Here is a 57,671-nt window from a genome sequence, read left to right as displayed (position 1 = left end):
TGTAGAAATTAGAGATCATAGTCCAATTGAACAACCACATATTGTTGGTGTTTTCCATGAAGCCTTATATAGAACTGTTGATGTTGTCAGCGGCTTAAATCCTGATAGTATTGTTTTGGTAAATACAGCTAGAAATTTCGACGAAGTTAAACACGATTTACAATTAGAGTACGGTACCCTTGCCATTGTTGATGCACTACAGATAGCAGTAGAGGAAAAAACGAAAGTAAATACAGCGATGCTTGGTGCACTATATCGTATTTGTGATTTCTTAGATCCAGAGTCGATGAGAGATGTTATCCGGAAAACGTTTACCAAGAAATATCCACATCTTGTTGAACCAAATATCCGTACTTTTGACCGTGGTTATAATGAAGTTCAATTTAAGACTTATGAAGTTCCAGCAGGAGCTGAAGGGAAAGCATTTACTCGTCCGCTACCACAGCTTGGCTATATGACTCAGGAAATCGGTGGAGTTATGGTTTCACAGGCAAACAGTATTTTTAAAGATTTAAGTGGTTCGCGCCAAGGGTTCCTTCCGGAATTCCAGCAAGATAAATGTATTCACTGTGCTGCATGTGACAATGTTTGTCCAGACTTCTGTTTTGTATGGGAAGAAGGAGAAGATAAGCGGGGCAGAAAGCAAATGTTCCTTAAGGGTATTGATTACCAATATTGTAAGGGCTGTCTAAAATGTGTCGAAGCATGTCCGACAGATGCACTTGGCGATCTTCGTGAAATGTTAGGGTATGCAGATACCAACCGCGTTAAGCAAAACTTTCCTTATATTGCAGGAGGGATCCAATAATGGCTATTTTAGAAGATAAATTATCAACAAAAAGCGTAGCAGAACAAATATCTACCTTTGAATCAGGAAATGAAATGGCTGCAATGGCTGCAGCACAAATCAATTATCATATTATGGGATACTTCCCAATCACACCTTCAACTGAGGTTGCACAATTTTTAGATCAAATGAAAACTCGAGGCGAGCATGATATTAAGTTGATTCCAGCAGATGGAGAGCATGGTTCTGCAGGTATTTGCTATGGTGCTGCTGCAACTGGTGCACGTGTAATCAACGCAACCAGTGCCAATGGATTCTTATATATGCTTGAACAGATGCCAGTTCAGTCCGGAACTCGTTTTCCAATGGTCATGAACCTAGTTACTCGAGCTGTTAGTGGTCCACTAGATATTCGCGGGGACCATTCAGATCTTTATTATGCATTAAATACAGGTTGGGTCATCTTAACTGCAAAAACACCACAAGCTGTTTATGACATGAATATTATGGCACTTAAAATTGCAGAACACTCAAAAGTCCGCTTACCAGTTATTGTTGCATATGATGGATTCTTTACATCCCATCAAAAACGCCGCGTAGAATTCTTTAAGGACCGCAGCGTTGTTCAACAATTTGTCGGGGAATGTCCAACCGATTATAATTTTGTTCGGGATTTGAGAAAGCCTGTAACAGTTGGTGCTCATATGAGTGGTGATGACTTCTTAAACAATCACTTCCAACAATCAGAAGCAATGTACAATGCTGGTGAGGTATTTAAAGAGGTAGCCGCAGAATATGCTAAGCTTTCTGGTAGGGAATATCCCGTACTAGATTTATATAAAATGGAAGATGCGGATGTCGCACTATTTCTATTAAACTCTGCTGCAGAATCTGCAAAAGATGTAGTCGATCAACTTCGTGCCAAGGGTATTAAGGCGGGGGTAATCAGTCCGAATATTATTCGTCCATTCCCTGCAAAGGAAATTCGCGAGGCCCTTAAAAATGTTAAATCATTATTAATTGGAGAACGTGCTGATTCCTACGGTGCAAATGGTCCTAACCTTACACATGAAGTGAAATCTGCCCTTCAGGATGACAAAGAAAACAAGACAATCGTGTTAAGCCGCGTATTTGGTTTGGGCGGTAAAGACTTCTATGCAAGTGATGCACAGGCTTTCTTTGATATGGCCATTGATACAATGGAGAAGGGTTATGCCGAAAAGCCGTTTGATTACTATGGTCATATTGAAGGTAACCCTGAAAAAATTCTTAAGCCAGTTATTTTGCCACAGCATGGGGATGTATATAAAACAGGCCTAATTGATGTAAAAATGGATGAAGAAACCAATAAATTGAAGGTGAAAATCCCGCCACTTCGTGCTTTAACTGGTAAACCAAAGCGAATAGCATCAGGTCACGGTGCTTGTCCAGGCTGCGGAATTTTTGCTGGACTAGAGTTGTTCTTTAAAGGTATTGAGGGCGACATTGTTACTTTATTCCAAACAGGCTGTGCCTATGTAACAACTACATCCTATCCAAGCACTTCACATAAGCAAACAATGATGCACAATTTATTCCAAAACGGTGCAGCTACGCTTTCAGGTACGGTTGAAGCGTTTATGGAATTAAAGCGCCGCGGTGAAATTAACGTATCGGATGACGCCACATTTGTAATGATTACTGGTGATGGCGGGATGGACATTGGTATGGGCTCTGCGATTGGAACAGCTCTTCGCGGACATAAATTAATTATGCTTGAATACGATAATGAAGGCTACATGAATACAGGTTCACAAATGTCCTATTCTACTCCACTTGGTCATATGACAAGTACATCAGGTGTGGGAAAAACACAGCGTGGAAAAGCCTTCCATCATAAGGATACAGCACAAATAATGGCGTCAACGAATATTCCTTATGTGTTTACTGGTTCAGAAGCATTCCCGCAAGACTTAGTTAAAAAAGGTGCAAAAGCACAGTGGTATGCACAAAATGTGGGAACCGTTTATGGCAAACTTCTGATTACATGCCCGCTAAACTGGAAATCCGATGATCGTTTCGGTACAACCATTGTTGAAGCAGCTGTAAATTCATGCTTCTTCCCACTCTATGAAGTGGAACAAGGTGTGACAACAATAACTTACAATCCAGAAGAGAAGAACAAAAGAATTCCGCTTTCGGATTGGTTAAAATACATGGGTAAAACAAAACACCTACTCAAAGAAGAAAACAAACCAATGTTAGAAGAGTTTGAAGCTGAAGTTGAGAAAAGATGGCAGCGTCTAAAAGCAAAAGATGAAAATCCAATGCTGTAAATAGTGAAATAAAGTGGGGCTCCAAAAAGTCAGTTATATGACTTTTTGGAGCCCTTTCTTTGATTAGATTAATTCTCTTACTTTTGTTATGAAGGCAGCAAGGCTTTTAATTTCTTTTCGCTGCTTAATGAGGAGTGTACCAATTTCAAGTGTTTTCTGTTTTGCAGCAATTCTTGTTTGCTCACCCTCAATCCCATCTAAATCCGCAACATGTGATAATCCAATTGTTCTTCTGATTAATTCACATCCAGCAAAGCCAATGGAATCCTCAAAAAATTTGGATAACTGATAGTTTAGGAATGTAGAAGTTTTTGCAGCAGTCTCTTTATTTTCTGTATTCCAAAGGAAGGTATATTGGTCTTTAAATACATTCCAGACCGTTTCAACGTGGTTGATGAAAAGATCTCGTTTTTCTTCATTCGCAATTACTTGAAAAAGTAGATTCGCAAATACTTGCCCAATATCAAAGCCAGCCGGTCCATAGAAAGCAAATTCTGGGTCAATTACCTTTGTTTCTATTTGACCCGCAAATACACTACCTGTATGAAGGTCACCATGGAGAAGAGCTTCAGTTTCTGATAAAAAGCTTTTCTTTAAAACATTTACATGAAACTGGAGTTCTTCATCCCTCCATAGTGCTTCCACCGCTGGACGGAGACCACCTTCAAATTCGTTGGTGTCTGCATCGACAAAAGGATCAGTAAAGATTAAATCCTCAGTGATTTTGCATAGTTCAGGGTTGATAAACTGTTGGAGATATTCTTTTTTGATAGATGGTCCTAATCCATAATCCGAAGTGTAAAATAATGTCTTAGCGAGATATTCACCCAGATGTTTAGCAAACAATGGGTAAGTTTCACCCTTGATAAAGCCGGTTCTTGCAATTAGAAGATGGGATAGGTCTTCCATTATTGTGACAGCAAGTACATCATCAGTGTAAAAGACCTCCGGTACATAATCAGGAGCAATTTGTTTGAAAATTTTCAATGCTTCCGCTTCAATTTTTGCTCGTTTCAGCGTTAATGGCCAGCTTTCGCCAACAACTTTAGCATAGGGGAGAGCTTGCTTAATAATGATACTTTTTCCTTCCAATTCATCGACAATATGAAAGACAAGATTGAGATTGCCGTCGCCAATTTCCTTGCAGGATAGTGTCGCATGCCCTGCAAAAATATTTAAATCAAGTGCCAGTTCAACCGCACTTTCGTTTGTTAACGGCTGATATGTTTTTTGCTTTAATAGACTCATTATGGTTCCTCCTTAATTTTGGGAGGCTAATCTGTACCCATAGGTACTAAAAAGCCCCTTTCTCATCTGAAAGAGGCTAGAAGACAATATTTGTCTATCGCACCTCTTATCTCTCAGAAAGATGATGATCCTTCTGTTGGAATTAGCACCGTGCCTTAGAGGGTTCTTTAGCGCATTAGACGCCATTTTGTAATGGTTGTAAGGTCGGTTGCTGGGCTTCAAAGGGCCAAATCCCTCAGCCAGCTCGTGATAAGAGAAAATCTATTCAACTGGTAAAAATCATATCAGTATCAAAAGGATAGTGTCAATATATTTTGAATATTAATATTTATAATATTCTGGTTTTCTATCTGCGAAAATAGGGATTTGTCTCCGAACTTCTTTGACCAGATTTATATCAATTTCTGCTGACAATATTTGTTCGCTGGTACCGGCTTCTGAAACCACCTCTCCCCACGGGTCAATAATCAACGAGTGCCCAGCGAATTGATTATTTGGGTCTTGACCGGATCGGTTACAAGCGATTACGTAGCACTGATTTTCAATGGCTCTGGCAATTAAAAGAGCTCTCCAATGGGACAAGCGCTGAAGCGGCCATTCTGCCACCACAAATAATGCTTCAGCACCTGCAGCAGAATGAACACGTATCCACTCTGGAAAACGGATATCATAACAGATGGCACCAGCAAATTTATTATCTTCCAATTGAAAAATTCCTTTTTCGTTTCCTGCTTCTAAATAAACATGCTCATCCATCAGCTTAAATAGGTGAAGTTTACTGTATTGGTGAACAAGTTTGCCGTCCTTATTGATGATGAGAAGGGTATTTTTAATACCACTTTCTTCACGATTGGCTACCGATCCTCCGACGAAATTCACTTGGTAGGTTTTTGCCGCTTCTTGAAGAAAATTAATTGTCTGTAAGGCATGGTCGTCAGCGATTTCATCGAGACGAGTCAAATCATATCCTGTGGTCCATAATTCTGGAAGAACAATGATGTCGGGTTTATCAGATTGTGCTTTTTCAATAAGCCTTTCTGCAGATTGATAGTTATTATTTGGATCACCGAAAGCGATATCCATTTGTAAACATGAGATTTTTAGTTTCATAATTTTTCACCTCGTTAAAACTTTCGGAATTTTTTCTTTACAAGCTATTATAAAAGTTATATCATTTGTGACTAGAATTTCATAATGAAAATACTTAAAGCAGGTGAGAACTATGAAACAATTTCCACCATCGGAGCTATTAAACAGTCTTCCGAAGCAATTTTTTGCTTCTCTTGTTAAAAAAGTTGGGGAATATATTTCACAGGGATATGATGTTATTAATCTAGGGCAAGGCAACCCTGATCAGCCAACCCCCGCTCATATTGTTGCCAAACTTCAAGAAGCGGCGGTGAATCCAATAAATCACAAATATTCTCCATTTCAGGGGCACAGTTATTTAAAAAAGGCTGTTGCTGATTTTTATTTACGTGAATATGGAGTAACCATTGATCCTACCAAAGAAGTAGCTATATTATTTGGTGGGAAGGCAGGGCTGGTTGAGATTCCTCAGTGTCTATTAAATCCCGGCGATACAATTCTTGTACCCGATCCCGGCTACCCGGATTATTTATCAGGAGTCGCACTGGCTAAAGCAGAAATGGTTATGATGCCGCTCAAAGAGGATAAAAACTTTTTGCCTGATTATACCGAACTAAATGAGAAAGACCTAGAAAAGGCTAAAGTAATGTTCCTCAATTATCCCAATAACCCTACTGGTGCGGTAGCTACTTGTGAATTTTTTGAAGAAACAATTAAACTAGCAAGTGATCATGATATTTGTATAGTCCATGATTTTGCCTATGGGGCAATCGGGTTTGATGGTCAAAAACCCTTGAGTTTTTTACAGCTTGAAGGGGCAAAAGAAGTTGGAATTGAAATCTATACTTTATCTAAAACCTATAATATGGCAGGTTGGCGTGTTGGATTTGCGGTTGGAAATGAAAGCGTAATAAGCGCTATTGAACTGATGCAGGACCATTTGTATGTCAGTTTATTTGGGGCTGTTCAAGAAGCAGCCGCTGAAGCTTTAACAGGTCCACAAGATTGTGTTAAGGAGTTAAATGAGCTGTATGAGCGCAGAAGGAACGTACTGATAGATGGGCTTCGTTCCTTAGGCTGGAATGTCAACGCACCAAACGGTTCTTTTTTTGCATGGCTTAAGGTTCCTAAAGGTTATTCTTCCTCAGAATTTGCAAATATTCTCCTAGATCAGGCACATATTATGGTTGCACCTGGAATTGGCTTTGGTGAATTTGGAGAGGGCTATGTTCGAGTAGGGCTACTATCATCAGAAGAGCGATTAGCCAAAGCTGTCGAAAGAATTAGCCGTTTGGAAATATTCTAAAAAATTTATTGACAATCTATTTTTTTCTTGCGATAATCCAAATTAAAGTTAAACAGCATCTAAAACTTAATAAAATTACGAATCGTTTTCTTATCAAGAGCAGGCGGAGGGAAAAGCCCAATGAAGCCCGGCAACCGACTTAAATATTTAGTTTAAGCACGGTGCTAATTCTTGCAGCAACAAGGCTGAAAGATGAGAAGATGTTAGTTTTCAGCTAACCTCTTCTTTGTTGAAGAGGTTTTTTATGTTTATTAAAAAAGGAAGTGTTTCTATATGACAGAAATTATTGCAACCTATCTACTTCATGATGAAAAGAAACCTGATAAGAAGGCTGAAGAAATAGCGCTTGGATTAACGGTCGGTTCATGGACGAACCTGCCTGAATTAGAGCAAAGCCAATTACGCAAACATAAAGGAAGAGTCGTATCAATTGAAGGGATTCCTTCAGAAAATGAAGGTCGCTCTCTGATCCAAGTGGCCTATCCAACAATAAATTTTTCGAATGACCTGCCAGCCATTTTAACCACTGTTTTTGGTAAGCTTTCATTGGATGGAAAAATAAAATTACTTGATTTGCAATTTGGTGAGGGAATTAAAAGTCTGTTCCCTGGTCCAAGATTTGGGATTGAAGGACTGCGGGGGAAGGTAAACGTCTATAACAGACCACTATTAATGAGTATTTTTAAAGGAGTTCTTGGGAAAGACCTCAAGTTTTTAGCCGAGCAGTTAAAACAACAAGCCCTTGGTGGTGTTGATTTTGTTAAGGATGACGAAATCCTATTTGAAAATGGATTGACACCGTTTGTAAAAAGAATTGTAGAAGGAAAAAAAGTACTTCAAGAGGTGTACGAACAAACAGGACACCGTACTTTGTACGCAGTAAACCTAACAGGCAGAACATCGCAGCTAAGGGAAAAAGCAAGGAAAGCCGCTGAACTAGGTGCAGACCTCTTACTGTTCAATGTTTTTGCCTACGGGTTAGATGTCCTTCAGGAATTAAGAGAGGACAATGACATTGCATTACCGCTGATGGCCCACCCCGCCGTTAGTGGAGCACTCACTTCATCCCCGGCCTTTGGCTTATCGCATTCATTATTACTCGGTAAACTTCTTCGTTATGCAGGTGCTGATTTATCATTGTTTCCATCGCCGTATGGTACTGTGGCATTAGAAAAATCGAAGGCCCTATCGATCGCAAGTGAATTAACAGTTAAAGACACATTTAAAAGAGCGTTCCCTGTTCCGTCAGCAGGAATTCATCCTGGCTTGGTTCCATTATTAATCCGTGATTTTGGGATCGATTCTATTATTAATGCTGGCGGTGGAGTCCATGGTCACCCCGATGGGGCACGTGGTGGCGGTCTGGCATTCCGGCAAGCGATTGAAACCAATCTCCAAGGCAAGCTATTGGCCGAAGGGGCTGAAATCTATCCTGAACTTAAACTAGCGTTAAAGCTTTGGGGGAATGCAGAGGTAACTAAATGACCAACCCTGTAATCTTTTGTGATTTTGACGGAACAGTAACGAAAAGTGATAACATTATAAGAATGATGAAAGAATTTGCGCCTCCAGAATGGGAAAATATTAAGGATCTAATTCTAAACCGACAAATTTCAATCAATGAAGGAGTAGGAAAATTATTCTCCTTATTAAATAGTAATTTGAAAGAAGAGTTGACTGCGTTTGCAATTGAAAATGCAGAAATTCGCCCAGGATTTAAGGAATTTGTCGAATATACGAGAACAGAAAATATACCATTATATATTGTTAGCGGTGGGATTGACTTTTTTGTTTATCCGATTTTAGAAAAATTTGGACCATTTAATGGTATTTATTGCAATGAATCTGATTTTTCAGGTGAGCGTATAAAAATTCTCTGGCCGAATAACTGTGACTCGTTATGTGACAATGATTGCGGCTGCTGTAAACCGGGTATTATGCGAAGGGTAACCCAGGGGAAAGAATGCTTCAAGATTGTCATTGGTGACTCGGTTACGGATCTAGAGGCAGCAAAACATGCCGACTTTGTGTTAGCTAGAGATTTACTACAAGAGAAATGTGTAGAATGGGGAATTAATCATCGTGGATTTAGCTCATTCTTCGAATGCATAAACGAAATTAATAATAGAATGGAGGTGGGGGACGTAAATGTTAAAGGTTAGATGGAATGAATTAGCGGAAGTGAAGGACGAACTTGCGGTGCGGGACTGGTTTATGGGAACGAGCGGTAATCTGGCGATTAAAGTGAATGAGCAGCCACTTCAATTTCTTGTAACAGCTAGTGGTAAAGATAAACGGAAGCGTACAGATGAAGATTTTTTACTAGTGGACGAATTTGGCCAGCCTGTGGATGAAACGCATTTAAAACCCTCAGCAGAGACACTCCTTCATGTTGAAATATATCGTAAGACCAATGCTGGCTGTAGTCTTCATGTTCATACTATCGAGAATAATGTGATTTCAGAGATTTATGGTGAGCATGGTGAAGTTTCGTTTAAGGGTCAAGAACTTATTAAGGCATTTGACAAATGGGAAGAGGACGCCGTCTTAACCATCCCTATCATCCGAAATGATGCCCATATCCCAACGCTTGCCAATAAGTTTTCTAAATATGTTTCAGGCGATATTGGTGCGGTCTTGATTCGTAATCACGGAATCACAGTATGGGGAAAAACTGCTTTTGAAGCGAAAAAAGTCCTTGAGGCATCTGAGTTTTTATTCCGATATCAGTTACGGATGCTTGAACATCGACGATACCAAGTGCTCTAACCAACAAAAAAGAGGAAGGGAAGAATTAAAGATGGCATACATTACATTTCAAAATAAAGAAGAAAAAATTCTTGTCCAAGAAGAGGTTGCAAGTTTCCTAGAAACTCAAGAAGTTATCTATGAAAATTGGAATATAAAAAAACTACCAAGTGAACTGGTTGAAAAGTATCTACTAAGCGAGGCAGAAAAGGAAGAAATCCTAGCAGCTTTTCAGGAAGAAATTACTGATATCTCTGCTAGACGGGGTTACAAAGCACAGGATGTTATTTCCTTATCAGAAAATACTCCGAACTTGGATGCGTTGCTAACAAACTTTAAAAATGAACATCATCATACGGATGATGAAGTTCGTTTCATTGTTAGTGGTCATGGTGTTTTTGTCATTCAAGGTAAAGATGGTGAATTTTTTGAAGTTCATCTAAATCCTGGTGACTTAATCTCTGTTCCAGAAAATACGAGACATTATTTTACATTGGAAGAAGATCGAAAAGTAGTAGCCGTAAGGATTTTTGTTACAACCGAGGGCTGGGTGCCGATTTACGAACAGGAAGAAGTAAATCAATAATTAATAAGAAAAACTGGCTGCGGTTAACTGTATGCCAGTTTTTTTACGGATTAGACTAAAGAAAGAAAGGTTGAGATATTGTCGTATAAACAAGAAATCACTCGAAAAAATTGTCGAAAAACGAAAGAAATAGAATGTTTTGTCTACTTTTGCGATTGTATTTACATTTATAAAAATTCTTGTCATAATTCATCAAGTAGTCTATTTTTTAGTAGTTTACAGTAATGGAGTATGAGGTGGGATAAAAGTGTACGAGCAGATGAATAGACAAACTGATATGATTGAAGAGATAAAGGCTAAAAGGGAATTAATGATCAATAGTGCAAACTCACTTGGCTTTACAAGTGATGTAACCATAAAATATAGCCAAGAGTTGGATAAATTAATTAATGAATATCAAAAGGCCATGGAAGGAACCTCCAGGCCAAATGATGAAATTAAATTTGCTTTTAAACAAATGATTATGATATGGCCAAAGTTATTGGTTTAAATAGAAACAAAGTTTACCAAAAGGTTCTTGGCTACGAAAAAACATCAATTATGTATACCATTACAAGCAACCCCAAAATAAAGGAATAGGTGGATACCCGCTCATTTCCGTCTCCATGGCTTTCGGGTATTAACTCCTTATAAATGATAAACAACATGGCACCGGCTGCAAAAGATAGCCCGTATGGTACAAGCCCTTGAACATATGATGTCAAAAAATACCCTAATAAGGATGTTACGATCTCAATGGCACCTGTTAAGGTAGCAATAATAAAGGCCTTCCACTTACTAATCCGCTGATTAATTAAAAATAACGCGACAAGAAGGCCTTCTGGAGCATTTTGAAACCCAATTGCCAAAGCAATTAGATTTCCTGTATCGCCTTGCTGGGAAGCGTAGCTAACACCAACGGATAATCCCTCAGGAATGTTATGAAGGGTGATCGCAGAAATGATTAACAGAGCTTTTTCGTCAAATTGAATTCCTGTTTTGTTATGCTCCAAATCAATATGAGGAATATTTTTTTCTAATAGAGTCAACGTCCAAACTCCTAAGCAAACTCCAATAAGAAGTGGGAAAAAACCTCCATATTTCAATGCCTCAGGGATTAATCCAATCGTAGAAGCAGCCATCATGATACCTGCACTAAAAGCTAATAAAACATCCTTCCAGCGGTGTGTAATGGATTGATGAATAAATAGAATAATTAATGCTCCGGCCCCTGTAGATAACGCCGAAAGTACACTGCCAAAAATAACTTCTCCCATCACACATCTCCTTCCTTATCCAATTTTTCTTTTCAAACATCTACAAAATCAGACAGTAACTGTGATTTTTATCATTGTTTATATCTTAATATTTCATATAGTTATATTAGTACTATTTTATCAAATATTCACATCACGATTAACTACATATCTTACCACAATCTATATTTACTTCAAATTGTTTGTACTTTTAATCCACACCATAGAATTTACACATAGATTAATAAGAATCTTTTATTCACTAGTTTAATCAAAATCAAGTAAGAAATTAAGAAAACCATCATTGTTTGGTACTATGCTTCTGTTGCGATTCATATATCGTTAATAAAAGCATTTTTAAACCATAAGAAAGCAAACGCTTTCAATAATCTTAGAACATATGGAGGAGGGAAAGTCCTACATGCATATTGTCGTATGTGTCAAACAAGTACCCGATACAAAAATTATTAAAATTAATCCTAAAACAAACACACTCGACCGACGCAGTGCACCAGCCATCTTGAACCCTTACGATGCTCATGCAGTTCAGGAGGCCGTAAAAATTAGGGAAAAAACAGGGGGGACCATTTCTGTCTTATCAATGGGACCGCCACAAGCGACTGCTATTATCAAGAAGAGTGTAGAAATAGGTGCCGATAAAGGATATTTAATTTCTGACCGCGCCTTTGCAGGAGCTGATACGCTGGCCACTAGTTATGCACTTTCGAAAGCATTAGAAAAAATCAATAAAGAGCACCCAATCGATATGATTATTTGTGGCAAGCACGCGATTGATGGTGATACAGGACAAGTTGGACCTGGGATTGCAAGAAGAATGGATATCCCGCCAATCACAAATGTAATTGAAGTATCTGAAGTCAATCAGAAAGAAAAGACGGTTCTAATTAAACGAAAATTAACCAATGGATATGAATTGATTCAATCCGAATTTCCTTGCTTATTAACGGTTGAAAAGGAAATTAATGAAATTGAATATTCGCCTATGCTTAACATGATTAAAGCGGCAAGGTATGAACCCGTTATTTGGGCAGTTAGTGACTTCGAAAATGTGGAACGCTCGCAGCTTGGATTAAAAGGTTCTCCGACCATTGTTGGGAAAATGTTTTCACCACCACGCCCAGAGGGTGGTAAGAGAATTGAGGGAACTTCTGAAGAGCAGGTTAAGCAGCTGATGGAGATTTTAATGGAGAAAAAGGACCTATTGTCTACACAGCCTTCTAAATAATAATAATCAATCTATTGGCATAGGGGGAATTTTTTATGAATCTAGATGATTATCGGGGAGTCTGGGTATTCATCGAACAAAACGATGGTAAGATTGAAGGCGTTTCACTTGAATTACTTGGTGCCGGAAGAAAGTTAGCTGATAAATTGCAGGTTCCTTTAGCTGGTTTTTTACTCGGTAATGAGATAAAACCATTAGCAAATAAACTTATTTCATATGGTGCGGATATCGTTTATTTGGTTGACCATCCAGTATTAAAGAATTATCGTACTGAATCGTATATGAAGGGCGTTATGCTCCTTGCAGAAAAATACAAACCAGAAATTATCCTTTATGGTGCAACACCAAATGGTAAAGATTTAGCTAGTGCAGTTGCAACGGACTTAAATACTGGCTTAACAGCAGATACAACGATGCTTGATGTCGATATTGATAATCGATTATTAGAAGCAAGCAGACCAGCGTTTGGCGGTAATATTATGGCAACTATCCTTTGTAAGAAACATCGTCCGCAAATGGCAACTGTTCGTCCAAAGGTAATGAAAGCCTTAGAACCTATATCTGGTAGAACTGGAAAAATTATTGAAGAAAAAATATCACTTAACGAAGAAGATATGCGTACAAAAGTGCTCCAAATTGTGAATGACGTAACAAAAAGGGCTAATTTAGCTGATGCTCACGTCATCGTCTGCGGAGGAAAAGGGATGGGGGATGTTCAAAACTTCCAGCTTCTCTATGAATTTGCCGAAACGATTGGAGCAACCGTTGGTGGTACTCGTGATGTCGTTGAAGCTGGCTGGCTTCCACACCACCTTCAAATTGGCCAAACTGGAGAAACAGTCACTCCAAAAATTTACTTTGCAGTTGCGTTGTCTGGGGCAATTCAGCATGTAGTCGGCATGAAAAATTCCGATTTAATTATCGCCATTAATAAGGATCCAAATGCACCAATTTTTGATGTTGCCACATATGGAATCGTAGGAGATGCACTTGAGATTATTCCCAAATTAATCGAGCAATTTAAGCAGCTTAGAACTGAAAAGGGCGGTGAAATGAGCTATGTCTGAAAAATTTGATGTGATTGTTGTTGGGGCAGGTCCGGCAGGTAGTGCATGTGCCCTTACATGCGCAAAAAATGGACTAAACGTCTTGCTCATTGAAAGAGGGGAATACCCCGGAGCAAAAAACGTTATGGGTGGGGTCTTGTACCGTAAGCAAATGGAAGAATTAGTTCCTGAATTTTGGAAGGAAGCACCGCTAGAGCGTCCGGTCATTGAACAGCGTTTTTGGATGATGGATAAAGAATCCGTGGTTCAATTTGGTTATAAAGGTCTTGAATGGGGAATGGAACCATATAATAACTTTACAGTCCTACGTGCACAGTTTGACCAATGGTTTGCCAAGAAAGCAGTCGATGCTGGCGCTCTTCTTATCAATGAAACTGTTGTAACAGAATGTATTGTTGAAAATGGGAAGGTTGTTGGTGTTCGGACCGATCGTCCAAATGGAGAGGTTTATGCGAATGTCGTTGTCCTTGCTGACGGGGTTAACTCGCTCCTTTCAAAACAGTTAGGCTTCCATAAGGAGTTTCGTCCGGATGAAGTTGCCTTAACTGTGATGGAAGTAATTAATCTACCAAAAGAAAAAATTAATGACCGATTTAATTTAGAGGATAATCAGGGCTGTACTATTGAAATATTTGGGGATTCAACAAAAGGAAATCTAGGAACAGCTTTTGTTTACACCAATAAAGAAAGCTTAAATATTGGGGTAGGTACAACACTATCAAGCATGATCAAAGCGAAAATAAAGCCATACGAGCTTTTAGACTACTTAAAAAATCACCCTATGGTTAAACCAATGATTGCAGGTGGAGAATCAGCAGAATATCTAGCCCATCTTATTCCTGAAGGCGGATATCGTTCCGTTCCAAAAGTGGCTGGAAATGGAGTTATTGTCGTTGGAGATGCAGCTCAGCTTGTTAATGCGATTCATCGTGAAGGTTCGAACATGGCGATGTCGTCAGGAAAGATGGCTGCTGAGGCGGTAGTTCAGGCCCATACCCGCGGGGACTTCAGTGAATCCAGCTTAAATAGCTACCGTGATGCACTGAATAGTAGTTTCGTAATGAAAGATTTAGAGAAATACAAAGACGCTGCACATACATTTGAGAAATATCCACAATATTTTAATGAATATGTTCCAATGATGAATAAAGCAATGAGCAAGTTCTTTACTGTTGATGGGACACCAAAACGGGAAAAACAAAAACAAATCATGAAAAGTGTCACCTCAGAACGTGGAACAATCCGAGTGTTGCAAGATATTTATCGAGCTTGGAAGGCGGTGAAATAATGTCAACGAAAAATATCGAGGAAAAACAGTATCTTCTCCGTTTTAAATGTGATACAAAATCTCATTTGACAGTGTTGGATCATGATGTATGCATGACTAAATGTCCCGATAAACTTTGTACAGTATTTTGCCCAGCTGAGGTTTATAAGTGGGAAGGAACACGTATGCAGGTAGGCTATGAGGGCTGCCATGAATGCGGAAGCTGCCGGATTGGCTGCCCATATCAAAATATTAAGTGGGAATACCCTAAAGGCGGACATGGGATAGTATTTAGGTTGGCCTAAGTCTCAAATGAAAAAGTGCTGTCAGCAATCATGCAAACAGCACTTTTTTTATGTAGTTTTTTTGTTTTTACTATATGTGGGTTATTTCACAAATGAGGGTAAAAAGAAGGTGAAGCAGAAGGTAAGATTTTTGAGGTTAGCTAATTTTCTCTAGAATGGTTGCTGAGGATAGATTATCGTTTTTACCAGCTGTGACTAGTGTTGAAGCAAATGTGTTAGCATGTTCAATTAACTCCATACTTGGAGAACAATAAAAGGGCTTTTTCCAATTAAAGTCACCATCACTATCGGCGGGATATATACTTACTTTCCAGTGATAGTAAATCTTTGTCTGTGGGAGTTGTACCCCTTCTACGGCAATCAGCCAATGGGACGAAGGTGAATTTTGATAATATGCGGTTGATTTCTCTAGGGCAAGCAAGTCATTTACACCAATTGGTATTAATGCCTTTTGATAAAAGTCGTGATAATTTGGGGTTTTCAAATCCTTTCCCTCCCTTATAAGTTATACCCCTATTATATGAAACAATTAAACTTTTTTTGTGTGATAAATGTTAAAATTTTTTAATAAATCTAGAAGTTTTCATGAAACCGACAAATATTCATTAAGAAATGTACTATATCACCTAAATGTGAGTAAAGTCACTACATTAACTATTGGTTACTTTTATACTTGAAGCAAATAATATAATAGAGGTGATTGGTAATGAGCGGTTGTATGAGTGCAATGGGAGGCATGCCCCAAGTTGAACTAAGTAAAGGACTTCAGCAATTAAAAAGTGAACATCCTCCGTTATTGAAGCAATTAGAGGAAATGTATGATTTAACACAAAAAATTGATCAAGATATAGATATCGACAATAACTTTACAGCATTAATTACAAAAGTAAGTGAATTTAAGGCGGCGTTAGATCCTCATTCTGAGCGAGAAGAAGGTGTTCTTTTTCCAATGATGGGAGTTTATATTGGAACAACATCAGGACCCATTGCTGTAATGGAATATGAGCATGATCAAGCAAAAGCAAATATTGGAGAATTTCTTAAGACGGTAGAAAGTGGTCTTGGAGCCAGTGAAGAAAAGAAAGAATCAGCCCAATTAATTCAAAACGCTTACTTTATCTTAACAGAGCATTTCGCCAAAGAAGAAAATGTCTTATTCCCAATGGCCGAAAGGATGCTTACCGACGAGGAAAAAGAAGAACTATTTCAAAAAATTCAGGCACAATAAAAGGATGGGCGACAGCCCATCCTTTTATTGTTTATTCCATTCCCAGACCTTTTTATCGGACGGAAGTAGAAAAGCAATTAAACCTAGTAGCGGCAATCCCCCGAGCCATCTTATCATTGATTGTAATCCAATCCAGTCAGCTATATAGCCCAGACCGACCGAACCGATTGCCCCCATTCCAAATGCAAGACCTACGGTTAACCCCGACATCGTCCCGATTTTCCCCGGGACTAATTCCTGTGCATATACTACCGTCACGGAAAAACTAGTCATTAAAATAAATCCAGTGATGATAAGAAATATAAATGCCATCGTTGGTGGCACATGCGGAATGATAATCGAAAAAGGGACAGTCGCTAACATTGAAAAAGAAATGATTGTTTTCTTCCCAAAGCGATCTGAAAGCGGGCCGCCAAAAAAGGTCCCAACTGCACCCGAAACTAAAAAAGCAAAAAGGAATAGTTGTGACTGTTTAATCGTAAGGGCATATTCCTTTATGGCATAAAAAGTATAAAAATTGGTAATTCCAGAAGTATACCAGGTTCTGGCAAAAATCAACAATAGAATTAATGCCAATGTATTTTTTACTTGTTTCGTCAACCCTTGTTTCATCCCAGGATTAGATAGCTTTTTCTTTATCCTAATTTGCGAAACTACTAACATCTGTTTATACCAATTAGCGATATAAACTAATAAAATAACAGCTATAGCTGCAACAATCGTAAACCAGGAGGCGCCGATTTGGCCCAGTGGAACCAATATTAAGGCAGTAATTACTGGGGCTAATGCCTGACCCGTGTTCCCACCCACCTGATAAATGGACTGTGCGAGCCCTCGTCGGTTACCCGCGGCCATATATGCAACCCGAGAACCTTCGGGATGAAATACGGCTGATCCTAGACCAATGAAAAGAACAGACAGTACAATTAATCCAAAGCTTGGAGCAAATCCTAAACCAAGAATACCAACTAAAGTGAAAGTCAGTCCAATTGGCAGAGCAAAAGGCATTGGTTTTTTGTCAGTATAAAATCCAATTACCGGCTGCATGACAGATGAAACCATATTTAAGGAGAAGGCAATAATTCCTAGCTGTGTGTAAGTTAGATTCATAGATTTTTCCAGTATAGGAAACATAGCTGGAATCACAGCTTGAATGGCATCGTTTAATAAATGGCACAATCCGATAATAAATAAAATTTTATACATGGTTGATTCAGAGGCATTTGAAGCCCGACCGGGTAATGTTGCTTGTTGACTCATTATTATCCCTACTTTATAAGAATGGCTTTATTTTCTATCCCTATCTTACTACCCAACCATGGAAAAAAGAAATATTAATTAATTATTCAAATTATGGTTTGGAGATTTTTTGAAATATTCCAATCTTAAACGCTAAATTGACAGATGGTGAATTATTTTTTATAATTAATCTTGAAATCAAGATATTTAAGGTAGATTTTAAGCAAGGATAAATTTATTAAACTAAAAGGATGAGTTTTTATGGAAAATAATTCAACAGCTACTTCACTAAAGCTTTTTATCGTCCTTTCAAGAGCGTTTAAAGCGATTAATGAACATGTAAATAAAGTAATCCAGGCGAATGGATTAAATCCAACTGAATTTGCTGTACTAGAACTTCTCTATCATAAAGGTGATCAGCCAATGCAGCAAATTGGCGGAAAAATCCTGCTAGCAAGCGGGAGTATAACCTACGTGGTTGACAAGCTGGAACAAAAAGGGATGTTAAAAAGGATTGCTTGTCCGAATGACCGCCGGGTAACCTATGCACAAATTACTGAAGAAGGTACAAGGTTTATCCAAGATATCTTTCCTGAACATGCACAACAAATTGACAAACTAATGTCAACCCTAAGTGAAACGGAAAAACTTGAAGCAATTGACTTGTTAAAAAAACTAGGATTGCCTGCAGGGAAATTTTAAAACGGTCAAATGGCCGTTTTTTTTTGTTTTCAGGAATGTTCGGGATTAGTATATAATAAAATAGGTTGGAATATTTTAAAAATTTAAAGGGGTTGTTTCAATGGGGTTTGAGAACTATACATACATACGACCGAATTTAGTAGAAGTCACTGAAAAATTTAATGCTGCCATTGAGAGTTTTCAAAATGCATCTACTATAACAGAGCAAAATGCCGCAATGAATGAGATTAATAAGCTCAGAAATGACTTAGGTACGATGTTCAACCTTTGTTATATCCGTCATTCGATTGATACAAATGATGAGTTTTATAAGGAAGAACAGGATTATATGGATGAACTTCAGCCAGAGATTGAAGGGTTAGTAACAAAGTATTACCAAGTGCTTGTTCAGTCAAAGTTCCGGCCTGAATTAGAAGAAAAATGGGGACAACAGCTTTTTGCTCTTGCAGAAGGACAACTTAAGACATTTAAACCAGAGATTGTCCCTTTACTTCAGAGAGAAAATCGATTATCAACGGAATATACGAAGCTAATGGCTTCTGCAAAGATTGACTTTGAAGGGGAAGAAAGAACACTCGCCCAATTAGAGCCGTTCGCTCAATCAACGGATAGGGAAATGAGAAAAAGGGCAAATGAAGCAAAATTTGGCTTTATGGTTGAACATGAGGAAGAGTTTGACCGCATTTATGATGATCTTGTTAAGGTAAGGACTGAAATTGCGCAGACACTTGGTTTTAAGAACTTTGTTGAGCTTGGTTATTACCGTATGATGAGAACTGACTACAATGCTGAGATGGTTGCCAATTTCCGTAATCAAGTTAGGGACTTCATTGTACCTATTGCAACAAAATTAAAGGTACGTCAGCAGGAAAGACTAGGCCTTGAACAGCTAAAATATTACGATGAATCCTTTAATTTTCAAACAGGTAATGCCACTCCAAAGGGTACACCAGAATGGATTATTGAAAATGGGCAACAAATGTATGAGGATCTTTCAGAAGAAACCGGTGTATTTTTCCGATTTATGCAGGAAAATAAATTGATGGACCTCGTTGCGAAGAAGGGAAAAGCAGGCGGTGGCTATTGCACTTTTATTGAGAATTACAAAGCACCTTTCATTTTTTCAAATTTTAATGGCACCTCTGGAGATATTGATGTTTTGACACATGAGGCGGGTCATGCGTTCCAGGTTTATTCAAGTCGTCAGTTTGAAATTCCAGAATATGCTTGGCCAACCTATGAAGCATGTGAAATTCATTCGATGAGTATGGAATTTTTCACATGGCCATGGATGGATTTATTCTTTAAGGAAGATACCGATAAATACAAGTTTGCTCATTTAAGTGATGCCCTCTTATTCCTGCCGTATGGGGTTTCAGTTGATGAATTCCAGCATTGGGTCTATGAAAACCCGGAAGTAACCCCAACAGAGCGTAAGCTCCAATGGCGTGAAATTGAGAAAAAGTATTTACCGCACAAAGATTATGACGGTAATGTATATTTAGAAAACGGCGGCTTCTGGCAGCGACAAGGGCATATCTATAATTCACCTTTTTATTATATTGATTACACACTTGCGCAAATTTGTGCATTTCAATTCTGGAAGCGCTCCAGAGAGAATCAAGAAGAAGCATGGGCTGATTATGTGAAGCTCTGCAAGCTAGGCGGCAGTATGTCCTTCACAAAGCTTGTCGAGGCTGCTAATTTGATTTCACCATTTGAGACTGGTTGTGTAGAGTCAGTGGTTGGTGTCATTGAAGATTGGTTAAACTCGGTTGATGATAAAAATCTATAGTAAATAAAGAAAGCGAAGCCGGTCTAGAAATACTAGAAAATGGCTTCGCTTTTTCTATTGGACGACAATTACATCCGAGACAACTTTGAGCTGATCTTCTTCAATTATTGCTGTTACTGTTTTAACATCGGGCTGTTCTAAGATAAAATCCGCAATTTTATCTTCAAGCTGCTCCTGGATGACCCGGCGGAGCGGACGTGCCCCGAATGCTGGATGGTACCCAAGTATGGCTAGTTTTTCTTTTGCCTCTGATGTGATTGTTAGTTTAATATTTTGTTCGCGAAGAGTTTCCTCTAATTCATTAACCATTAAATCCACGATATATAGGAGGTGCTCTTTGCCAAGTGAATTGAATTCAATAATACTATCAAAACGATTCAAGAATTCAGGTTTAAAGAAGCTGCCAAGTGAGTCAAGAATAGATGCTTCTTCAATAACCTCTGTTGTACCAAAGCCAACATGAACTGTTTTATGGCTAATTCCAGCATTGCTTGTCATGATGATCACAGTATCCTTAAAGCTTACAATTCTCCCCTGGCTGTCTGTGAGACGTCCATCCTCAAGAATTTGCAGGAACATATGTTGAACATCTGGATGAGCCTTTTCAATTTCATCTAATAAGATAATACTGTAGGGGTTTCTACGTACTTTTTCTGTTAACTGTCCTGCCTCTTCATGACCGACATAGCCAGGAGGTGAGCCTATTAATTTAGAAACACTATGTTTTTCCATATATTCACTCATATCAAGACGGATCATTGAATCCTTAGACCCAAAAAGTTCCTCTGCCAGTGTCTTCGTTAACTCCGTTTTCCCAACTCCAGTTGGTCCGACAAATAAAAATGAACCGATTGGACGATGTTTTGATTTTAACCCAGCCCGACTGCGCCTTATCGCTTTCGCCACTTTTTTAACAGCCTTTTCCTGGCCGATAACCTTAAGATTTAGATTTTCTTCTATAGACTTCATTCGCTGTTGTTCATCTTGCTGTAGCTTACCAACAGGAATACCGGTCTTTTCTTCAATTATTTCTTGGATATGTGATACATCGACAATCGGTCTATCCCCTGTAACCATATTTAACGCCTTTTCTAAACTGGCTTCCTCATCCCGTAGTGCTGCGGCCATCTCGTAATTTTCGGATTTAAGAGCATCCTCTTTCTCGGCACTAATCTCTTTTAAACGAAGTTCAATTTGTTCATTGCTTTTGTAATCGGAAGAAAGATTTAATTTCGACCCAGCCTCATCTAGTAAATCAATCGCCTTGTCTGGTAAGAAGCGTTCTTGAATATAACGTTGTGACAATTGAACACAGGCATGAATAGCTTCATCAGAATAGCTCACGTCATGAAAGTCCTCGTACTTCTTTTGTATTCCCTTTAATATTTCAATAGCGGCTTCTATTGACGGTTCTTGAACATGGACTGGCTGGAAGCGCCTTTCTAAAGCAGAATCCTTTTCAATTTGTCGATACTCTTTAAGTGTTGTTGCACCAACCACCTGTAGTTCGCCGCGGGCAAGAGCAGGTTTTAAAATATTCCCTGCATCCATCGATCCTTCTGCAGAGCCAGCACCGACAAGAAGGTGAATTTCATCAATGAATAGGATAATATTCTTTCGTTCTTGTAATTCAGAAATGAGTTGTTTCATTCTCTCTTCAAATTGGCCGCGGATTCCTGTATTGGCAACAAGTGAGGCCACATCAAGTAAATACACTTCTTTATTGCGTAACTTGCTGGGAACATCGCCTGCAGAAATTTTCTGGGCAAGACCCTCAGCAATGGCTGTTTTCCCTACACCGGGTTCACCAATTAATACCGGATTATTTTTATTTCGTCGGTTTAATATTTCAATAACACGATTAACCTCACTATCGCGTCCAATAACAGGATCAATCAATCCGGCTTTTGCCATTTGGGTTAGATTCCTTCCGAATTGATCGATGAAACCAGTTTGTCTGTTTTTTCTATTAGGTTGATAGGTGATTTCATTTTCAGGGACAGTGTTGGAAATGAATAATTTATCAAATGGAAAGTTAGGGAAGAAATTAATATTTTGACCTAAGCTAGCCCCTAAAGTTTGCTTTTCTTTACTAAAACATTCATGACAGAGTTTGATTTCCTTACGCTGTCCATTCTTCATTACATTTAATTGTATGTTTGCATTGTTTTCATTACAGTGTTGACATAGCATAAGTAAATACCCTCCTTGTGAAAATTAGTAATATGTTTGACTTTGACTATATTTGACCTTATGACGATAGTATACTCTGACCTTTTTTGACTTTCAAGAGATTTGTTCTGGTAATGCTTTCTAATTAAGGAAAAAAGCTCGTCTTTGTTTGTCCTTATTATCATATATTGATGATAAGGGGGAGATGATGTGAAGAGGGAATGGACACAAGCATTTCAAATTGCTGCAGTTTATGTAGGAACTGTAGTAGGCGCTGGATTCGCCACAGGAAAAGAAATCGTTGAATTTTTTTCGCGGTTTGGTTTCTTTGGCTTAATAAGTATATTAATGAGTGGATATCTCTTTATTTCATTGGGTTCTAAATTAATGAGAATAGCAGCACATATCAATGCAAAATCATATCAGGAATTTAATGAGCACTTGTTTGGAAAATGGCCAAGTCGTGTCATTAATGTCTTTATGCTGTTTATGTTACTCGGTGTAAGTGCTGTAATGCTTTCAGGAGCTGGAGCAGTTTTTGAGGAACAATTGGGTTTACCGAAAATTTCAGGTGTCTTCTTGACCATTTTTTTATCCTTCTTAGTCATGCTAGTTGGGACAAAAGGACTATTTGCTGTTAATACCTTTGTTGTTCCGGTTATGATCACGTTTAGCATAATCTTAATGCTCTTTTCTGTTCAAATGCCTAACTTTATAAATCAATTATTATTTATTCCTCATGCCGAAGATGGCTGGAAAAGTGTAATTGCTCCCTTTTCATATGTTGCTTTGAATCTTGGGTTGGCCCAAGCAGTTTTAGTACCGATTGCGACAGAAGTTAAGGATGACTGGACGATTAAATGGGGAGGAATACTTGGCGGTTCTGCATTAACGATCATTTTAATTGCTGGTCATTTTACCTTAATCATGCTCCCAAATTTGGAATCGTATAATATTCCGATGGCCATTGTTATGAAAAATTTAGCTCCTTTTTTATATTGGATTTTTGTTTTGGTTATCTATGGAGAGATTTTTACCTCTGTGATTGGAAATGTCTTTGGACTAGACCGGCAGTTGAAGCAATATTTGGCGATACCAACGATGGTTTCTGTAACGTTAATCTTTATTGTTGCTTACCTGATTAGTCTTGTAAATTATGGGACACTGCTCTCTTATTTGTACCCGTTGTTTGGATATATTTGCATGATTTTTTTTATTTTACTCTGGATGAAACCATTTCCAGCGTCTGTTAGAAAATAATAAGCAGTTGTTCTAAGAACAACTGCTTTCTCAATGTAAAGGTAAGATTATAAACATCATCAGGTCAAAAATAATATGGGAAACAATCACCAAAGGCATACTTTTTTTCCATAAGTAAAGGGTTCCCCACGCTAAACCAGATAGTAAAGCAGCAAGAATTAATAAAAAGGAGCCAGAATAAATATGAACAGAAGCGTACAGAATCGACGCGGTAAGAACACTTAATGAGGGCTTGAACTTTTTACCAAGTCTCTTTTGAATAAATCCACGCCAGAAAAGTTCTTCTCCAGGTGCAGCTACCAATATAAGTGCAAGGTATTGCCAGAATAAGGATGGCGCAAACCATTTATACAGGTTATTAAGACTGGTTTCAATTGGCAGGTGAAGAAGCCTAAATCCTTGGATTCCGAGCCAAAAAATAAAATATAATAATAAACCGCCTAATGTTCCAGAAACAATATACTGAAAAAAGGAAACCTCATCATCAACCTCTTCTTGAAGCATGGCATAGGCAATTAATATTAGGACTGAGCCAGAAAATATATACCAAAAGATGGTTCTATCATGAAATGAAAAAAATAAAAGGACGTGAGCTAGTGCCAAACCAATAAGTATTCGTGGGTCTTGGATGAGTTTTTTCATTACGCGATCTCCTTTTGTAGAAACATAAAATTTATTTTATCAAATAAGTTTTTTGAATGGAAATCATTACATCATCCATTTTACTGTTTTATGTGGTTAGAACAAAAAGAAAAGAAAAAAATAATAAGGTAGGAAGGAAGTGAATGTGAATGAGCAAATCAAAAAGTGAACAAGAACGTGAATGGACCGTCAGGAAACAGGATCAAAATCCGCATGGAAAAGTGAAATCATTAAAGCAGTTATCGAATGAAGCTGGAAAAGGTCAATAATACCGGCTTCAACCAAAAAGAAAAGGCAGCCATGTTTGGACTGCCTTTCTAGTATTCTAAAATTAATAAGCGCTTTCTTTTACAACTTTATAGTTTTTGTGATTGACAACTGTTCGTTGATCCAATTCTAAATCACGATAATTATCCATAATTGTTAGGTCGACTATGACAGAATTTTCATTTACCTTTTCAACAATCCCTTGCAACCCACCACGGAATTCTATGATATTTCCTACTTCTGCTTTTCTCACTTTAGTCTCACTCCTTTACCTCAAAAACTATAAATAAAATCCAGTTAAATAACAGTTTGCACTACTTTATTCATTTCGTAAAGCCTTTTAATTGACAATTTTGTTAATTCTTCATAAACAATATAAATATATGATAAAAACGGGCAAAAATGATAGAAAACGCTTTCAAATATTTCCATTAGTTTTGAAAGTTAGCTGAGTAAACGCGGATAAGTTAAAATAAACTAGGTAAAGGTGGTGCTTAAGAATGAAGGAAGAAAGTATTACAGAAATTTTGAACCAGCTTAAGGATGGAAAACTTTCTGAGTATTATGTAACAAATGAAGAATTTATGGATTTTCGTCAAGTACTAGTAAAAAGAGAGGACTTTAAGCATTTTCGAGGAATTGGACAACGGGGTGGAGATGTTTTGTATCACTATCTAAATGAGCCAAGGAGTTAAACAGTTTGCTGAATAGGGGAGATTTACTTGGAAAAATATATTTTATCTATTGATCAAGGAACCACTAGTTCACGGGCAATCTTGTTTAATAAAAACGGAGGCATTGTACATGTTGCCCAAAAGGAATTTACACAGTTGTTCCCAAATCCTGGCTGGGTAGAGCAAAATGCAAATGAAATTTGGGGCTCTGTTTTATCAGTAATTGCCGAGGTTCTAACTGAATCAGGTATAAAAGCGGAACAAGTGGCTGGAATAGGAATTACAAATCAACGTGAAACGACAGTAATATGGGATAAAGAATCAGGTGAACCTATTTATCATGCGATTGTTTGGCAATCCAGACAAACTAGTGAAATTTGTGAATCTCTCAAAGAAAAAGGATATGATGATCTATTCCGAAAAAAAACGGGCCTTTTAATTGATGCTTACTTTTCTGGAACGAAAGTGAAATGGATTCTAGATCATGTGGAGGGAGCTCGTCAAAAGGCAGAGCAGGGAAAATTATTATTTGGGACAATCGACACTTGGTTAATTTGGAAGCTTTCCGGCGGTAAAGCTCATGTTACCGATTATTCAAATGCTTCCCGGACACTGATGTTTAATATTTATGAGTTAAAATGGGATGACGAATTATTGGAGATACTCGGTATTCCAAAGACGATGCTTCCGGAAGTTCGTCCATCCTCAGAGGTATATGCTAAAACCGTTGATTATCATCTTTTAGGTAAAGAGGTCCCAATTGCAGGAGCAGCTGGGGACCAACAAGCCGCATTGTTTGGTCAAGCTTGTTTCGAGTCAGGCATGGTGAAAAACACCTATGGAACCGGTTGCTTTATGCTTATGAATACAGGGGAAAAAGCAGTCCAATCAGCGCATGGATTACTTACGACAATCGCCTGGGGAATAAATGGGAAGGTAGAATATGCACTTGAAGGAAGTGTCTTTGTTGCCGGGTCTGCTATTCAGTGGCTCAGGGATGGTTTACGAATTTTGAAAAATGCAAACGAGAGCGAGAAATATGCAGAGATGGTTGAGTCCACAGAAGGCGTTTATGTGGTCCCCGCTTTTGTAGGCTTGGGTACCCCTTATTGGGATAGTGAAGTACGTGGAGCAGTGTTTGGGCTGACTCGCGGTACATCAAAGGAGCATTTTGTTCGGGCTACTCTTGAAGCACTCGCCTATCAAACAAGAGATGTGATCTCAGCAATGGAAAGTGATTCGGGGATTGGACTAAAAACACTGCGAGTGGATGGCGGTGCGGTCAGCAATAATTTCTTAATGGATTTTCAAAGTAATATTTTAAATGTCCCTGTGGAAAGGCCCGTTGTAAATGAAACAACTGCTTTAGGGGTAGCATATTTAGCTGGTTTAGCTGTTGGATATTGGGAAAGTCAAGAGGAAATAGCAAAGCAGTGGGCTATTGGACGAGAATTTCATCCAAATATGGCTGAGGAGAAACGAACTAACTTATACAATGGCTGGAAAAAGGCAGTAAAAGCTGCAATGTCATTTAGATAACTAAATATTACATTGGAATAAGAGGCTATTGTATTATTTGACAGCTTTTTACTTTTTTTATTAATATAGTGAAAGTTTGTGATTGTTTTTGACAGATTTGTGACAAATAAGATAAAATAGATTTTTCAGTTGTATGGTTTGAACCAAAGTGCTATTCTAGCAATTGTATAAAGGAAAACAACATTTTCATGAGAGTAAATATTCATTACATGTTTGTCTTCTTTTTGGAAAAAATAACAGAAATGAAATCTTTATTTGATTCTTTAGTTAATTATTGATTTAGTTGACTAAATGATAAGAAATGTTTATTTTTAATGAAGCAAGATTTATATTTTCTATATTTATTAAAGGAGTATGATTAGCATGTCAGAAAAGCAATTTAAAATAGTCGCAGAAACAGGAATTCATGCAAGACCAGCAACTTTATTAGTTCAAACTGCAAGTCGATTTGATTCTGAAATTCATTTAGAATATAAAGGTAAAAAAGTTAACTTAAAATCAATTATGGGTGTTATGTCTTTAGGCGTTGGCCAAGGTGCAGATATTACTATTTCTGCTGAAGGAAACGATGCAAATGAAGCATTAAATAGCCTTGAAGAAACGTTGAAAAAAGAAGGATTGGCAGAATAATGACTTTTTTAAATGGGATTGCTGCATCTAACGGGATTGCCATTGCAAAAGCATACCGTCTCGTTGAACCAGATTTATCTTTTGAATCAAAAACAATTGATGATGCTGCGTCTGAGGTTGACCGTTTCCGTAAGGCAATCGAGAAATCTAAAGCTGAACTCGAAGCAATTCGTGACCGTGCCAAAGTAGACCTTGGTGCAGATAAAGCCGCGATTTTTGAAGCACATCTTCTTGTCTTAAGTGACCCAGAATTACATTCACCAATTGAAGAAAAAATTCAGTCTGAAAACGTAAATGCTGAGTCTGCATTAAAGGAAACAGCAGATATGTTCATAATGATGTTTGAACAAATGGATAATGAATATATGAAAGAACGGGCAGCCGATATTCGTGATGTTACGAAGCGTGTGTTAGCTCATTTACTAGGTGTACAGCTTGTCAATCCAAGTATGATTGCTGAAGAAGTGATTATTGTGGCTGAAGACTTAACACCTTCCGACACTGCACAATTAAACAGACAGTTTGTGTTAGGATTTACAACTAACATCGGTGGACGGACTTCACATTCTGCCATTATGGCAAGATCAATGGAAATTCCAGCAGTTGTAGGAACAAAAACTGCTACCGAGGAAATCAATAACGGGGATCTTGTTATTGTTGATGGACTTAAAGGTGAAGTACATATTAATCCAACACCTGAGCTTGTCGAGCAGTACCGTAAAATTCATGAAGAGTACGAACTCCAAAAAGCTGAATGGGCCAAGCTTGTCAATGAACCAACAGTAACCAATGATGACCACCATGTTGAATTAGTCGCAAATATCGGTACTCCAAAAGATTTAAAAGGAGTCATTGAAAATGGCGGTGAGGGTGTAGGTCTATATAGGACCGAATTCCTCTACATGGGCAGAGATCAACTTCCAACGGAGGAAGAACAGTTCGAATCTTATAAGGCTGTATTAGAGGGGTTAAAAGGAAAGCCTGTGGTTGTTCGTACCCTTGATATTGGTGGAGATAAAGAGCTGCCTTATTTAGATCTTCCAAAGGAAATGAATCCATTTTTAGGCTTCAGGGCGATTCGATTATGCTTGGAAGAGCAAGACATATTCCGTACACAGCTTAGAGCACTGTTAAGGGCTAGCAATTATGGAAACTTAAAAATTATGTTCCCAATGATTGCAACGCTAGATGAGTTCCGTAGTGCCAAGGCAATTCTTGAGGAAGAAAAGCAAAAGCTTCTTGCTGATGGTCAAAAAGTTTCAGAAGCGATTGAACTTGGCATTATGGTAGAAATTCCGTCTACAGCAATCTTAGCAGATCAATTTGCTAAAGAAGTTGACTTCTTTAGTATTGGAACCAATGATTTGATTCAATATACAATGGCTGCAGACCGCATGAATCAGCGTGTCTCGTACTTATACCAGCCATATAGCCCATCTATTTTACGATTGGTAAAAATGGTTATTGATGCTTCACATGCAGAAGGAAAATGGACAGGCATGTGCGGAGAAATGGCAGGGGATGAAACTGCAATTCCAGTTCTAATAGGGCTTGGACTTGATGAATTTTCAATGAGTGCCACTTCGATCTTAAAAGCTCGCTCACAAATCAAGAATTTGAAAAAATCTGATATGGAAAAGCTTGCTCAAGAAGTTTTAAATATGCAAACAACCGATCAGGTTATTGAAGCGGTTAATGCTGCTACAAAGTAAATATAACTTTTCAGGTAAGACCGGCTGAGAATTAGCCGGTCTTTTTGTCATTCGGATATTTTTTGATTTTTCTCAGTATTTTCTTTTTTATTGACCAGTTTTGAGTATAGATGAAATGAGAAGTAATATTGGTCGCAACCCTTACACTTTTGATCCAAATGAATAACCGATGACTGAAAGGATTTGTCTTTGGGCAAATCCTTTTTATATGATTAATTTCTGTGATTTTGAAGGATAATAAAATGCATCTATTTCAGCAGAAAGGTGGAGCTAGTATGGTACGTGTTTTATATATAACGGCACATCCTCACAATGAAACACAGTCCTATAGTATGGCGGTAGGTAAAGCGTTTATTGATAGTTATAAACAAATTAATTCCAGTGATGAGGTCATTCATCTTGATTTGTATAAAGAAAAGATCCCTCATATTGATGCAGATGTGTTTAGTGGCTGGGGTAAGCTGCGTTCTGGTCAAGGATTTGATGGATTAACGGGAGAAGAAAAGGAAAAAGTAGGACGTCTTAACGAGTTAAGTGAGCAATTTGTCGCAGCTGATAAATATATATTTGTTACGCCTTTATGGAATTTCTCATTTCCTCCGATTATGAAGGCCTATCTTGACTCAGTAGCCGTTGCAGGCAAGACCTTTAAATATACGGAAAAGGGGCCAATTGGCCTTTTAACAGATAAAAAAGCTTTACACATTCAAGCAAGAGGCGGGTTTTACTCTGAGGGCCCAGCGGCACAGATGGAAATGGGACACCGTTATCTCAGTATTATGATGAGTTTCTTTGGGGTTCCATCCTTAGAGGGGCTGTTTGTGGAAGGTCATAATGCAATGCCTGAAAAGGCGGAAGAAATAAAAGAAAATGCGATTGCCCGTGCGAAGGATCTTGCGCAAACTTTTTAATAAAATACACTATTGAAGATAAAGAGGCAGAGTAATCTGTCTCCTTTTTTATATATTTTTGCCAAGTATTCCCTCCAATTATCCTGTATACTAAGAGTATATTGTTGAGGGGGGAATCAAAAGCAAATGGAGTTGAAATTAACAGGAAAAACAGCTTTGGTAGTTGCTTCTAGCCAGGGCTTAGGGTTTGCTATAGCTGAGCGACTAGTTAAAGAGGGAGCAAATGTTATGATATCTGGCCGGGATGAGGTAAAGCTGCAACAAAAAGCAAGTCAGCTGGAATCTCTAGGTATGGGAAAAGTGGCCTACCATAAAACAGACATTACTAACACTGGTGAACTTAAACAACTTGTTAGTACGACTGTAGAAAGATTTAATACAATTGATATTCTAGTAAATAATGCTGGAGGTCCTCCTGCAGGTGCGTTTGAAGATTTATCAGATGATGACTGGCAGAATGCCTTTGAATTGAATCTATTATCTTACGTACGAATGATCCGGGCTGCGTTACCCTATTTAAAAGAGCAGGGTGGGAAGATATTAAATATTGCTTCTTCTTCTATTAAAGAACCCATTCCAGGCTTAATTCTATCTAATACATTTCGGACAGGAATTGTTGGACTAGCAAAAACTCTTGCTTCGGAATTGGCTCAATATAATATTTTAATAAATACCATTGCCCCAGGTCGAATTGCAACAGACCGTGTCAATCATTTAGATCAAGTGAATGCAGATAGGCTGGGTGTAGACAGGGAGACAATTGCCACACAGGTTAAGGCGGGCATTCCTTTAAAGAGATATGGTACCCCAGAGGAATTTGCAAATGTGGCTGTTTTCCTCTTATCTGATGCTAATACCTATATGACGGGCAGTTCATTTTTAGTGGACGGAGGGATGGTAAAAGCAATCTAATATAACAAAATTTTTTTCCTATATTAACCTTTCTTTACGTTTATTACCGATGTAATTTGGCCATGGTAAAAATATTAAGGGAGTGTTATTAAATGCTGAAAAATATTCGCATTATTACTGTTTTGCTCTTGGTACTTTGTGGGTCCTTGCTATTAAGTGGCTGTAGTTTACTTTTTTCCAATGAATTAATTGTCAATCGTTATGCAGATGCATTGCTAACAAAAAATAATGAACTGCAATTCCGTTTCAGAATAAACAATGAAATATTAGCTGGGGAACAATTATATAAGGTGAAAGTAACGATTCATGATGATAGGCTTGCAGCCGCCATTGGAAAACGAGAAATTGTTTACGGTGAAGATCAAGTGCTAAATGGTGAATATTTAGAAGTAAAGGGAAAAACTGAAAAATATATCTTTATGGACCCATTACCTCTGAAAGAAGATTTACATATCCAAGAATTGAAAAGAATGATTGAAAAGGATAATGCTGTGTCGATTGAAGTATTTAATAATCAGGAAGTATTCGGACGTGTTTACTTAACAAACTTTTCATCTGAATTGTAAAATGTGATTATGAACAAAAAAAAAGGACAAAATAAATTTGTGCATAATATTGGAGATGGAGCACAAAGACTGGAACGACTGGACGTTCCGGTTTTTTTATGTATTTTTTTAAAATTAATTTGTTTAATGCTAAAATAATATAGAAAATATGAATGAGAGGGAAGATTATTGTGCTAAATCCTGAGAATACAGTTATTGGTTTTATTGGTATTGGTGTAATGGGGAAAAGTATGGCAGGACATTTATTAAAAGCGGGCTACTCCGTAATTGTATATTCTAGAACAAAGGAAAAAGCAACAGACCTATTAAGTCAAGGGGCAAGTTGGGAAGCTACACCAAAGGCAATTGCTGAAAAGGCTTCGGTAATTTTTACCATGGTTGGCTACCCAACTGATGTAGAGGAAATATATTTCGGTGAACAAGGATTAATTGCTAATGGGACACCTGGGAGCTATTTCATTGATATGACAACTTCTGCACCATCACTTGCAATTAGGATTTACGAAGAGGCTAAAATGAAAGGGATTCAAGCAATTGATGCTCCTGTTTCAGGTGGAGACGTAGGAGCAAAGGAAGCAAAGCTCTCCATAATGGTGGGAAGCGAAAGGGAAGCGTTCGAAGAGGTGCGCTCTGTTTTAGAACTTCTTGGTACAAATATTGTCTATCAAGGTAAACCAGGGGCTGGCCAGCATACAAAGATGTGTAATCAAATCGCGATAGCATCCAACATGATTGGTGTTTGTGAGGCGATCATTTATGCTGAAAAAGCTGGACTTGATCCTGAAAACGTTCTGAAAAGCATTACAACTGGAGCGGCTGGCAGCTGGTCCCTAAGTAATCTTGCACCAAGAATGTTAGCAGGAAACTTTGAACCTGGTTTTTACATAAAGCATTTTATTAAGGATATGCGAATTGCTATTGATGAAGCGGATAAAATGGGTATGGAAGTGCCGGGATTAAGTCTTGCTAAAGCTCTCTATGATCATTTAGCGGAAAAGGGCGAAGAAAATAGCGGTACACAAGCCCTTTATAAATATTGGAAAAATTAAACATAAGATTGGAAGTCAAAAAGTACCCTCACTTTAATATCGTGTGAGGGTACTTTTTATTACTCTTTTAAACCTACTAGGAATTGTTCGATTCGATTAAGGCCAGTTTCTAATAATTCCATTGAACAGGCAAACGATAATCTAAAGAAGCCTTCTCCAAACTCTGAAAAAGCACTACCTGGAACAACAGCTACTTTGGTTTCATGTACTAGCTTAAGTGCAAAATCAAAGCTATTCAATGGAATAGTATCAGGGATTTTTATAAAGAAATAGAACGCACCGTCTGGTTTAACCATCACAAATCCCATTGAAGTTAAACGATCGAAAACATAATTTCTTCTTAATATATATTCTTTTTTCATCATAAGTGCATCATCAATCCCAGCGCTTACTGCTTCTAATGCTGCTTTTTGAGCAATTGAATTGGCGCACGAGATATTATATTGGTGAACCTTTAATATATGTTTACTTATGCTTTCTGGTGCAAATAAAAAGCCAATTCTCCATCCTGTCATCGAGTGAGATTTTGATAACCCATTGATCACGATAGACTGCTCCTTAAGAAATGTCGCTATCGAGGTATGTGGCGAGTCGTACGTTAACTCACTGTAGATTTCATCTGCCAAGATAAAGATTTCTTTTCCCCTAACAAAATCGGCTATTTCTTTCAGCTCCGAGGCTGAGAGACTAACACCAGTGGGATTGGATGGGTAAGGAAGAACTATACAGCGGGTTTTCTCTGTAATAAATGGTTTTATCATGTTTAAAGTAAAGCGGAATTTATTTTTTCGAATATCAACATGCACAGGAGTAGCGCCCATCATTCGAATGATCGGTTCATAGCCTGGATAGATTGGCCCAGGTAAAATGACTTCGGAGCCTTCCTCTAGAATCGTTCGAAAAGCAATATCTATTGCTTCGCTTGCCCCTGAAGTAACTATCACTTCTGATTCAGGTTTGTAGTGAAGTTTATATTTTTTTTCTACAAATTGACATACTGCCTCTCTTAATTCAAAGGTCCCTGCATTATGAGTATAGGTAGTAAAATTTTCTTCGATTGCAGCAATCCCCGCATATTTAACATGCTCAGGGGTCGGGAAATCTGGTTGTCCAATTGTAAATGAAATTAAATCCTCCACATGAGCCACCATATTAAAAAATTTTCTTATTCCAGAGATTTCGATATCCTTTACGCGTTGATTTATTAAATGCTCCAACAGGGTCCATCCTTTCGGGTAAGGATTAATCTTGATTATGTATACAATGATTATAGACTATTTTTAAGTGAGGATTCTACTATGAAGAAATAAAAAACGATCTGAGATGCCTCAGACCGTTTTTGGGGGAAGGGGAGTCTATCTATCAAATAAAGGTTTCTTAATAACCATAATCCCAATCAACTTCGTCTTCGTGCCAGAAAACAGGTGACACAAAACCAAAATTAACTATTTTGTCGTCTTCAAGATGACAATTGCAATGCTTACAACCGCATTGTTCTTTTATTTCCTCATAAATTGAATGATCCACATCTTCAATAAATGTGACAGTTTGTTCTTGAAAAAGAATCGCTGTTCCTTTCATTGGTCAAGCACCTCTTTTAAAAAATATATTCAAGATAAATTAGTATCACTTATAAGTATATTTTAAATCTCCGTTCTAATTGAGTCTATAAATTCGTGATGATGTTCACAAAATCATCACGAAGCCTTTGCTGATTTAGATAAATTTCCATAATAAAAAGCCAGGAGGAGTTCCTAGCTTAATAATGAACGGGCGCTTCCGCTTTTCTTTTAAGAATATCTTTCACCTAATTTTTTGAAAACAGGCTTTTGATAGGTTTTGCTCTTTTTATGTTGGGAGGGTGTTTGTTCAAACTCTGAGATTCCTGTATACACTTGAAGTAATGCCTTTGCTGTGTTTAGGGATAGTGTCGCCTTTGGATTTCTGACTCGTTCATCTAATTTCCCGAAATGTGGAAGGTTGGAAAAATCTGTTTTAGTTGGCGGAATATGAAAGGTGTATCTTCCGCATTCAACGAGCACATCGGATTGCTGCTGACTATTTCTTGGATTTTCAGAAAAATGGAGCCCCACTTTTTTCGCTTTACCTTCTTGAATCAATTTTTTAAGTGTTTCTTGTTTTAATTTGTAAAGTAATTTGGGATTAGTCGCCGTTTTTGCATGACGATTCACTATAAAGATAGCTTGTGCGAGGTTTTCGATGGTTAGATTTAGATTTGTCAGGGGGCCTTTCTGTTCATAATTCAAAATATGCTCTCCTTTCCATTATATAAAACATCTATATTATACCTTTTTTATGAACAAATAGGAATAACACAGGAACATCTTTTTTGGGTGATATATTAAAATAGAAAATAGGCTAGCTCGAAAAAAACTCCTTTTCATAGATGAGAAGGAGTTTTTCTAAGATTTCTTGTCTGCTTTAAGAGTAAATATTGTTAATTCGGGCTTTGATAAAAAGCGAAAGGGAAGACGTGTGGTTCCTATGCCTCGATTGACGTAAAGGGATAGGCGGGATTGGTTACCGACCGAATAGAGTCCCTCTGGATAGATTTGGCCATAAGGGGGAGTCACAAGAGCACCGAAAAATGGAATCTTTATCTGTCCCCCATGGCTATGACCGCTCAGCTGCCATTGGATGGGATACTGTGATGCTGTATCTGCTAGATCAGGGGCATGGGATAATAAAATTTTAAAAGTGTTTTTAGGCACATTTTTTAAAGCCAATGGCAAATTGGGATTCCCTAACATTGCATCATCTATTCCAAGCAGATAAATGGTGCTGTCATCCTTATTTATAACAGGAACGGATTCATTCAAAAGGACTATAAAGTCAGTAGTCTCCATAATATTTCGGTAGATATCAGAACCATATCCGCCATGATCATGATTTCCGAAAATACAATATTTACCGAGTGGGGCGTTTAAACTCTTTAAAATCGGCACCAACTGATTAATATCCGAATATTGATTGGGCTCGTCCATTAAATCTCCAGTAAACAATACTATGTCTGGCTGAAGACTATTAATTTTTTTAACTAATTTTTTAAATTGATTTAGATTATACTGAAAACCAAGGTGAGTATCACTAAATTGCACTATTTTTATTCCATCAAAGCTGTCTGGGATTAGTGGGTGTTTCATTTGAAATTCTTGAATATCGAGTAGTGAAGGCTCAATTCGGTTAGCATATAGCATCCCCCCCGAACTTAATCCCGCCACTGTAAGAAATGAGCCAACCGATCGTTTCAGAAACGTTCTCCTCGTTTGTTTTTTAGCCATTTTTTTCTACCAGCCTATTTTTTATTTTCCTTCCAAAAAAGTAGAGTCCCCTGTATTTTCATTAAAAACGAAAGTTATTGCAAGTGAAAAGGTACTTTGTATGTGTTTATTCAAAAAAAAATAAAACATGCATAAAAGCAACCAAGAAAATTTGGCTGCTTTTAAGATGCATACTTTTGAATTTAGTTTACTGACTAGCTCCAGAGCTTTATTTATTTATTTATTTATAACTAACTGCACGGTTTTTTAATGCTTTCCAAGAAGCGATAAATTGTTGTTTATCCACTCTTACTTGTTTTCTTCCTGATAAGGGGTCATTTAGATAAACATATTTACGGTCATATCCAACTAAGACGACTGCATGTAAATCAAGGGGAGTCCTAATATACTGCTTTCCATGATACCATCCTTCCCAACGGTCGGGCAGGCGGTAATCCCCCGTCGTCCATACCACTACAGGATAGCCGGCAGAAACATGATTTAAAACATGGTCAAAGGGCTTGTTTGTTAAATTAAAAGCTCTTCCAGGCAGCTTTTGGTTGATTAAGGCAATCATTGGCTGATCAAATACTGCATAACCTGCTCTTCTGCCGGTCATATCCCCTACAAAACCGTCAGCTGGGTTTCCCCAACGTAATATATCCCCCGTTTGTGATTTAATCAGTGGGTCGGCATCCTTACGAACAGAGCGAAAAAGGTCCATTTTGTTGGTTTTAGCGCCTGCATAATTTAACACCATGGCAAGACTTGTTACTTCACATCCGTATCTTAACTCAGGATTTTGCTTGATTAGCACAACATTTAGCATGGCAGAATCTTTTTTCTTTTGAGGCGCAACAACTGACTTGCTTTTAATTACTTTATTCTTAACCTTTGGTACTTGGTAATCAAGTTCGTTTAATCTATGATGTGTATTATTTATCTCTACTTCTGAAGTGTTATTTGTTTTATTCTCAATAATCACCGAAGAAGCGGGCTGTTTTTTTTCTATGTTTGCATTAGTATCAAAAACAAAATTACTACATCCAAACATCGGAAGGATGGAGGCTAATAAACAAAGTTTTTTCAATGCATATCCTCCTTATAAAACAACTTGGATATAGGATATGATTGTTTCTATGCGGCTATAATGGTATCCTTTTGGAAAAGAACGAGAAACATTATATGAGCGTATGCTATAATAAGAAAAATTCTTGGAGGTACTTGGATGGATGCATTGGAAATACTATCGGATCTTGAAAATGTATTTCCCTATTTTCAACCGATTTTTAGTGCCGATGAACAAAGTGTAATTGCATATGAGGTATTGGGGAGATATGAATCCGAAGGAAATATAATTAGTTTAGGGAACTTTTTTCAAGATGACCAAATTCCTGATGAATATAAATATGACGTGGATTTGTTATTAGTGAAAATGGCACTTAATCAAGCATTAACACTTGATGAGGATATAAGTATTTTTTTGAATCGAAATGCTGATTTATTAATGTATAGACATGGTGAACCCTTTTTACAAGAACTTCTAGCATTCGAAAAGAAAGGATTACGATTAGATCGAATTGTTTTAGAAATATCTGATCGGAATTATGCTGGTGATTTAGATCAATTTGATCATTTATTACAATATTATCGAACCTACGGGATTAAGATTGCCATCGCAAGAATAGATAGTGAAAGTAATTATTTTGAGCGGATTGGCCAACTTAAACCGGATATTTTAAAAATAAATTTACAGGCCCTAAAATCAACTTCTACAGGTATAAATTTTCACGATGTATTGTTTACTTTTTCGCTTCTGGCTAGGAAAATTGGCTCAACACTTTTGTTTGAAAATATCGAGATGAGTTACCAGTTGCAGTTTGCCTGGAAAAATGGCGGCCGCTATTATCAAGGATTTTATTTACATCCGCCCGTACGAGAATTCATTGAACGAAATCTTCTAAAGGAACGCTTAAAAGAAAAATTCCATGATTTTATTTCCTATGAGAAAAAGAAATTGGAGGCCGTGTATACAACTGCAGAAACTTTTCAAGCTAAGGTTCAAGAAATTGTTCTTAAAAATAGGAATGGAACTTTTCAAGACCTGTTTCAAGCATTAATTAAAGAACTAGATCAGATTGCCTTCCGAATGTATGTCTGTGATGAAGACGGCTTTCAAAAGTCAGCCAATATTTTTAAAGAAACAACAGGATGGATTAATCAAGCGCAATACATTCAAAAGAATTGGAGCTGGCGGCCTTATTTTTTAGAAAATATTATTAAAATGAGAAATGAACGCAAAGGCATTTTGTCTGATTTATATTCAGATATTGAAACTGGAGAGACGATTCGTACTTTTTCATTTCCGATAAGTGGAAATGAATATTTATTTATTGATATTGCCTATCAGTACTTATTTCAGCATGACCAATTACTTTAAATGGGCCAATTTTATACTTATGTTAATGATATTTCATCCGTAGTTATAAAAAATTACTTATTTTTTAATATTTATTTGGACAAATGGACCTTGTTATTTTATTCTTTTAATATTGGCATATAAAATACGGATGGAAAATTATGGTAGTATTCCATTCGGATAGAAAAATGTTAATTGAGAAACATAATTGTAGATGTTTGTTGGGTTTGAAAGGAGACGGAGCCGATGTCACAGCTTCAAGGTATATTAACAAGACTAAAAAATCTTCAGGAACAAGCAAATAGTGGTGAACCTGCACAACGCTATTTCGAAGTAAACGGTGATCGAAAGTGTCAAGTAACATTTCATCCGAAAACGGAGACATTTGAATTAGAAGTATATAATGAAAAGGAAAAACCTAAACGTTATCAATTTGATAATATTGATATGATTACAATTGAAATTTTTGATTTGATTCAGTAAAGGGACCTTTAGGGTTCCTTTATTTTTCATGTTTAAAATATAGCGAGGATGCATTTTTCTTTTCAAAAGTTACGTTACCAAAATTAGCACAGACTCCTGAATACTATGGTAGAATGTAACTGTAGAAAAACAAAATTGAGGAGTTACGGCTTATGATCAGTCTTCCTAACGATGAATACTTAAAATTAACAATAAAAGATTTAATGATTCCGTCAGAACGGGTCGCACATGTACAAGTTGGAAATAATCTTGAGCATGCTTTATTAGTTTTAACAAAAAGCGGATATACGGCAATACCTGTATTGGACCCGCATTATAAACTGCATGGCCTAATAAGCACGCCAATTATTATGGATTCTATTCTGGGGTTGGAAAGAATTGAGTTTGAACAACTTGAGAAAAAACGTGTAGAAGAGGTTATGAAAAGTAATGTGCCGCGCGTGAAAATTTCTGCACCGATTAAAAGATGCCTTGAGTTACTTGTTAATCAACCCTTTTTATGTGTTGAGACTGAGGATGGTTATTTTGAAGGGATTTTGCCTAGGAGTACAGTATTAAATCAATTAAATAAAATACTTAATCGATTACAGAACAGTAATAATTAATGCTTTTAGGCTCCCAAGTAGGGAGCTTGATTTTTTTAAATTTGAGGTGTGTATATGAGTACTGCAAATGGCAAGGTCTCCAGAGAAGGTTTTTCGAGGAAGCAAACAAATAAACCATTAGTTTTAGCGACAGTGATGTTAGCCATGTTTATGGGGGCGATTGAGGCCACGATTGTTTCTACCGCAATGCCGGCAATTGTTGCAGATCTTGGCGGGTTTACCCTTTATAGCTGGGTGTTTTCTGCATACTTGTTAATGAATTCGATAACCGTGCTTATCTATGGAAAGCTATCTGACTTATTTGGACGAAAACCAATCCTTACCATCGGTATTATTTTCTTTTTAATCGGGTCCGTTCTTTGTGGATTTGCAACCTCCATGAAAATGTTAATTATTTTTCGATTAATTCAAGGGTTCGGTGCGGGGGCAGTTACTCCAATTGCAACGACCATCATTGGTGATATCTATACTTCTGAGGAAAGGGCTAAAATTCAGGGATATTTATCAAGTGTTTGGGGAATATCAGCCATTACTGGACCAGCAGTTGGCGGTTTGCTTGTCCAATATGTTAGTTGGCATTATGTTTTCTGGATTAACATTCCACTCGGGATACTTTCACTCCTTGGACTATGGTTTTTCCTGCATGAAAATATTAGCAGGAAGAAACATGAGATAGATTATATTGGCGCACTCCTATTAACGATTACCATTTCATCATTAATGTTTATTCTTGTAGAGGGTGGAAGTCGTTTTGCATGGGGGTCATGGCAATCCTTAAGTTTATTTGCAATTAGTGCTGTTACCTTACTCGGATTTGTCTTTCAGGAAGGCCGCGCCAAAGAGCCGGTTATGCCTTTTACTATTTGGAAAGAGCGTTCGATCCTTATCGCCAATACTACTTCACTTACAACGGGTATCATGTTAATTGGAATATCGAGCTTTTTACCAACATTTGTACAAGGTGTCATGGAACAAACACCAATCATTGCTGGATTTACATTGACAACGATGTCAATAGGTTGGCCCATCGCTTCGACACTTGCTGGCCGGTGGCTGATTACTATTGGGTACCGGAAAACGTCTATAATTGGTGGGGTATCCTTAATCATCGGCAGTATCGCCTTTGTAACGATGTCAGCACCATCGGGACCTTTGTGGGCTGCATTGGGCTCATTTTTCGTAGGGTTTGGAATGGGCTTAACATCAACTGCCTTTATTGTCTCTATTCAAAGTACTGTTGGTTGGGAGCAGCGTGGGATTGCTACCGCAGCCAATATGTTTATGCGTAATCTTGGAAATACTATTGGAGCAGCACTACTGGGGGGAATCCTCAATAATCGGTTGAGTTTTTACTTCAGTCAGCAAAATCATTCTTTTTCGGTAGATGACGTAAATATTCTTTTAAAATCAGATGAAAGAGGTCATCTCTCGGAATCGGCTCGAAGTTTTCTACAGAATGGTTTAACACATTCTTTGCACTTTGTTTATTATGTTGTTCTTGCTTTTGCTATTATTAGTTTACTATTAATATTTTTTATTCCGAAAAAGACCGATCGCTCTGTATAACTTACAGGGCCTTTTTTAAGGAGGGGTTATGTTTGTCCTCGTTATCTGAATTTCAGCTATTATCAGTTCTAGCTCAGGAAATGAATATGCGAAAAGCATCAGAACGGCTATTCGTTTCACAACCAGCCCTTTCACAGAGATTGCAAACCATTGAAAAAGATTGGGGAACGAAATTATTTATACGTTCGCAAAAAGGTTTAGCCTTAACCCCAGCAGGGGAACATGTCATCGAATTTGTTAATGAAGTGTTAACCAGGCAGGAAAAGGTTCGTGAAACAGTTCATTCACTCCAATCAGGGGTGTCAGGTACCCTAAAGATTGCAGTTGCATCGATTGTTGGCCAAAACTGGCTGCCCCAGGTTCTAAAGAGATATATTGATAGATATCCACAAGCCAAAATTTCACTAGTGACTGGTTGGAGCAGCGAAATATTAAAGAGTCTATATGACGACCAAGTACATATTGGGATTATTCGAGGGACGCCAGATTGGAAAGGGGTTAAGGTCCACCTATTTAATGATCCTCTTTATTTAGTTGATAGGGAAATTACCAGTCCCGAACAGATTATTAATACGGACCGCCCTTTCATTCAATTTAAAAGTGACTCCAATTATTATCAGGAAATCCAAGACTGGTGGATGCGGAATTTTAAGACCTCGCCAAAGAGAACGGTAGTGGTTGACCAAATTGAGACATGTAAACAGATGGCCTTTAATGGTATAGGTTACGCAATCTTGCCATCGATCACGTTAACCAAAACGGAGAAAGATATTTTTAAAATTCCGCTTTTGGACGAGAATAATCATCCATTAAAACGTGATACATGGCTATTAGGATATGAATCTTCCTTTCAGCTGAAGCAAGTTAAAGCTTTTGTCGAATTAATTAAGGAATATATCGCAGAATCTTCAGAAGAATAAGGTTGTTTTTCTTGTTTTCATTTCTTTTGTTTGTTAAAGTAATTTTTAGTAACGACAACAATAGGGGGCCTACTTATGAAAATGATGGATGCAAATGAAATTATTTCTTTTATCCAAAATAGTAAAAAATCTACTCCAGTAAAGGTATATGTAAAAGGTGAATTAGATGGAATAGATTTTGGGAGTAATACCAAAACCTTTATTAATGGAAATACAGGTGTTCTCTTTGGTGAATGGTCTGAAATAAATGAAGTCTTAGAAGCACATAAAGAAAAAATCGAAGATAAAGTGGTTGAAAATGACCGCCGTAACTCTGCCATCCCATTATTAGATACGAAGCATATTAATGCACGAATTGAGCCAGGCGTAGTAATTCGTGACCAAGTCGAAATTGGAGACAATGCCGTAATTATGATGGGTGCTGTTATCAATATTGGTGCGGTAATTGGAGAAAAATCAATGATTGATATGGGAGTTGTCCTTGGGGGGAGAGCAACCGTTGGGAAAAACTGTCATATTGGTGCAGGCACGGTATTAGCTGGCGTAATCGAACCACCATCTGCTAAGCCTGTCGTCATTGAAGATGATGTTTTAATTGGAGCGAATGCTGTGGTTCTTGAAGGGGTAACAGTTGGAACTGGCTCTGTAGTTGCTGCAGGCGCAGTAGTCACTCAAGATGTGGCTCCATTTACAGTTGTTGCAGGCATGCCAGCAAGGAAAATTAAAGATATTGATGAAAAAACGAAATCAAAAACAGAAATTATGCAGGAGCTTCGTCAACTATAATTTCAGCTTTCCTGCGCAAAGTAAATGAGCTGAAGCTCTAAATAATTCATTAAGTGAAAGCCAAAAAAGCGTGGAGCCTTTCCACGCTTCTTTAATATGGAAGGAAGATTATTAATGAATCAATTAATCAAAATCCGCCGTGACCTTCATCAAATCCCAGAACTAGGATTTCAAGAGTATAAAACGCAAGCCTACATATTATCTTACCTTGAATCTTTGCCTCGAGACCGTATCTCAATAAAGAGATGGAAGACCGGTCTGCTTGTAAAAATTCACGGTTTAAATCCACAAAAAACAATTGGATATAGAACAGACATTGATGGGTTATCGATAAGCGAAGAAACAGGTTTACCTTATTCATCTGAACATCCTGATAGAATGCATGCCTGTGGTCACGATTTTCACATGACCATTGCACTTGGAGTGCTGACTTATTTTATTGAAAAACCAATTAATGATGATCTTTTATTTGTTTTTCAACCTGCGGAGGAAGGTCCTGGCGGAGCGGAACCAATGTTAAATTCAGAAGAAATGCAAGCTTGGATGCCGGATCTTATTTTCGCCTTACATATTGCACCAGAGTACCCCGTTGGATCCATAGCAGTTAAGGAAGGTTTACTATTTGCAAATACGTCAGAACTGTTTATTGACTTAAAGGGCAAAGGAGGACACGCTGCAAGACCACATGAAACAAATGACATGGTAGTTGCTGCCTGTGGGCTGGTCAGTCAACTCCAAACGATTGTTTCTAGAAACGTTGACCCATTAGAAAGCGCAGTAATCACAATCGGGAAAATAACTGGAGGCACTGTTCAGAATATTATTGCTGAAAAAGCAAGACTGGAAGGAACGATTAGAACTCTTTCGGCTGAGACGATGGAAAAGGTAAAACATCGGATTGAGGCACTTGTTAAAGGGATTGAGGCAGGGTTTGAATGTGAAGCTGTTATCGATTATGGGGCGATGTACCATCAAGTCTATAACACAGAGACAATCACAAGAGACTTTATGACCTATATTCAAGAAAAAACAGATGTAAAGGTCATCGAATGCAAGGAAGCTATGACAGGGGAAGACTTTGGCTATATGCTTAAAGAAATTCCTGGGCTTATGTTTTGGCTCGGTGTCGAATCTCCTTATGGGTTACATCATGCAAAATTGAATCCACAAGAAGAAGCAATTGGTGTAGCAATCAAAGTAATGACAGGTTATTTGACTTCGTTAGGGAATGGAAATAGTAAAAATTAAGCAGGCGTATTATTTTGTTTCAGCTCGTCATCATGATAAAATTAAAGAGTATGAAAAGGGAAATTGTTACATATTGTCGTTTTTTCTAAAATGTTTAGGGGGAAACTTATGAAGGGGAAATAGGGTTATAATTGATAATAATTACTTAATTAAATTAATTATAATTTAATATTGACTCAAAATAAGATTTGTCCTATAATTAGAAATGTGAACGAGATAGCAAATGAGAATTGCTATAAATACTCATTTAATTTAATATTTGGAGGGATTTGAATGCCAGAACGTATGGTAGGTAAACAAGCACCACGCTTTGAAATGGATGCGGTATTACCAAACAAAGAATTCGGTAAAGTTAGTCTAGAAGAAAATATGAAAAATGATAAATGGACAGTATTATTCTTCTATCCAATGGACTTCACATTTGTATGTCCAACTGAAATTACAGCAATGTCGGATCGTTATGAAGAGTTTGATGATTTAGATGCTGTTGTAGTTGGTGCTTCTACAGATACCATTCACACGCACCTTGCTTGGATTAAAACAGACCGTAAAGAAAATGGTCTTGGCGATTTAAACTATCCATTAGCTGCAGATACTAACCATGTAGTTGCACGTGATTATGGGGTATTAATTGAAGAAGAAGGTATCGCACTTCGTGGTTTATTCATTATCGATCCAGAAGGTGAATTAAAGTATTCTGTTGTAAACCACAACAATATTGGCCGTGATGTTGATGAAACATTACGTGTTCTTCAAGCATTACAAACTGGCGGACTTTGCCCTGCAAACTGGAAGCCAGGACAAGCTACATTGAACGTATAATTTGTACAATAAAAGATAGACCTAACCTTTTATAGTGTTAGGTCTTTTTAATAGGAGGAATATCCATGAAATTACGTGAACCAATGCCAGAGTTAACTGGGGCCACAGAATGGTTAAATGGTGAAGTGACAAAATCAGACCTAGTTGGTGAAAAGCCAACATTAATTCATTTTTGGTCAATAAGCTGTCATCTTTGTAAGGAAGCGATGCCTCAGGTCAATCAATTCCGTGATGACTTTAAGGACAAGTTAAATGTGGTTGCGGTGCATATGCCACGATCTGAAAACGATCTAAACATAGAAGAAATTAAACAAGTTGCAGCTGAGCATGGTATTAATCAGCCAATTTTTGTGGACAGTGAACACAAGCTAACGGAAGCTTTTGAAAATCAATATGTCCCTGCTTATTATGTTTTTGACCGTGAAGGAAAGTTGCGTCATTTCCAAGCAGGCGGGAGTGGCATGAAAATGCTTGAAAAACGGGTCAACCGTGTACTAGATGAGTTGGAAAAAACAGAATAGACAACAACCTATGAGCTGCCTAGCTATTTGTTGGGCGGCATTTTTATTTTTTTATTATAAAAATGTAACCTAACCTCCTTTTAATCGTCGGTATTAATAAATATGCATTAATACTGACAAGTATCAATATAGAAAAAGGGGTGTCCGAAAATGAAAAAATTAATACAATGGTTACCAATCTTATTAATTATTTTTGTAGTTTGTATGACTGGTTGTAGTAACAGTAAAAGCAGTGAAGATAAGAGTGTAAAAATGAATGATAATAGTAATGCACGGTTGGATTCAGCACAATTGGGAAGTGAGCAAGCAGATTTCTATTCGAATGAAGCAGGAAAGGTAGAAAAAACAACTGAATCTACAACAACATTAAAGGTTCAAAATCAAATGGTCATATATCAAGCGGATCTAGCGCTGCGTGTGAAAAAATTTGATAAAACAGTCCGGTCTCTTGAAGAAAAGGTTCTTAAATATGGCGGCTATATAGCCGAGTCTAATGTGTCTAAAGAGGGGAATGAACAGGTGAGTGGCAGTATTAAAATAAGAGTGCCACAAAAGCATTTTCAGGCCTTTTTACACGATGCAGAGAGTCAAGCTGCCGAGGTTCTGCAAAGGAATATTAGCGGGCAAGATGTAACCGAGGAATATGTTGACCTTAAGTCAAGATTAAAATCAAAAAGGGTTGTCGAAGAGCGTTTAACCACATTCATGAAAAGTGCCGAAAAGACAGAGGATTTATTGAAAATTTCTGCTGATTTGGCAGTTGTTCAAGAGGAAATCGAGGCGCTAGAAGGGAAAATGAAGTTTTTAGAAAATCAAACCTCCCTTTCGACAGTTACTATCACCTTATATGAGGATAAGATTGTTGTACCAAACATTGAAAAGGACAAATTAAATACATGGGAGAAAACAAAAAAACAATTTATGAAAAGCACGAATATGTTATTAGCTGGCATATCCGGCTTAATTGTGTTCATTATTGGTAATATACCTGTTTTAGCTATTTTATTAATTCTAGGATTCCTCGTTCTGTTTATTTATAGGAAAAAGAAATATAAAAATAGACAAGGGTAATAACGGGTGTGCACTATATAAAATGATTGAAGAATGCTAAAATTAATTAATAGAATTAATGAAGGAATCAAAGGAGTTTTGCTATGAAAAAGAGCTTTGCAGTCATTGGACTTGGCCGATTCGGTGGTAGTATCTGTCGGACGCTTACTGATGAGGGGATGGAAGTACTTGCTATTGATAAAAACGAAGAACGAGTAAATGAATTTGCGATGATTGCTTCTCATGCGGTTGTTGGTGATACAACAGACGAAGCTGTTTTAAAAAGCTTAGGGATACGAAACTTCGACCATGTGATTGTAGCAATAGGCGATGATATTCAATCAAGTATACTAACCACTCTTATACTCAAGGAATTGGGGGTCGCTCGTGTTACCGCTAAAGCTCAAAATGATTACCATGAAAAAGTTCTTCGCAAAATTGGCGCCGACAGTGTCGTTCATCCAGAAAGAGATATGGGCAGACGAATAGCCAATAACATGGCCTCTAGTAATGTTGTCGACTATCTTGAGCTCTCTGATGAACACAGTATTGTTGAAATTGTTGCGAATGGAAAACTTAGTGGTCATACGATTATGGATTTAGATATTCGCAAGAAATATGGATTGAATATTGTTGCAATAAAACGTGGCGAGGAAATTATTGTTTCCCCGCAAGCGAAAGAAACATTTCATGTGAATGATGTGTTAATCGTGATTGGAACTGACCAGGACATTAATAAATTTGAAAAAAGAGTTTTGGAATAAAGAAAAGCGGAAGTGCCTTGAACAGGGGCGACAGGCATAAGACAAGCAGGCTTGAAGGTTGCACTTTAACCTTCAGGACTGATTGGCTTATGACCCGAGCCCCTAGGCGCTGGAGCTAGCCCATAAAGAAAAGCGGAAGCACCTAAGTGCTTCCGCTTTTCTTTATTTTTACACTTCCATAATGATTGGTAAAATCATTGGTCTGCGTTTGGTTTTTTCGTACAAGAACGGAGCTAATGTATCAGTAATTTCATTTTTAATTTCCGACCATTGGCTTGTCTTTCTTTCCATAACCCTATTTAGGTGTTTGGTGATGAGACTCTGCGCGTCATTAATTAAATCACCAGATTCGCGCATATAAACAAATCCTCGCGAAATTAGATCTGGTCCTGATGCTATTTTAAACTCTTTCATATTAATACTTACAACCACAACGACTAAACCTTCTTCAGAGAGGATTCTACGGTCACGTAAAACGATATTTCCGATGTCCCCTACACCGCTGCCATCAATATAGACAGAACCAGATGGAATCTTTCCAGCTACTTGTGCAGTATCCTCAGAAAGAGCTAATACTTCACCATTGTCCATAATAAAACAATTTTCTTCTTGTACGCCACAATCGACTGCAATTTTAGCATGCATTCTTTGCATTCGATATTCACCGTGAATCGGCATAAAGAATTTCGGCCTAATTAAACGGAGCATAAGTTTTTGTTCTTCTTGTCCACCATGACCAGAAGTATGAATATTGCTAAGTTTACCGTGAATGACTTCAGCACCTGCTCTATAGAGCATATTAATGGTTCTGCTCACGCTAATCGTGTTCCCTGGAATAGGTGATGATGAAAATACAACAGTATCTCCTGGGATAATTTGAATTTGTCGATGTGTGCCATTGGCAATCCTAGATAGGGCAGCCATTGCCTCGCCTTGACTTCCAGTACAGAGGATTGTAACTTTATCCGCTGGCAGTCGATTAATTTGATTCGCTTCAATAAACGTCTCTTTAGGTGCGTTTATATAACCTAACTCAAGTCCAATATTGATTGCTGCTTCCATGCTGCGGCCAAAAACGGCCACTTTTCTTCCGTAGACCACAGCAGCCTCTACTACTTGCTGAAGTCTGTGAATATTCGATGCAAACGTGGCAAAGATAATCCGACCATCTACTTTTCGGAAAATATCGTTAATGCTGTCGCCAACTCGACGCTCAGACATTGTAAACTCAGGAATTTCACTATTTGTGCTATCTGATAGTAAACAAAGGACGCCTTCTTTTCCGATTTCTGCCATCTTAGTTAAATTGGCAGGCTCACCTACAGGGGTAAAATCAAATTTAAAATCACCTGTGTGAACAATTTGCCCTGGTGGAGTTTTAACAACAATACCATAGGAATCAGGAATACTGTGAGTAGTCCGGAAAAAGGTTACCGAGGTTTTGCGGAATTTAATGATATCGTCTTCTTTAATGTCAATTAACTTGGCATTTCTTAATAAACCGTGTTCTTCTAATTTATTTTTGATCAATCCAAGTGCGAGTTTTCCTCCATATATCGGAACGTTAATTTCTCGTAATAAATAGGGAATACCGCCAATGTGATCTTCATGTCCGTGCGTTACAAATAACCCTTTAATTTTCTCCTGATTTTTAACCAAATAGGTATAATCAGGAATAACGTAATCGATACCTAATAGCTCGTCCTCAGGAAATTTTATACCTGCATCAATTAATATAATTTCATCCTGGAACTGAACTGCATACGTGTTTTTGCCAATTTCGCCTAATCCACCAAGGGCAAAAACTGCAGTTTGATCATTCTTAACAAATTTCATAAATTATCATTTCTCCAATACTTTATAGTCTTCATTTTGAAGTTCATAATTAAGATAAGCTCCCTTAACTTCTTGAACAGATTCAACATTATACCCTCGATCGGCAATTTTTGAACGGACTTCTCTCACTGAATCCGCTTCAATAAAAAGGGTTTTTGTATTTTCTCTGACAGGTACTTCGGTGATTCTCTCTTGGTAATAAACTTTAAATATCATTACAAAATCGCTCCCAACTGAATTCATAACTTTTTCTATTATATAAAACATTCTCATCTTTTTCATTTATTTTCTATGGAAAACATTAGACTAGCATGAAAAGTATGTAAAAGAATCGTTGTTTTTACAATTTACAATAACGAAGGAGCCCTTCGCAAGTTTGAAGGGCCCTAAAAAATTTAGGCAATTGATTTTTTTCGTAGTAAATCGTTCCACTGTTTTAAAAGCTTCTTTCTTAGCTTCTTTAACATAGTGGATCATCTCCTTATCTCTTATTTTATACATTCCTTGTCCAATGTAAAGTAAGCGATGGCATATTATTGAAGTTTTTTTAAAATAAGAGTATTTTTACTATATTATATGATGAAAATTCCAATTCAATCATGGTTAAACATGGAATTAGCCTGGCAATTTATAAATTGACATTTATTATGAGAAAGTTTAGTGTGGTAAAGAAAAAAGAAAAATTGGACAATCAATCCCTGCTTAGAGGATAACATAAAAAGGAGTACATAATAAAATGAAGAAAATCGTTTTTTTTGATATTGATGGCACTCTACTCGATCATGAGAAAAAACTTCCAGAAAGTACGAAAAAAGCAATCAATTTATTGAAAGAGAACGATGTATTTGTTGCAATTGCGACTGGAAGAGCACCATTTATGTTTGAGGGATTACGAGAATTGCTTGGAATAGACTCCTATGTTAGTTTTAACGGCCAATATGTCGTCTTTGAAGACCAAGTAATATATGAGAACCCATTGGATGAGGCGGAGCTAAAAAAAATATATCTTCATTCTAAAACAAATGGTCATCCATTGGTTTTTATGAACGAGAAAACGATGAAGTCAAGTGTGGAACATCATCCTTTTATTGAGAAAAGTATGGGGAGCCTTAATTTTCCTCATCCAGGAAAAGATGATACCTTTTATGTAAATCGAAAGATGTATCAAAGCCTCCTTTTTTGTGATGAGCATGATGAAAAATTATATTTATCTGACTATCCTCAATTTGAGTTTATTAGATGGCATTCCTATTCGATGGATATTCTGCCAAAAGGGGGGTCAAAAGCCGAAGGCATTAAAAAAATGATTGGACGCTTAGGTTTTGAACTAAAAGATGTTTATGCATTTGGTGATGGTTTGAATGATTTAGAAATGCTAAAAGCAGTTGGGACTGGTGTTTCCATGGGGAATGGTGTTCCAGAAGCGAAGGAAATTGCCAACCTTATTACCAGTGATGTTGCAAATGATGGGATCTGGAACGGCCTTAAAGAATTGCAGTTAATATAAAAGAACCGCTCACTAGGGCGGTTCTTTCGTTTTTTTACCTTTCGATGGCAATGGCACCATCAATTGGTCTTAATGGATCCTCGTGATTAATATAATCATAAAACATAATACCATTTAGATGGTCAATTTCGTGTTGAAAACATATAGAAGCAAGTCCTTTTAAACGGAGTTTTACTTCTTCACCATCTATTGTTGTACCCTTAAGCGTAATTCTGGCATGTCTAGGGACATAACCTGGTATGGCTTTATCAACTGAAAGGCAGCCTTCACCAGCTTGTAAATACGCTTTTTCAACAGAATGACTGATAATTTTGGGATTAAATAACGCATAACTATAAAGGGTTCCCGACTCATCAGTAAGATGCACAGCAATCATCCGTTTTAGGACATTAATTTGCGGTGCAGCTAAGCCTATTCCTGGACGAAGGCTGTATTGAGCAGATATTTCAGGGTTTTGGCTATTTATTACATATTCTAATAAGCTGCTTAGTATTTGTTTATCCTCTTCCGAAGGCGGCATGGAAACTTCTGCAGCTACTTTTCTAAGGGAAGGATGGCCATCTCGTATGATATCTTCCATCGTTAACATGATTCCACTCACTCCTGTACATATCTAAAATTCTTTATAATAAATAGTCTATCAAACAAATGATGAAAAGTTAACATTTGATTAAGGGCCTTCCATTATAATCAAGATGAGATTGTCAAACAAATTAAGTGTCGATATAGTAGAAGAGGGAATAAGAGGAGGTTTACAACATGACATTTAGGAAAAGATATTATCCTTTGATTTTTTTGATATTCGGTTTGCTTATCATTTTTGCAGGATGTTCAAAAGAAAAGACACCTGTTGATAAAATGTACACAGTCCTAGAAAAAGTCGCAGCAGCAGAGCAAGAATTTGAAGAACAGCAGGATCCGCTTGTCACACTTGAAAAAAAAGAAAAAGGAATTTACGACCAAATTATTGAACTTGGCTTGAAAGAATATGATCAAATCGTTAAACTTTCAGATGAGGCACTTTTATTAGCGGATCAAAGAAAAGAGCATATGGAAAAAGAAACACACAGTATTAAACAATCTCAGAAGGAATTTAATAAGGTTGCAAAGATTAAGGATCAATTTGAGGATAAAGCTTTAACAAAATTGGGAGATGAACTTTATAAAATTATGATGGAAAGATATCAAGCGCATGATGTGTTATACATAGAATATAATGAAGCGCTTAAAAATGATAAAGAGTTATATTTGATGTTTAAAAATAAAGACCTACCTCTCGAAGACCTTGAGGTCCAAGTAAATAAGTTAAATGAAACGTATCAAAAAGTTTATGAAGCAAATGAAAGATTTAATACTTTAACAGAACAATACAACGATAAAAAGACGTCATTTTATAAACACGCTGGTTTAAACTCAAGTAAATAAATATGATTTCAGAAAAACAATCGGCAGATAATGTCGGTTGTTTTTTTATATATAACAATTTGTATATGTGGGAAATTATATATAACAGGAAACAAAAATGTATAGTACAGAATAATATTATTCGTAAAATTAAGTATCATGGACGTGGTGAAAAATATCGATACGTAGTATTTGACGTGCGAAAATTAATGATGTAAACTTGTTAAAGAGTTCATTAATTGTATCAATGATGTTACATAAAATAGTGGTACAGAATAGAATGATGGTAAGGTAAAAGTATTTTGTTTAACTTATCTTATCTGTGAAAAACTATTAAGTAGTATGTTTAAGATTAAAGGTAACCAAAATTCTATGTAATATCACATGGTTAACCAAAACAAAGGTAAAAAAGGACGGGGAGGCCCATCTAGCTTTTATTCTTTCGCTTTTGGGTAATCTAACTTAGTGGATTATATTTTAAAAATTTAGCCCCTTAATTGAAAGGAAGAGGTGACCCTAATGGTTTCTAAGACTCAAAACGCTAAGCTTGATGCGAAGAAAACACTAGAAGTTGTTGAAGAACAATTTCAAACACTTCAAATTCTAAATGAAGTTGGTGAAGTCGTTAACGAGGCGGCAATGCCAGACCTTAGTGATGAACAACTACAAGAATTAATGCGTCGTATGGTTTATTCTCGAATTCTTGACCAGCGCTCCATTTCTTTAAACCGTCAAGGAAGATTAGGTTTCTATGCTCCAACTGCTGGACAAGAGGCTTCTCAACTAGCTTCACAGTTCGCACTTGAAAAAGAAGACTTTATTTTACCTGGCTATCGTGATGTTCCACAAATTATTTGGCATGGCTTACCATTATACCAAGCATTTTTATGGTCAAGAGGTCATTTTGAAGGCGGGCAAATTCCTGAGGGCGTTAATGTTGCCATCCCGCAAATTATTATTGGTGCGCAGTATGTTCAAACTGCTGGTGTAGCACTTGGTATGAAAAAACGAGGTGCAAAATCGGTTGCCATTACTTATACAGGTGACGGTGGTACTTCACAAGGGGATTTCTACGAAGGAATCAACTTCGCCGGTGCTTATAAGGCGCCAGCAATCTTTATTGTTCAAAACAACCGTTTTGCAATCTCTACTCCAGTTGATAAACAATCTGCTGCGAAAACACTCGCACAAAAGGCAGTAGCCGCTGGAATTCCAGGGATTCAAGTTGATGGTATGGATCCACTTGCTGTATACGCTGCTGTTCATGATGCCCGCGAGCGTGCAATTAATGGTGAAGGTCCAACATTAATTGAAACATTAACTTATAGATATGGTCCACATACCATGGCCGGAGATGATCCAACACGTTATCGTACTGCAGATCTTGATAATGAATGGGAAAAGAAAGATCCGCTTGTTCGCTTCCGTAAATTCCTTGAAAAGAAAGGTTTATGGACAGAAGAAAAAGAAAACGAAGTAATTGAACAAGCAAAAGAAGATATTAAAGAAGCTATTAAAAAAGCTGATGGAGCACCAAAACAAAAAGTTACTGATTTAATATCTATTATGTATGAAGAAATGCCACAAAACTTAAAAGAACAATATGAAATATATAAAGAAAAGGAGTCGAAGTAAGCCATGGCTCAAATGACAATGATTCAAGCAATTACAGATGCATTGCGTGTGGAATTAAGCAAGGATCCGAACGTATTAGTATTCGGGGAAGACGTAGGTCTTAACGGTGGTGTATTCCGTGCAACTGAAGGACTACAAAAAGAATTTGGCGAAGATCGTGTATTTGATACACCACTTGCTGAATCAGGAATCGGCGGCTTAGCTGTCGGCCTAAGTTTACAAGGTTTCCGTCCAGTTCCAGAAATTCAATTCTTCGGCTTTGTTTATGAAGTAATGGACTCTATTTCTGGTCAGGCAGCTCGACTTCGTTATCGTACAGGTGGCAAATTCAATGCACCGATTACATTCCGTTCACCATTTGGTGGTGGCGTACATACTCCAGATATGCACGCTGATAGCTTAGAAGGTCTTATGGCTCAACAACCTGGTGTAAAGGTTGTTATTCCATCAACACCATATGATGCAAAAGGACTTCTCATTTCATCAATCCGTGATAATGACCCAGTTATCTTTCTTGAACATATGAAGTTATACCGTTCTTTCCGTCAAGAAGTTCCAGAAGGGGAATATACCATTCCACTCGGAAAAGCTGAGGTAAAACGAGAAGGAAAAGATATTACGATTGTTACTTATGGAGCAATGGTTCACGAATCATTAAAAGCTGCTGAAGAATTAGAAAAAGAAGGATTCTCTGCAGAAGTCATTGATTTACGAACAGTAAGTCCGATTGATATTGAAACAATTATCGGGTCAGTTGAAAAAACTGGACGTGCCATCGTTGTTCAAGAAGCACAAAAACAAGCAGGTATTGCTGCAAATGTTGTTGCTGAAATAAATGATCGTGCAATTTTAAGCCTGGAAGCACCTGTATTACGTGTTGCGGCTCCAGATACTGTATTTGCATTCCCACAAGCGGAAGCTGTATGGCTCCCGAATTATAAAGATGTAATTGAAACAGCTAAAAAAGTATTAACATTTTAATTAATTACTAAATTAGTTAATCTTTTACGATCGTTACAATGCTCAAAAATACATGTAATATAGGAGGATGAATCCTAGTGTCATTTCAATTTAAAATGCCTGACATCGGTGAAGGTATTCATGAAGGCGAAATTGTAAAGTGGTTTGTAAAACCTGGTGATAAAATTCAAGAAGATGATGTACTATGTGAGATTCAAAATGATAAAGCAGTGGTTGAAATTCCATCCCCTGTTGAAGGTACTGTCCTTGAAGTGAAAGTAGGAGAAGGTACAGTTGCTACAGTAGGACAAGTTTTGGTAACTTTTGATGCTCCAGGATATGAAGACCTACAATTTAAAGGCGATGAACATGCCGATGAACCAAAACCAGAAGAAAAACCTGCGGCAGCAGCATCTGCACCTGAAGTTAAGCAGGACGCTGCACCACAACCAGCTGCTGTAGCTGTTGCAACACAAGTAGAAGTTGATCCAAATCGTCGGATTGTTGCTATGCCTTCTGTTCGTAAATATGCCCGTGAAAAGGGTATTAACATCCAATTAGTTCCGGGAACAGGCAATCATGGCCGAATTTTAAAAGGTGATATTGATGCTTTTGTAAGCGGTGGAGCTGCACCTGCACCTGCACCACAAGCTGCTGCAACTTCAGTAGTGGAAACAACTGCTCAACAAACCGAAACTCCGCAAGCAGCAGTTGCGATACCGCAAGGTGAATACCCTGAAACTCGTGAAAAAATGAGCGGTATTCGAAAAGCAATTGCCAAAGCGATGGTTAATTCAAAACACACTGCACCGCATGTTACTCTTATGGATGAAGTAGATGTAACTAAACTTGTTACACACCGTAAGAAATTTAAAGAAGTAGCCGCAGCCAAAGGAATTAAGCTAACATTCTTACCATACATCGTTAAAGCATTAACAAGTGCACTACGCGAATTCCCAGCATTAAACACATCACTTGACGATGCAACAAGCGAAATTATTCATAAACATTATTATAATATTGGAATTGCAGCAGATACGGAAAAAGGCTTGTTAGTTCCAGTTGTAAAAGATGCAGATCGTAAATCAGTTTTCTCTATTTCTAATGAAATCAATGAATTAGCTGGAAAAGCACGCGATGGCAAGCTTGCCCCTAATGAAATGAAGGGTGCTTCATGTACTATTTCCAACATTGGATCAGCTGGCGGTCAATGGTTCACTCCAGTTATTAATCATCCAGAAGTAGCTATCTTAGGTGTTGGTCGAATTGCAGAAAAACCAATCGTTAGAAACGGTGAAATTGTTGCGGCTCCAGTTTTAGCCCTATCATTAAGCTTTGATCACCGTATGATCGATGGTGCAACCGCACAAAATGCTTTAAATCATATTAAACGTTTATTGAACGATCCAGAACTATTGTTAATGGAGGCGTAAATCAAATGGTCGTTGGAGATTTCCCAATCGAAACAGATACTATAGTCATTGGAGCAGGTCCAGGAGGATATGTTGCAGCTATTCGTGCAGCTCAGTTAGGACAAAAAGTGACAATTGTAGAAAAAGAATATGTTGGCGGCGTTTGTTTAAATGTCGGTTGTATTCCTTCTAAAGCATTAATTTCAGCGGGGCACCGTTACGAAACAGCCATGCACTCTGAATCATTTGGAATTACCGCTGAAAATGTTAAAGTGGATTTTTCAAAAGTTCAAGAATTTAAATCAAGCATTGTTAACAAGTTAACCGGTGGTGTAGAAGGCTTATTAAAAGGCAACAAGGTCAACATTGTTCGTGGTGAAGCCTACTTTGTTGATGCGAATACATTACGAGTAATGGATGAAAGTTCAGCTCAGACGTATACCTTTAAAAATGCCATTATTGCAACTGGGTCTCGTCCAATTGAGTTGCCTGCTTTTAAATATTCAAAACGCGTTCTAAATTCTACCGGAGCACTCAACTTAACTGAGATTCCAGAAAAAATTGTTGTTATCGGCGGTGGAGTAATCGGGATTGAACTAGGCGGAGCCTACGCAAACTTTGGCAGCCAAGTAACAATCTTAGAAGGTGCTGAAGAAATATTAGGACTTGGTGTTTTTGACAAGCAAATGGCTGCTCTTGTCAAGCGAAGCATGAAGAAAAAAGGTGCAGAATTCTTTACAAAAGCCTTCGCTAAGGGTGTAGAAGAAACAGAAAATGGTGTGATTGTTTCCTTCGAAACTAAAGGTGAAGAAAAGAAAATCGAAGCAGATTACGTATTTGTTATGGTTGGACGCCGTCCAAACACTGATGAAATGGGTTTAGAACAAGTTGGTGTAAAATTAAGTGATCGTGGCTTAATTGAAATCGACAAACAATGCCGTACAAACATTAGCAATATTTATGCGATTGGTGATGTTGTAGCTGGTCCTCAGTTGGCTCATAAGGCTTCTTATGAAGCAAAAATTGCTGCTGAAGCAATTGCTGGTCATACTTCTGAAATTGATTACTTAGGTATTCCTGCTGTAGTATTCTCAGACCCTGAATTGGCTTCAGTTGGATATACTGAAGGTCAAGCAAAAGAAGAAGGTATTACTGTAAATGCGGCTAAATTCCCATTTGCTGCTAATGGTCGTGCTTTATCATTAGACAGTGGCGATGGATTCATGAAATTAATTACTCGTAAAGAGGATGGACTTGTAATTGGAGCGCAGATTGCTGGCACAAATGCTTCAGATATGATTGCTGAGCTGGGCCTTGCGATTGAAGCGGGAATGACTGCTGAAGATCTTGCTATGACCATTCATGCACATCCAACACTTGGAGAAATCACAATGGAAGCGGCCGAAGTAGCCTTAGGAAGCCCAATCCACATTATGAAATAGTAACAACCATAAAAGTCCTTTTCGTTCAAAACGGAAAGGACTTTTACTTTTTTTAGCGAAATAAAATATATCTCATCCTTTTAGAACATATACTTAATAACTAGCATTCTAAATAGATGTTGAATGTATTAAGAGTGGTGATAAATATGAGGGTCTATGTTGTTGTGATACTGCAATTTATCATTTGGAGCGGCTATACGTTTATTGAATGGTTATCGAAGCATGACCAGCTAATTTATAAAGTCATCATGTTTTTTGTCTTCTTTTATTTGGCATTTTTAATAGGCAATCAGGTAACAAAATCAGCACGAAAAACGCTTTTTATCACAACCCTAAGCCTTGTTATATATACTTCGATCCACTATACCATGGAGTTGATTATTCAATAAAAAAAGCCCCATAAGGAGCTTTTATAAAATATAAAAAAATAAGTGTTTTTGAACTTAGTTTACTGTCTAGCGCAAGCGGCCCTAACGGCTAGTGTCCTTCGCTCTCCGCCCTACGATAAGTCAA

The 57,671-nt window shown here is 37.5% G+C and carries 59 protein-coding genes and 2 riboswitches (1 of these 61 cut by a window edge); of the genes, 43 read left to right on the top strand and 16 right to left on the bottom strand.

The features are described 5' to 3' along the window. Window positions 1–808, top strand: the 3' portion of a protein-coding gene (locus V7121_RS07960; RefSeq protein ID WP_335546281.1) for a 2-oxoacid:acceptor oxidoreductase family protein. It extends 206 nt beyond the left edge of the window; 808 of the gene's 1,014 nt are visible here — the last part of the coding sequence; its start codon lies beyond the left edge, outside the window; the stop codon is at window positions 806–808. Further along, entirely contained in the window at window positions 808–3,102 is a 2,295-nt protein-coding gene (locus V7121_RS07955) for a thiamine pyrophosphate-dependent enzyme (protein WP_335501614.1), read from the top strand. The genes V7121_RS07960 and V7121_RS07955 overlap by 1 nt, the downstream gene beginning before the upstream one ends. Before the next feature lie 63 nt (window positions 3,103–3,165). Here V7121_RS07955 and mtnK read toward each other — a convergent pair whose 3' ends face one another. Further along, on the bottom strand, window positions 3,166–4,350 hold the full coding sequence (mtnK, locus tag V7121_RS07950; RefSeq protein ID WP_335501612.1) for an S-methyl-5-thioribose kinase: 1,185 nt from the start codon (window positions 4,348–4,350) through the stop codon (window positions 3,166–3,168). Between the two features lie 103 nt (window positions 4,351–4,453). Then, window positions 4,454–4,606: riboswitch (SAM riboswitch) on the bottom strand. A gap of 65 nt (window positions 4,607–4,671) precedes the next feature. Further along, entirely contained in the window at window positions 4,672–5,460 is a 789-nt protein-coding gene (locus V7121_RS07945) for a carbon-nitrogen family hydrolase (RefSeq protein WP_335501610.1), read from the bottom strand. A 112-nt stretch (window positions 5,461–5,572) separates the two neighbouring features. On the opposite strand from V7121_RS07945, the gene V7121_RS07940 reads away from it, so the two are divergent. The 6 genes from V7121_RS07940 (at window position 5,573) to V7121_RS07915 (ending at window position 10,569) form a co-directional block, all read left to right on the top strand. Then, on the top strand, window positions 5,573–6,745 hold the full coding sequence (locus V7121_RS07940) for a pyridoxal phosphate-dependent aminotransferase (protein WP_335546278.1): 1,173 nt from the start codon (window positions 5,573–5,575) through the stop codon (window positions 6,743–6,745). 87 nt (window positions 6,746–6,832) lie between these two features. Beyond that, a riboswitch (SAM riboswitch) is annotated at window positions 6,833–6,944 on the top strand. 74 nt (window positions 6,945–7,018) lie between these two features. Next, entirely contained in the window at window positions 7,019–8,230 is a 1,212-nt protein-coding gene (mtnW, locus tag V7121_RS07935; protein WP_335546276.1) for a 2,3-diketo-5-methylthiopentyl-1-phosphate enolase, read from the top strand. Further along, the gene (locus tag V7121_RS07930) at window positions 8,227–8,907 is read left to right on the top strand and encodes a 2-hydroxy-3-keto-5-methylthiopentenyl-1-phosphate phosphatase (protein ID WP_335501604.1); all 681 of its coding nucleotides are present in this window, start codon (window positions 8,227–8,229) and stop codon (window positions 8,905–8,907) included. Before mtnW ends, V7121_RS07930 begins: the two co-directional genes overlap by 4 nt. Then, a complete protein-coding gene (locus tag V7121_RS07925; RefSeq protein WP_335546274.1) occupies window positions 8,894–9,514 on the top strand; it encodes a methylthioribulose 1-phosphate dehydratase in 621 nt (206 codons plus the stop codon). Before V7121_RS07930 ends, V7121_RS07925 begins: the two co-directional genes overlap by 14 nt. Before the next feature lie 31 nt (window positions 9,515–9,545). Next, a complete protein-coding gene (locus tag V7121_RS07920) occupies window positions 9,546–10,079 on the top strand; it encodes a 1,2-dihydroxy-3-keto-5-methylthiopentene dioxygenase (protein WP_335501601.1) in 534 nt (177 codons plus the stop codon). Between the two features lie 247 nt (window positions 10,080–10,326). Then, window positions 10,327–10,569, top strand: coding sequence for an aspartyl-phosphate phosphatase Spo0E family protein (locus V7121_RS07915; RefSeq protein ID WP_335501599.1), 243 nt, complete (start codon window positions 10,327–10,329; stop codon window positions 10,567–10,569). Between the two features lie 31 nt (window positions 10,570–10,600). On the opposite strand, the gene V7121_RS07910 is transcribed toward V7121_RS07915, so the two are convergent. Then, window positions 10,601–11,335: a ZIP family metal transporter gene (locus V7121_RS07910; protein WP_335501597.1), complete on the bottom strand. Its 735-nt coding sequence runs from the start codon at window positions 11,333–11,335 to the stop codon at window positions 10,601–10,603. Between the two features lie 400 nt (window positions 11,336–11,735). Here V7121_RS07910 and V7121_RS07905 point away from each other — a divergent pair, with 400 nt between their 5' ends. Genes V7121_RS07905 through V7121_RS07890 form a run of 4 tightly spaced genes read left to right on the top strand, consistent with a single transcriptional unit; the run spans window position 11,736 to window position 15,199 of the window. Further along, window positions 11,736–12,560, top strand: a complete 825-nt coding sequence (locus V7121_RS07905; RefSeq protein WP_335501595.1) for an electron transfer flavoprotein subunit beta/FixA family protein — start codon at window positions 11,736–11,738, stop codon at window positions 12,558–12,560. 35 nt (window positions 12,561–12,595) lie between these two features. After that, complete coding sequence (locus tag V7121_RS07900) at window positions 12,596–13,627, top strand: electron transfer flavoprotein subunit alpha/FixB family protein (protein ID WP_335501593.1); 1,032 nt, start codon at window positions 12,596–12,598, stop codon at window positions 13,625–13,627. Then, window positions 13,620–14,915, top strand: a complete 1,296-nt coding sequence (locus V7121_RS07895; RefSeq protein ID WP_335546272.1) for an FAD-dependent oxidoreductase — start codon at window positions 13,620–13,622, stop codon at window positions 14,913–14,915. Before V7121_RS07900 ends, V7121_RS07895 begins: the two co-directional genes overlap by 8 nt. Further along, a complete protein-coding gene (locus V7121_RS07890; protein ID WP_026566270.1) occupies window positions 14,915–15,199 on the top strand; it encodes a ferredoxin family protein in 285 nt (94 codons plus the stop codon). The genes V7121_RS07895 and V7121_RS07890 overlap by 1 nt, the downstream gene beginning before the upstream one ends. 136 nt (window positions 15,200–15,335) lie before the next feature. Here the strand turns inward: V7121_RS07890 and V7121_RS07885 are convergent, their stop codons facing one another. Next, window positions 15,336–15,683 carry a hypothetical protein gene (locus V7121_RS07885; RefSeq protein WP_335546269.1) on the bottom strand — a complete coding sequence of 116 codons (348 nt, stop codon included), beginning with the start codon at window positions 15,681–15,683 and terminating at the stop codon, window positions 15,336–15,338. 222 nt (window positions 15,684–15,905) lie between these two features. On the opposite strand from V7121_RS07885, the gene V7121_RS07880 reads away from it, so the two are divergent. Beyond that, complete coding sequence (locus V7121_RS07880) at window positions 15,906–16,427, top strand: hemerythrin domain-containing protein (RefSeq protein WP_335546268.1); 522 nt, start codon at window positions 15,906–15,908, stop codon at window positions 16,425–16,427. Between the two features lie 24 nt (window positions 16,428–16,451). On the opposite strand, the gene V7121_RS07875 is transcribed toward V7121_RS07880, so the two are convergent. After that, on the bottom strand, window positions 16,452–17,687 hold the full coding sequence (locus tag V7121_RS07875) for an MFS transporter (RefSeq protein WP_335501584.1): 1,236 nt from the start codon (window positions 17,685–17,687) through the stop codon (window positions 16,452–16,454). Between the two features lie 240 nt (window positions 17,688–17,927). On the opposite strand from V7121_RS07875, the gene V7121_RS07870 reads away from it, so the two are divergent. Then, on the top strand, window positions 17,928–18,368 hold the full coding sequence (locus V7121_RS07870) for a MarR family winged helix-turn-helix transcriptional regulator (RefSeq protein WP_335501582.1): 441 nt from the start codon (window positions 17,928–17,930) through the stop codon (window positions 18,366–18,368). A 100-nt stretch (window positions 18,369–18,468) separates the two neighbouring features. Then, window positions 18,469–20,163, top strand: coding sequence for a M3 family oligoendopeptidase (locus V7121_RS07865; protein WP_335546266.1), 1,695 nt, complete (start codon window positions 18,469–18,471; stop codon window positions 20,161–20,163). Window positions 20,164–20,217: 54 nt separating this feature from the next. On the opposite strand, the gene V7121_RS07860 is transcribed toward V7121_RS07865, so the two are convergent. Next, complete coding sequence (locus V7121_RS07860) at window positions 20,218–22,356, bottom strand: ATP-dependent Clp protease ATP-binding subunit (protein ID WP_335546264.1); 2,139 nt, start codon at window positions 22,354–22,356, stop codon at window positions 20,218–20,220. Between the two features lie 189 nt (window positions 22,357–22,545). Here V7121_RS07860 and V7121_RS07855 point away from each other — a divergent pair, with 189 nt between their 5' ends. Next, complete coding sequence (locus tag V7121_RS07855) at window positions 22,546–23,595, top strand: YkvI family membrane protein (RefSeq protein ID WP_335501578.1); 1,050 nt, start codon at window positions 22,546–22,548, stop codon at window positions 23,593–23,595. Between the two features lie 30 nt (window positions 23,596–23,625). Here V7121_RS07855 and V7121_RS07850 read toward each other — a convergent pair whose 3' ends face one another. Then, a complete protein-coding gene (locus V7121_RS07850; protein ID WP_335546262.1) occupies window positions 23,626–24,237 on the bottom strand; it encodes a CPBP family intramembrane glutamic endopeptidase in 612 nt (203 codons plus the stop codon). 149 nt (window positions 24,238–24,386) lie between these two features. On the opposite strand from V7121_RS07850, the gene V7121_RS07845 reads away from it, so the two are divergent. After that, window positions 24,387–24,506 carry a DUF6254 family protein gene (locus V7121_RS07845; protein ID WP_283878168.1) on the top strand — a complete coding sequence of 40 codons (120 nt, stop codon included), beginning with the start codon at window positions 24,387–24,389 and terminating at the stop codon, window positions 24,504–24,506. A gap of 62 nt (window positions 24,507–24,568) precedes the next feature. On the opposite strand, the gene V7121_RS07840 is transcribed toward V7121_RS07845, so the two are convergent. Continuing rightward, entirely contained in the window at window positions 24,569–24,757 is a 189-nt protein-coding gene (locus V7121_RS07840; protein ID WP_098526935.1) for a YkvS family protein, read from the bottom strand. 247 nt (window positions 24,758–25,004) lie between these two features. On the opposite strand from V7121_RS07840, the gene V7121_RS07835 reads away from it, so the two are divergent. The 8 genes from V7121_RS07835 to V7121_RS07800 all read left to right on the top strand — a co-directional run bounded on the left by V7121_RS07835 (window position 25,005) and on the right by V7121_RS07800 (window position 32,497). Next, a complete protein-coding gene (locus V7121_RS07835; RefSeq protein WP_335501574.1) occupies window positions 25,005–25,199 on the top strand; it encodes a hypothetical protein in 195 nt (64 codons plus the stop codon). A gap of 27 nt (window positions 25,200–25,226) precedes the next feature. Then, complete coding sequence (gene glpK, locus V7121_RS07830; RefSeq protein WP_335501572.1) at window positions 25,227–26,717, top strand: glycerol kinase GlpK; 1,491 nt, start codon at window positions 25,227–25,229, stop codon at window positions 26,715–26,717. Between the two features lie 363 nt (window positions 26,718–27,080). Then, complete coding sequence (locus tag V7121_RS07825) at window positions 27,081–27,347, top strand: phosphocarrier protein HPr (RefSeq protein WP_335501570.1); 267 nt, start codon at window positions 27,081–27,083, stop codon at window positions 27,345–27,347. Beyond that, on the top strand, window positions 27,347–29,059 hold the full coding sequence (ptsP, locus tag V7121_RS07820; RefSeq protein WP_335501568.1) for a phosphoenolpyruvate--protein phosphotransferase: 1,713 nt from the start codon (window positions 27,347–27,349) through the stop codon (window positions 29,057–29,059). The genes V7121_RS07825 and ptsP overlap by 1 nt, the downstream gene beginning before the upstream one ends. Window positions 29,060–29,334: 275 nt before the next feature. Next, on the top strand, window positions 29,335–29,970 hold the full coding sequence (locus tag V7121_RS07815; RefSeq protein WP_335501566.1) for an FMN-dependent NADH-azoreductase: 636 nt from the start codon (window positions 29,335–29,337) through the stop codon (window positions 29,968–29,970). A 126-nt stretch (window positions 29,971–30,096) separates the two neighbouring features. Further along, on the top strand, window positions 30,097–30,882 hold the full coding sequence (locus V7121_RS07810; protein ID WP_335501565.1) for an SDR family oxidoreductase: 786 nt from the start codon (window positions 30,097–30,099) through the stop codon (window positions 30,880–30,882). A 92-nt stretch (window positions 30,883–30,974) separates the two neighbouring features. Continuing rightward, window positions 30,975–31,448, top strand: coding sequence for a hypothetical protein (locus V7121_RS07805; RefSeq protein ID WP_335501563.1), 474 nt, complete (start codon window positions 30,975–30,977; stop codon window positions 31,446–31,448). 170 nt (window positions 31,449–31,618) lie between these two features. Beyond that, the gene (locus V7121_RS07800; protein WP_335501561.1) at window positions 31,619–32,497 is read left to right on the top strand and encodes an NAD(P)-dependent oxidoreductase; all 879 of its coding nucleotides are present in this window, start codon (window positions 31,619–31,621) and stop codon (window positions 32,495–32,497) included. Between the two features lie 59 nt (window positions 32,498–32,556). On the opposite strand, the gene V7121_RS07795 is transcribed toward V7121_RS07800, so the two are convergent. The 5 genes from V7121_RS07795 to V7121_RS07775 form a co-directional block, all read right to left on the bottom strand. Continuing rightward, a complete protein-coding gene (locus V7121_RS07795) occupies window positions 32,557–33,714 on the bottom strand; it encodes an aminotransferase A (protein WP_335501559.1) in 1,158 nt (385 codons plus the stop codon). Window positions 33,715–33,874: 160 nt separating this feature from the next. Then, window positions 33,875–34,078 (bottom strand): hypothetical protein, encoded by a 204-nt coding sequence (locus V7121_RS07790; RefSeq protein WP_335501557.1) that lies wholly within the window; start codon window positions 34,076–34,078, stop codon window positions 33,875–33,877. 209 nt (window positions 34,079–34,287) lie between these two features. Further along, window positions 34,288–34,764, bottom strand: coding sequence for a YkyB family protein (locus V7121_RS07785; RefSeq protein WP_335501556.1), 477 nt, complete (start codon window positions 34,762–34,764; stop codon window positions 34,288–34,290). A gap of 156 nt (window positions 34,765–34,920) precedes the next feature. Further along, the gene (locus tag V7121_RS07780) at window positions 34,921–35,799 is read right to left on the bottom strand and encodes a metallophosphoesterase (RefSeq protein ID WP_335501554.1); all 879 of its coding nucleotides are present in this window, start codon (window positions 35,797–35,799) and stop codon (window positions 34,921–34,923) included. A 220-nt stretch (window positions 35,800–36,019) separates the two neighbouring features. Continuing rightward, window positions 36,020–36,868 (bottom strand): C39 family peptidase, encoded by an 849-nt coding sequence (locus tag V7121_RS07775; protein WP_335501552.1) that lies wholly within the window; start codon window positions 36,866–36,868, stop codon window positions 36,020–36,022. A 138-nt stretch (window positions 36,869–37,006) separates the two neighbouring features. On the opposite strand from V7121_RS07775, the gene V7121_RS07770 reads away from it, so the two are divergent. From V7121_RS07770 to V7121_RS07720, 11 genes are all read left to right on the top strand, one after another. Next, entirely contained in the window at window positions 37,007–38,218 is a 1,212-nt protein-coding gene (locus tag V7121_RS07770) for an EAL domain-containing protein (RefSeq protein ID WP_335501550.1), read from the top strand. Window positions 38,219–38,443: 225 nt separating this feature from the next. After that, window positions 38,444–38,680, top strand: a complete 237-nt coding sequence (locus tag V7121_RS07765; protein WP_335501548.1) for a YkuJ family protein — start codon at window positions 38,444–38,446, stop codon at window positions 38,678–38,680. Between the two features lie 152 nt (window positions 38,681–38,832). Beyond that, the gene (gene cbpB, locus V7121_RS07760; RefSeq protein ID WP_335501547.1) at window positions 38,833–39,285 is read left to right on the top strand and encodes a cyclic-di-AMP-binding protein CbpB; all 453 of its coding nucleotides are present in this window, start codon (window positions 38,833–38,835) and stop codon (window positions 39,283–39,285) included. A 54-nt stretch (window positions 39,286–39,339) separates the two neighbouring features. Next, a complete protein-coding gene (locus V7121_RS07755; protein WP_335501545.1) occupies window positions 39,340–40,851 on the top strand; it encodes an MDR family MFS transporter in 1,512 nt (503 codons plus the stop codon). A gap of 32 nt (window positions 40,852–40,883) precedes the next feature. After that, a complete protein-coding gene (locus V7121_RS07750; RefSeq protein ID WP_335501543.1) occupies window positions 40,884–41,771 on the top strand; it encodes a LysR family transcriptional regulator in 888 nt (295 codons plus the stop codon). A 75-nt stretch (window positions 41,772–41,846) separates the two neighbouring features. Further along, on the top strand, window positions 41,847–42,557 hold the full coding sequence (dapD, locus tag V7121_RS07745; RefSeq protein ID WP_335501542.1) for a 2,3,4,5-tetrahydropyridine-2,6-dicarboxylate N-acetyltransferase: 711 nt from the start codon (window positions 41,847–41,849) through the stop codon (window positions 42,555–42,557). Between the two features lie 114 nt (window positions 42,558–42,671). Further along, entirely contained in the window at window positions 42,672–43,805 is a 1,134-nt protein-coding gene (locus V7121_RS07740; protein WP_335501540.1) for an N-acetyldiaminopimelate deacetylase, read from the top strand. Between the two features lie 273 nt (window positions 43,806–44,078). Continuing rightward, on the top strand, window positions 44,079–44,627 hold the full coding sequence (locus V7121_RS07735; protein WP_335501538.1) for a peroxiredoxin: 549 nt from the start codon (window positions 44,079–44,081) through the stop codon (window positions 44,625–44,627). 65 nt (window positions 44,628–44,692) lie between these two features. Then, window positions 44,693–45,148 (top strand): TlpA family protein disulfide reductase, encoded by a 456-nt coding sequence (locus V7121_RS07730; RefSeq protein ID WP_335501536.1) that lies wholly within the window; start codon window positions 44,693–44,695, stop codon window positions 45,146–45,148. Between the two features lie 150 nt (window positions 45,149–45,298). Next, window positions 45,299–46,219 carry a DUF4349 domain-containing protein gene (locus V7121_RS07725; RefSeq protein ID WP_335501534.1) on the top strand — a complete coding sequence of 307 codons (921 nt, stop codon included), beginning with the start codon at window positions 45,299–45,301 and terminating at the stop codon, window positions 46,217–46,219. Between the two features lie 83 nt (window positions 46,220–46,302). Then, window positions 46,303–46,962 carry a potassium channel family protein gene (locus V7121_RS07720; protein ID WP_335501532.1) on the top strand — a complete coding sequence of 220 codons (660 nt, stop codon included), beginning with the start codon at window positions 46,303–46,305 and terminating at the stop codon, window positions 46,960–46,962. A 168-nt stretch (window positions 46,963–47,130) separates the two neighbouring features. Here V7121_RS07720 and rnjA read toward each other — a convergent pair whose 3' ends face one another. Both rnjA and V7121_RS07710 read right to left on the bottom strand, forming a co-directional pair. After that, a complete protein-coding gene (rnjA, locus tag V7121_RS07715) occupies window positions 47,131–48,798 on the bottom strand; it encodes a ribonuclease J1 (RefSeq protein WP_335501530.1) in 1,668 nt (555 codons plus the stop codon). A 6-nt stretch (window positions 48,799–48,804) separates the two neighbouring features. Then, a complete protein-coding gene (locus V7121_RS07710) occupies window positions 48,805–49,014 on the bottom strand; it encodes a DNA-dependent RNA polymerase subunit epsilon (RefSeq protein WP_335501723.1) in 210 nt (69 codons plus the stop codon). 520 nt (window positions 49,015–49,534) lie between these two features. Between V7121_RS07710 and V7121_RS07705 the strand changes: the two genes are divergently transcribed. Then, window positions 49,535–50,305, top strand: coding sequence for a Cof-type HAD-IIB family hydrolase (locus V7121_RS07705; protein WP_335546259.1), 771 nt, complete (start codon window positions 49,535–49,537; stop codon window positions 50,303–50,305). A gap of 34 nt (window positions 50,306–50,339) precedes the next feature. Here V7121_RS07705 and def read toward each other — a convergent pair whose 3' ends face one another. Next, entirely contained in the window at window positions 50,340–50,894 is a 555-nt protein-coding gene (def, locus tag V7121_RS07700; RefSeq protein WP_335546257.1) for a peptide deformylase, read from the bottom strand. A 170-nt stretch (window positions 50,895–51,064) separates the two neighbouring features. Here def and V7121_RS07695 point away from each other — a divergent pair, with 170 nt between their 5' ends. From V7121_RS07695 to V7121_RS07670, 6 genes are all read left to right on the top strand, one after another. Further along, a complete protein-coding gene (locus V7121_RS07695; RefSeq protein ID WP_335501527.1) occupies window positions 51,065–51,730 on the top strand; it encodes a YkyA family protein in 666 nt (221 codons plus the stop codon). Window positions 51,731–52,228: 498 nt separating this feature from the next. Next, window positions 52,229–53,344 (top strand): pyruvate dehydrogenase (acetyl-transferring) E1 component subunit alpha, encoded by a 1,116-nt coding sequence (pdhA, locus tag V7121_RS07690; RefSeq protein ID WP_335546256.1) that lies wholly within the window; start codon window positions 52,229–52,231, stop codon window positions 53,342–53,344. Window positions 53,345–53,347: 3 nt separating this feature from the next. Beyond that, window positions 53,348–54,325, top strand: a complete 978-nt coding sequence (locus V7121_RS07685; RefSeq protein ID WP_335501525.1) for an alpha-ketoacid dehydrogenase subunit beta — start codon at window positions 53,348–53,350, stop codon at window positions 54,323–54,325. Window positions 54,326–54,402: 77 nt separating this feature from the next. Next, window positions 54,403–55,737, top strand: coding sequence for a dihydrolipoamide acetyltransferase family protein (locus V7121_RS07680; protein WP_335501523.1), 1,335 nt, complete (start codon window positions 54,403–54,405; stop codon window positions 55,735–55,737). Window positions 55,738–55,742: 5 nt separating this feature from the next. Then, window positions 55,743–57,158 carry a dihydrolipoyl dehydrogenase gene (lpdA, locus tag V7121_RS07675; protein WP_335501521.1) on the top strand — a complete coding sequence of 472 codons (1,416 nt, stop codon included), beginning with the start codon at window positions 55,743–55,745 and terminating at the stop codon, window positions 57,156–57,158. 146 nt (window positions 57,159–57,304) lie between these two features. After that, complete coding sequence (locus V7121_RS07670) at window positions 57,305–57,547, top strand: hypothetical protein (RefSeq protein ID WP_335546254.1); 243 nt, start codon at window positions 57,305–57,307, stop codon at window positions 57,545–57,547. Window positions 57,548–57,671: the final 124 nt, after the last annotated feature.

Origin of the sequence: Neobacillus drentensis (assembly GCF_036962125.1) — a bacterium.
GTDB classification, from domain to species: Bacteria; Bacillota; Bacilli; order Bacillales; family Cytobacillaceae; genus Neobacillus; species Neobacillus drentensis_B.
Note: the sequence above shows the minus strand (reverse complement) of the source record. Positions and strands in the feature narration are given on the sequence as shown.

What these genes read in the sequence shown, in the direction of transcription:
- V7121_RS07955 (WP_335501614.1), top strand. Translation starts at nt 808, where the DNA reads ATGGCTATTTTAGAAGATAAATTATCAACAAAAAGCGTAGCAGAACAA.
- mtnK (WP_335501612.1), bottom strand. Translation starts at nt 4,350, where the DNA reads ATGAGTCTATTAAAGCAAAAAACATATCAGCCGTTAACAAACGAAAGT.
- V7121_RS07945 (WP_335501610.1), bottom strand. Translation starts at nt 5,460, where the DNA reads ATGAAACTAAAAATCTCATGTTTACAAATGGATATCGCTTTCGGTGAT.
- V7121_RS07940 (WP_335546278.1), top strand. Translation starts at nt 5,573, where the DNA reads ATGAAACAATTTCCACCATCGGAGCTATTAAACAGTCTTCCGAAGCAA.
- mtnW (WP_335546276.1), top strand. Translation starts at nt 7,019, where the DNA reads ATGACAGAAATTATTGCAACCTATCTACTTCATGATGAAAAGAAACCT.
- V7121_RS07930 (WP_335501604.1), top strand. Translation starts at nt 8,227, where the DNA reads ATGACCAACCCTGTAATCTTTTGTGATTTTGACGGAACAGTAACGAAA.
- V7121_RS07925 (WP_335546274.1), top strand. Translation starts at nt 8,894, where the DNA reads ATGTTAAAGGTTAGATGGAATGAATTAGCGGAAGTGAAGGACGAACTT.
- V7121_RS07920 (WP_335501601.1), top strand. Translation starts at nt 9,546, where the DNA reads ATGGCATACATTACATTTCAAAATAAAGAAGAAAAAATTCTTGTCCAA.
- V7121_RS07910 (WP_335501597.1), bottom strand. Translation starts at nt 11,335, where the DNA reads ATGGGAGAAGTTATTTTTGGCAGTGTACTTTCGGCGTTATCTACAGGG.
- V7121_RS07905 (WP_335501595.1), top strand. Translation starts at nt 11,736, where the DNA reads ATGCATATTGTCGTATGTGTCAAACAAGTACCCGATACAAAAATTATT.
- V7121_RS07900 (WP_335501593.1), top strand. Translation starts at nt 12,596, where the DNA reads ATGAATCTAGATGATTATCGGGGAGTCTGGGTATTCATCGAACAAAAC.
- V7121_RS07895 (WP_335546272.1), top strand. Translation starts at nt 13,620, where the DNA reads ATGTCTGAAAAATTTGATGTGATTGTTGTTGGGGCAGGTCCGGCAGGT.
- V7121_RS07890 (WP_026566270.1), top strand. Translation starts at nt 14,915, where the DNA reads ATGTCAACGAAAAATATCGAGGAAAAACAGTATCTTCTCCGTTTTAAA.
- V7121_RS07880 (WP_335546268.1), top strand. Translation starts at nt 15,906, where the DNA reads ATGAGCGGTTGTATGAGTGCAATGGGAGGCATGCCCCAAGTTGAACTA.
- V7121_RS07875 (WP_335501584.1), bottom strand. Translation starts at nt 17,687, where the DNA reads ATGAGTCAACAAGCAACATTACCCGGTCGGGCTTCAAATGCCTCTGAA.
- V7121_RS07870 (WP_335501582.1), top strand. Translation starts at nt 17,928, where the DNA reads ATGGAAAATAATTCAACAGCTACTTCACTAAAGCTTTTTATCGTCCTT.
- V7121_RS07865 (WP_335546266.1), top strand. Translation starts at nt 18,469, where the DNA reads ATGGGGTTTGAGAACTATACATACATACGACCGAATTTAGTAGAAGTC.
- V7121_RS07860 (WP_335546264.1), bottom strand. Translation starts at nt 22,356, where the DNA reads ATGCTATGTCAACACTGTAATGAAAACAATGCAAACATACAATTAAAT.
- V7121_RS07850 (WP_335546262.1), bottom strand. Translation starts at nt 24,237, where the DNA reads ATGAAAAAACTCATCCAAGACCCACGAATACTTATTGGTTTGGCACTA.
- V7121_RS07845 (WP_283878168.1), top strand. Translation starts at nt 24,387, where the DNA reads ATGAGCAAATCAAAAAGTGAACAAGAACGTGAATGGACCGTCAGGAAA.
- V7121_RS07835 (WP_335501574.1), top strand. Translation starts at nt 25,005, where the DNA reads ATGAAGGAAGAAAGTATTACAGAAATTTTGAACCAGCTTAAGGATGGA.
- V7121_RS07825 (WP_335501570.1), top strand. Translation starts at nt 27,081, where the DNA reads ATGTCAGAAAAGCAATTTAAAATAGTCGCAGAAACAGGAATTCATGCA.
- ptsP (WP_335501568.1), top strand. Translation starts at nt 27,347, where the DNA reads ATGACTTTTTTAAATGGGATTGCTGCATCTAACGGGATTGCCATTGCA.
- V7121_RS07815 (WP_335501566.1), top strand. Translation starts at nt 29,335, where the DNA reads ATGGTACGTGTTTTATATATAACGGCACATCCTCACAATGAAACACAG.
- V7121_RS07810 (WP_335501565.1), top strand. Translation starts at nt 30,097, where the DNA reads ATGGAGTTGAAATTAACAGGAAAAACAGCTTTGGTAGTTGCTTCTAGC.
- V7121_RS07805 (WP_335501563.1), top strand. Translation starts at nt 30,975, where the DNA reads ATGCTGAAAAATATTCGCATTATTACTGTTTTGCTCTTGGTACTTTGT.
- V7121_RS07790 (WP_335501557.1), bottom strand. Translation starts at nt 34,078, where the DNA reads ATGAAAGGAACAGCGATTCTTTTTCAAGAACAAACTGTCACATTTATT.
- V7121_RS07780 (WP_335501554.1), bottom strand. Translation starts at nt 35,799, where the DNA reads ATGGCTAAAAAACAAACGAGGAGAACGTTTCTGAAACGATCGGTTGGC.
- V7121_RS07770 (WP_335501550.1), top strand. Translation starts at nt 37,007, where the DNA reads ATGGATGCATTGGAAATACTATCGGATCTTGAAAATGTATTTCCCTAT.
- V7121_RS07765 (WP_335501548.1), top strand. Translation starts at nt 38,444, where the DNA reads ATGTCACAGCTTCAAGGTATATTAACAAGACTAAAAAATCTTCAGGAA.
- cbpB (WP_335501547.1), top strand. Translation starts at nt 38,833, where the DNA reads ATGATCAGTCTTCCTAACGATGAATACTTAAAATTAACAATAAAAGAT.
- V7121_RS07755 (WP_335501545.1), top strand. Translation starts at nt 39,340, where the DNA reads ATGAGTACTGCAAATGGCAAGGTCTCCAGAGAAGGTTTTTCGAGGAAG.
- dapD (WP_335501542.1), top strand. Translation starts at nt 41,847, where the DNA reads ATGAAAATGATGGATGCAAATGAAATTATTTCTTTTATCCAAAATAGT.
- V7121_RS07740 (WP_335501540.1), top strand. Translation starts at nt 42,672, where the DNA reads ATGAATCAATTAATCAAAATCCGCCGTGACCTTCATCAAATCCCAGAA.
- V7121_RS07735 (WP_335501538.1), top strand. Translation starts at nt 44,079, where the DNA reads ATGCCAGAACGTATGGTAGGTAAACAAGCACCACGCTTTGAAATGGAT.
- V7121_RS07730 (WP_335501536.1), top strand. Translation starts at nt 44,693, where the DNA reads ATGAAATTACGTGAACCAATGCCAGAGTTAACTGGGGCCACAGAATGG.
- V7121_RS07725 (WP_335501534.1), top strand. Translation starts at nt 45,299, where the DNA reads ATGAAAAAATTAATACAATGGTTACCAATCTTATTAATTATTTTTGTA.
- V7121_RS07720 (WP_335501532.1), top strand. Translation starts at nt 46,303, where the DNA reads ATGAAAAAGAGCTTTGCAGTCATTGGACTTGGCCGATTCGGTGGTAGT.
- rnjA (WP_335501530.1), bottom strand. Translation starts at nt 48,798, where the DNA reads ATGAAATTTGTTAAGAATGATCAAACTGCAGTTTTTGCCCTTGGTGGA.
- V7121_RS07710 (WP_335501723.1), bottom strand. Translation starts at nt 49,014, where the DNA reads ATGATATTTAAAGTTTATTACCAAGAGAGAATCACCGAAGTACCTGTC.
- V7121_RS07705 (WP_335546259.1), top strand. Translation starts at nt 49,535, where the DNA reads ATGAAGAAAATCGTTTTTTTTGATATTGATGGCACTCTACTCGATCAT.
- def (WP_335546257.1), bottom strand. Translation starts at nt 50,894, where the DNA reads ATGTTAACGATGGAAGATATCATACGAGATGGCCATCCTTCCCTTAGA.
- V7121_RS07695 (WP_335501527.1), top strand. Translation starts at nt 51,065, where the DNA reads ATGACATTTAGGAAAAGATATTATCCTTTGATTTTTTTGATATTCGGT.
- pdhA (WP_335546256.1), top strand. Translation starts at nt 52,229, where the DNA reads ATGGTTTCTAAGACTCAAAACGCTAAGCTTGATGCGAAGAAAACACTA.
- V7121_RS07685 (WP_335501525.1), top strand. Translation starts at nt 53,348, where the DNA reads ATGGCTCAAATGACAATGATTCAAGCAATTACAGATGCATTGCGTGTG.
- lpdA (WP_335501521.1), top strand. Translation starts at nt 55,743, where the DNA reads ATGGTCGTTGGAGATTTCCCAATCGAAACAGATACTATAGTCATTGGA.
- V7121_RS07670 (WP_335546254.1), top strand. Translation starts at nt 57,305, where the DNA reads ATGAGGGTCTATGTTGTTGTGATACTGCAATTTATCATTTGGAGCGGC.